Source organism: Streptomyces sp. NPDC088197 (genome assembly GCF_044741185.1).
In the GTDB taxonomy this organism is placed as follows: Bacteria; Actinomycetota; Actinomycetes; order Streptomycetales; family Streptomycetaceae; genus Actinacidiphila.
The window spans coordinates 115344-168726 of sequence record NZ_JBIUSD010000016.1; the positions used below are offsets into that span (position 1 = coordinate 115344).

The 53383-nt window shown below is 71.9% G+C and carries 39 protein-coding genes and 1 tRNA gene (1 of these 40 running past the window's edge); 16 read left to right on the top strand and 24 right to left on the bottom strand.

Annotated features, from left to right (window positions below):
* Together ACIOC1_RS29745 and ACIOC1_RS29750 are read right to left on the bottom strand one after the other, a co-directional pair.
* A protein-coding gene (locus tag ACIOC1_RS29745) for a LamG-like jellyroll fold domain-containing protein (RefSeq protein WP_401857010.1) crosses the window boundary here: on the bottom strand, positions 1–4564 show its beginning. Its footprint begins 6308 nt before the window's first position; only the first 4564 of its 10872 coding nucleotides appear in the window; the start codon lies at positions 4562–4564; the stop codon falls past the left edge of the window.
* A 268-nt stretch (positions 4565–4832) separates the two neighbouring features.
* Complete coding sequence (locus ACIOC1_RS29750) at positions 4833–5405, bottom strand: hypothetical protein (protein ID WP_401857012.1); 573 nt, start codon at positions 5403–5405, stop codon at positions 4833–4835.
* Positions 5406–5665: 260 nt separating this feature from the next.
* Here ACIOC1_RS29750 and ACIOC1_RS29755 point away from each other — a divergent pair, with 260 nt between their 5' ends.
* A complete protein-coding gene (locus ACIOC1_RS29755) occupies positions 5666–7348 on the top strand; it encodes a DUF2079 domain-containing protein (RefSeq protein ID WP_401857014.1) in 1683 nt (560 codons plus the stop codon).
* A 25-nt stretch (positions 7349–7373) separates the two neighbouring features.
* Here ACIOC1_RS29755 and ACIOC1_RS29760 read toward each other — a convergent pair whose 3' ends face one another.
* From ACIOC1_RS29760 to ACIOC1_RS29790, 7 genes are all read right to left on the bottom strand, one after another.
* Positions 7374–8282, bottom strand: a complete 909-nt coding sequence (locus ACIOC1_RS29760; RefSeq protein WP_355346866.1) for a hypothetical protein — start codon at positions 8280–8282, stop codon at positions 7374–7376.
* Between the two features lie 174 nt (positions 8283–8456).
* The gene (locus ACIOC1_RS29765) at positions 8457–9551 is read right to left on the bottom strand and encodes a glycoside hydrolase family 19 protein (protein WP_401310303.1); all 1095 of its coding nucleotides are present in this window, start codon (positions 9549–9551) and stop codon (positions 8457–8459) included.
* 121 nt (positions 9552–9672) lie between these two features.
* The gene (gene mfd, locus ACIOC1_RS29770) at positions 9673–13212 is read right to left on the bottom strand and encodes a transcription-repair coupling factor (RefSeq protein WP_401857016.1); all 3540 of its coding nucleotides are present in this window, start codon (positions 13210–13212) and stop codon (positions 9673–9675) included.
* Positions 13213–13475: 263 nt separating this feature from the next.
* Positions 13476–16043, bottom strand: a complete 2568-nt coding sequence (locus ACIOC1_RS29775) for an ABC transporter permease (protein ID WP_401857018.1) — start codon at positions 16041–16043, stop codon at positions 13476–13478.
* Positions 16040–16828: an ABC transporter ATP-binding protein gene (locus ACIOC1_RS29780; RefSeq protein WP_188285264.1), complete on the bottom strand. Its 789-nt coding sequence runs from the start codon at positions 16826–16828 to the stop codon at positions 16040–16042. Before ACIOC1_RS29780 ends, ACIOC1_RS29775 begins: the two co-directional genes overlap by 4 nt.
* A gap of 470 nt (positions 16829–17298) precedes the next feature.
* The gene (locus ACIOC1_RS29785) at positions 17299–17796 is read right to left on the bottom strand and encodes an SUKH-3 domain-containing protein (protein WP_355346853.1); all 498 of its coding nucleotides are present in this window, start codon (positions 17794–17796) and stop codon (positions 17299–17301) included.
* Positions 17793–18302 (bottom strand): YwqJ-related putative deaminase, encoded by a 510-nt coding sequence (locus tag ACIOC1_RS29790; RefSeq protein ID WP_355346850.1) that lies wholly within the window; start codon positions 18300–18302, stop codon positions 17793–17795. Before ACIOC1_RS29790 ends, ACIOC1_RS29785 begins: the two co-directional genes overlap by 4 nt.
* Positions 18303–18728: 426 nt before the next feature.
* On the opposite strand from ACIOC1_RS29790, the gene ACIOC1_RS29795 reads away from it, so the two are divergent.
* From ACIOC1_RS29795 to ACIOC1_RS29810, 4 genes are all read left to right on the top strand, one after another.
* On the top strand, positions 18729–19490 hold the full coding sequence (locus tag ACIOC1_RS29795; protein WP_355346847.1) for a hypothetical protein: 762 nt from the start codon (positions 18729–18731) through the stop codon (positions 19488–19490).
* Between the two features lie 176 nt (positions 19491–19666).
* On the top strand, positions 19667–20467 hold the full coding sequence (locus ACIOC1_RS29800; RefSeq protein WP_401310312.1) for a hypothetical protein: 801 nt from the start codon (positions 19667–19669) through the stop codon (positions 20465–20467).
* A gap of 215 nt (positions 20468–20682) precedes the next feature.
* The gene (locus tag ACIOC1_RS29805) at positions 20683–21696 is read left to right on the top strand and encodes an HNH endonuclease (protein WP_355346841.1); all 1014 of its coding nucleotides are present in this window, start codon (positions 20683–20685) and stop codon (positions 21694–21696) included.
* Between the two features lie 8 nt (positions 21697–21704).
* Positions 21705–24446 (top strand): SUKH-4 family immunity protein, encoded by a 2742-nt coding sequence (locus ACIOC1_RS29810; protein WP_401857022.1) that lies wholly within the window; start codon positions 21705–21707, stop codon positions 24444–24446.
* Between the two features lie 140 nt (positions 24447–24586).
* On the opposite strand, the gene ACIOC1_RS29815 is transcribed toward ACIOC1_RS29810, so the two are convergent.
* Positions 24587–25498, bottom strand: coding sequence for a LysR family transcriptional regulator (locus ACIOC1_RS29815; protein WP_401857024.1), 912 nt, complete (start codon positions 25496–25498; stop codon positions 24587–24589).
* A gap of 116 nt (positions 25499–25614) precedes the next feature.
* Here ACIOC1_RS29815 and ACIOC1_RS29820 point away from each other — a divergent pair, with 116 nt between their 5' ends.
* The 3 genes from ACIOC1_RS29820 (at position 25615) to ACIOC1_RS29830 (ending at position 28272) form a co-directional block, all read left to right on the top strand.
* Positions 25615–26427: an inositol monophosphatase family protein gene (locus ACIOC1_RS29820; protein ID WP_391162309.1), complete on the top strand. Its 813-nt coding sequence runs from the start codon at positions 25615–25617 to the stop codon at positions 26425–26427.
* Positions 26428–26474: 47 nt separating this feature from the next.
* Positions 26475–27119, top strand: coding sequence for an NADPH-dependent F420 reductase (locus ACIOC1_RS29825; protein ID WP_401857026.1), 645 nt, complete (start codon positions 26475–26477; stop codon positions 27117–27119).
* Positions 27120–27309: 190 nt separating this feature from the next.
* On the top strand, positions 27310–28272 hold the full coding sequence (locus ACIOC1_RS29830; RefSeq protein WP_391051654.1) for a DivIVA domain-containing protein: 963 nt from the start codon (positions 27310–27312) through the stop codon (positions 28270–28272).
* Positions 28273–28571: 299 nt separating this feature from the next.
* Here ACIOC1_RS29830 and ACIOC1_RS29835 read toward each other — a convergent pair whose 3' ends face one another.
* Complete coding sequence (locus tag ACIOC1_RS29835) at positions 28572–29915, bottom strand: sensor histidine kinase (protein ID WP_401857028.1); 1344 nt, start codon at positions 29913–29915, stop codon at positions 28572–28574.
* A gap of 256 nt (positions 29916–30171) precedes the next feature.
* Between ACIOC1_RS29835 and ppc the strand changes: the two genes are divergently transcribed.
* A complete protein-coding gene (gene ppc, locus ACIOC1_RS29840) occupies positions 30172–32907 on the top strand; it encodes a phosphoenolpyruvate carboxylase (RefSeq protein WP_401857030.1) in 2736 nt (911 codons plus the stop codon).
* A gap of 138 nt (positions 32908–33045) precedes the next feature.
* Here ppc and ACIOC1_RS29845 read toward each other — a convergent pair whose 3' ends face one another.
* Positions 33046–33648 (bottom strand): TetR/AcrR family transcriptional regulator, encoded by a 603-nt coding sequence (locus ACIOC1_RS29845; RefSeq protein WP_188282429.1) that lies wholly within the window; start codon positions 33646–33648, stop codon positions 33046–33048.
* Between the two features lie 148 nt (positions 33649–33796).
* On the bottom strand, positions 33797–34789 hold the full coding sequence (locus ACIOC1_RS29850) for a fatty acid desaturase (RefSeq protein WP_391051661.1): 993 nt from the start codon (positions 34787–34789) through the stop codon (positions 33797–33799).
* 222 nt (positions 34790–35011) lie between these two features.
* Between ACIOC1_RS29850 and ACIOC1_RS29855 the strand changes: the two genes are divergently transcribed.
* The 6 genes from ACIOC1_RS29855 to ACIOC1_RS29880 all read left to right on the top strand — a co-directional run bounded on the left by ACIOC1_RS29855 (position 35012) and on the right by ACIOC1_RS29880 (position 39986).
* Positions 35012–35083 (top strand) — tRNA-Gln (locus ACIOC1_RS29855).
* A 108-nt stretch (positions 35084–35191) separates the two neighbouring features.
* The gene (gene glmU, locus ACIOC1_RS29860) at positions 35192–36649 is read left to right on the top strand and encodes a bifunctional UDP-N-acetylglucosamine diphosphorylase/glucosamine-1-phosphate N-acetyltransferase GlmU (RefSeq protein WP_391051663.1); all 1458 of its coding nucleotides are present in this window, start codon (positions 35192–35194) and stop codon (positions 36647–36649) included.
* Positions 36650–36792: 143 nt separating this feature from the next.
* Positions 36793–37773: a ribose-phosphate diphosphokinase gene (locus ACIOC1_RS29865; RefSeq protein WP_355337998.1), complete on the top strand. Its 981-nt coding sequence runs from the start codon at positions 36793–36795 to the stop codon at positions 37771–37773.
* A 220-nt stretch (positions 37774–37993) separates the two neighbouring features.
* Entirely contained in the window at positions 37994–38599 is a 606-nt protein-coding gene (locus tag ACIOC1_RS29870) for a 50S ribosomal protein L25/general stress protein Ctc (RefSeq protein WP_355337995.1), read from the top strand.
* A 193-nt stretch (positions 38600–38792) separates the two neighbouring features.
* On the top strand, positions 38793–39386 hold the full coding sequence (gene pth / locus ACIOC1_RS29875; RefSeq protein WP_391162314.1) for an aminoacyl-tRNA hydrolase: 594 nt from the start codon (positions 38793–38795) through the stop codon (positions 39384–39386).
* Between the two features lie 108 nt (positions 39387–39494).
* On the top strand, positions 39495–39986 hold the full coding sequence (locus ACIOC1_RS29880) for a hypothetical protein (RefSeq protein WP_391162558.1): 492 nt from the start codon (positions 39495–39497) through the stop codon (positions 39984–39986).
* Positions 39987–40038: 52 nt separating this feature from the next.
* Here the strand turns inward: ACIOC1_RS29880 and ACIOC1_RS29885 are convergent, their stop codons facing one another.
* Positions 40039–40458, bottom strand: a complete 420-nt coding sequence (locus tag ACIOC1_RS29885) for a glyoxalase (RefSeq protein WP_391162315.1) — start codon at positions 40456–40458, stop codon at positions 40039–40041.
* Positions 40455–41285, bottom strand: a complete 831-nt coding sequence (locus ACIOC1_RS29890; protein WP_355337986.1) for a trans-aconitate 2-methyltransferase — start codon at positions 41283–41285, stop codon at positions 40455–40457. The genes ACIOC1_RS29885 and ACIOC1_RS29890 overlap by 4 nt, the downstream gene beginning before the upstream one ends.
* A gap of 166 nt (positions 41286–41451) precedes the next feature.
* Here ACIOC1_RS29890 and ACIOC1_RS29895 point away from each other — a divergent pair, with 166 nt between their 5' ends.
* Positions 41452–41949, top strand: coding sequence for a MarR family transcriptional regulator (locus tag ACIOC1_RS29895; RefSeq protein WP_355337983.1), 498 nt, complete (start codon positions 41452–41454; stop codon positions 41947–41949).
* Here ACIOC1_RS29895 and ACIOC1_RS29900 read toward each other — a convergent pair.
* The 9 genes from ACIOC1_RS29900 to rsmA form a co-directional block, all read right to left on the bottom strand.
* Positions 41908–42690 carry a LuxR C-terminal-related transcriptional regulator gene (locus tag ACIOC1_RS29900; protein ID WP_188282377.1) on the bottom strand — a complete coding sequence of 261 codons (783 nt, stop codon included), beginning with the start codon at positions 42688–42690 and terminating at the stop codon, positions 41908–41910. The genes ACIOC1_RS29895 and ACIOC1_RS29900 overlap by 42 nt on opposite strands.
* A 425-nt stretch (positions 42691–43115) precedes the next feature.
* Entirely contained in the window at positions 43116–44264 is a 1149-nt protein-coding gene (gene galK / locus ACIOC1_RS29905) for a galactokinase (protein ID WP_401857035.1), read from the bottom strand.
* Positions 44261–45241 (bottom strand): UDP-glucose 4-epimerase GalE, encoded by a 981-nt coding sequence (galE, locus tag ACIOC1_RS29910; RefSeq protein ID WP_355338102.1) that lies wholly within the window; start codon positions 45239–45241, stop codon positions 44261–44263. The genes galK and galE overlap by 4 nt, the downstream gene beginning before the upstream one ends.
* Positions 45242–45309: 68 nt before the next feature.
* Positions 45310–46356, bottom strand: coding sequence for a galactose-1-phosphate uridylyltransferase (gene galT, locus ACIOC1_RS29915; RefSeq protein ID WP_401857037.1), 1047 nt, complete (start codon positions 46354–46356; stop codon positions 45310–45312).
* A gap of 226 nt (positions 46357–46582) precedes the next feature.
* Positions 46583–47311, bottom strand: a complete 729-nt coding sequence (locus ACIOC1_RS29920) for a response regulator transcription factor (protein WP_401857039.1) — start codon at positions 47309–47311, stop codon at positions 46583–46585.
* Positions 47312–47463: 152 nt separating this feature from the next.
* Positions 47464–49191, bottom strand: coding sequence for a hypothetical protein (locus ACIOC1_RS29925; RefSeq protein WP_401857041.1), 1728 nt, complete (start codon positions 49189–49191; stop codon positions 47464–47466).
* A gap of 228 nt (positions 49192–49419) precedes the next feature.
* A complete protein-coding gene (locus tag ACIOC1_RS29930; RefSeq protein WP_355337968.1) occupies positions 49420–51210 on the bottom strand; it encodes an ABC-F family ATP-binding cassette domain-containing protein in 1791 nt (596 codons plus the stop codon).
* 86 nt (positions 51211–51296) lie between these two features.
* Positions 51297–52229, bottom strand: a complete 933-nt coding sequence (locus tag ACIOC1_RS29935) for a 4-(cytidine 5'-diphospho)-2-C-methyl-D-erythritol kinase (protein ID WP_401857043.1) — start codon at positions 52227–52229, stop codon at positions 51297–51299.
* Between the two features lie 150 nt (positions 52230–52379).
* Positions 52380–53243, bottom strand: coding sequence for a 16S rRNA (adenine(1518)-N(6)/adenine(1519)-N(6))-dimethyltransferase RsmA (gene rsmA / locus ACIOC1_RS29940; RefSeq protein WP_188282385.1), 864 nt, complete (start codon positions 53241–53243; stop codon positions 52380–52382).
* Positions 53244–53383 lie beyond the last annotated feature (140 nt).

Sequence of the window (53383 nt, forward strand, 5' to 3'; positions counted from 1 at the left end):
GCGGGTCGGCGGTGGTGAGCTGTTCCGTCGTGTCGTCGGGGAAGTACGTGTAGTACTCGGTGGAGCAGACCTTGGCCGCCTGATTCTGGCAGGTGGTCGAGGAGACGACGTTGCCGCGGACGTCGTGGCCGGTGACGGTCATCGCGCCGTTGGGGTCGGTGACCGTGTGCTCGTAGCCGCCGGTGTCGTAGCCGAAGCTGGTCCTGTTGCCGAGGCCGTCGGTCTCGGTGAGCTGGCGTTCGTTGTTGACGACGTCGTAGGTGTACGTCGTCACCTTGTTCGCCGGGGAGGTGACCTTGACGGTCTCCACCGGCAGCAGGCCGGTGGAGTTCTTGCCCGCCTGGAAGTGGCTCTCGGCGTCCTGCGCGGTCAGCGCGGTGCGGTAGGTGGCGACGTCGGCGAGCGTGCCGTTGAAGTAGGCGACGGTGCCGTTGGTCAGGCCGGTCCAGCCGGAGCCGGTGGTGCCCGCGCCGATGTAGGCGGTGGTCCTGGCGCTGTTGGACAGCGCGGCCGTGGCCGTCTTGGTCGCGGCCTGCGCGCCGTCGAGGTACAGGGTCTGGCTGGTGGCTCCGGCGCTGAGCAGCACATGGTGCCACTTGCCGTCGGTGACGGTGCCCGTGGTGCCCATCTGCACCGAGCCGGACGTGGTGTAGAAGCCGCCGTAGAGCTTGCCGTCGCTGCCGATCCACAGTTGCGGTGTCGTGGAGGAGACGGTCGAACCGATCGCGCCGCTCTGCGTGTTGAGCAGGATCGCGCCGCCGTGGGTGGTGCTGAACCACAGTTCGGCGGAGGCCGCGGTGTCCCCGGTCACGGTGTCGGGCACCTTCACCCAGGAGCTGGTCCCGTTGAACGTGGCGGCCTTCTGGTCGCTGAACGGCCCGGTCGCGCCGAGCGTCACCGCGTTGTACGTACCGGTCCCGCCGCGCGTCTCGTCCAGCGCCGTGGTGGCGCCCGCGGGTTCGCCCAGCCGGAAGTACGTGGCGGGCGCGCCGCCGAGCACCGCGCCGCGGTAGGTCTGGCTGGAGCCGGTGACGGTCGGCGCGCCGAGCTTCCAGACGCCGCCGTTCTCGTCGGTGAGCTGGGTCAGCGCCGTGGTCGCCGGGTCGTACGTCATGGCGTGGTACGTCTTGGCGGACGGCCGGGTGACCGTGCTCAGCAGGCTCGCGGCGTGGGTGCCGTAGGTGCGCAGCGCGCTCGCGTCGGCGGCGACCAGCGGGCGGTCGTACCAGGCGGCGTCGGCGATCGCGCCGTTGAAGTACGTGGCGTAGCCGGTCTTGTCGGTGGTGCTGGAGTGCGGCTGGTCGGGCCAGGCCCCGCCGAGGAAGCCCGCGCCCAGGGTGTTGTACGGCTGGTTCTTGCCGAAGGCGATGCCGGGCTGGATGGAGATCGAGCCGGACACCGAGCCGACCTTGGCGCCGTCCAGGAAGAGGGTCTGGCTGTTGCCCGCGGCGGACAGCACCATGTGGTGCCACTTGCCGTCGGCGACCGAGGCGGTGGTGCTGATCGGCGCGATGCCGCCGCTGTACCAGAATTCGGCCTTCAGCTTGCCGTCGGTGCCGACGTAGGCGGCCGGGGTGTAGCCGCCGGGCGAGTCGCCCGCGGTGACCGGCTGCGAGGCGTAGGAGTAGAGCACGCCGGGCCCGGCGGAGGTCTTGAACCACAGCGACAGGGCGCCGGAGTCGGTGTTGTTGCCCATGTCGAACGGGAGGGTGGCGTACGAGCTGGTGCCGTTGAACCCGATGGCGGTGGCGGCCGACCCGGTGAGCGGGCCCGCCTGGCCGTAGGTGACGCCGCTGTACGCGAGGTTCTTGGTGCCCTGGTTGGCGAGGACCGCGTCCTTGCCGACGGTGCCCGACGCCTCGGACATCGGCCACACCGCCCGCGGGTCGAGGTCGAGCGCGGCGTTCTGGTACTGCGATCCCGCGGTGTAGTTGTACGCGGTGCACTGCGTGCTGGAGATCGGCGAACAGACCTTCGTGAGCTGGTCGTTGGTGTAGCCGTACGTCCAGGTCTGCGCGGAGTTCGGGTCGGCCGCGGTGACCGGGTCGGTGACGACGGTGGCGACGTGCGCGGCGCTCGCGCCGGTGGGTGTCTGCCAGGTCAGGTGCAGGGCGCGGGCGGAGGTCACCGAGGTCATGGTGGTGACGTGGCCGCTGGTCCAGGTGAAGGTGACGGCGCGGCCGTTGGCGTCGGTGACCGAGGTGATGCCGTACGCGCCGGAGCCCAGCGACTGGGTGAAGGCGTAGACGGTGGCGTTCTTGTCGGTCAGCGTGTAGCCGCCGGTGACGGCCTTGAAGGTGGCGAAGCGGCCCGCGGGCGGCGAGTAGCTGCCGTCGCCGTTCTTGCCGAAGCCGACCTGGGAGCCGTCCGGGTAGGTGACGACGTTGGAGACGACGGCGCCCGCCGGGTTGTACTGCTCGGTGGCGCGGGCGTCGAAGATGCTCGACCAGCCCGCGCCGAACGCCCCGGTCCAGCGCGGGTCACGGGAGTTGTAGTCGCGGTCGACGTCGAGGCTCGGTCCGACGGTGGAGACGGTCGCGTCGGTGTCGGAGGTGGTGTAGTTGCCGATCGACGGGTCGTAGCCGTGGTCGCTGCTGTTCTGGGACAGCCCCGAGGTGATCAGCGGCTGCGGGACCTGGATCGCCATCTGGTACCAGGTGGCGCCGGAGTACAGCCCCGCGTCCTGCGACTGCACCGTCCAGGAGTAGCTCTGGCCCCACTTGAGCTTGCCCGCCGGGACCGTCCAGGAGCCGGTGGTGAGCAGTCCGGAGTCGACGACCTTGGTGTTGGTGTTGTCGTAGATCTGGAAGTCGTACTTGGTGGTGGTGTTCGCCTGCGAGTTGGCGCCGCCGGACCAGGCGGTCAGTTGGGGGGTGGTGGTGTACTCCACCTCGTTGTCGTTGGGGTACTGCTGGTAGACCTGCGGCGGGGTGGTGCCGGTGTACGTGACGTCGATGTACGGGCCCTTGCCCGCGTCGGCGAAGGAGCCGAACTGCTTCCAGTGCAGGGCGTCGGTGGTGGCCGCGTAGACCGCGAGGCCGTAGTCGGGGGTGGTGCCGTTCATCCAGCCCTGGATGGAGGCGGTGGTGAGCGGCACCTCCACCGCGTTGCCCTTGGTGGGGTCGGCGGCGGTGTTGGCGCAGGCGATGGGGACGCTGGGCGTGAGGTTGCCGATGGACGCGCCGTGCGAGGGGCCGGGGTAGGTGGTGACGCCGGTCGGGGTCCACGGCGCGGTGATCAGCGCGACGTCGAAGCGCTCGGCGGTGCAGGTGGAGGCCCAGGTCTCGAACAGGTGCAGCGACGCGGCGGTCACGGTGACCTTGGAGCCGTCCCAGCCGCCGTACCAGTGGTTGACGAAGGTGTTGGCGGAGTGCGTGCCGGAGTCGTACGAGCCGATCTTGACGGTCTGCTCGAAGGAGTGGTCGCCCGCGGGGTTGCCGGACTCGGCGTAGGTGGTGGTCCAGCCGTCGACGATGCTGGGGTCGACGGTGACGGGGAAGACCCGCGCGGGGTCGTGCAGCCACGCCGGGTCGAGGGTGACCTTCAGGGCGGTGCCGCCGTGGTCGGCGACCAGCCGGTAGTCGACCGCGTAGGTCGTCGTCGGCTCGCCGGAGCGGCGGTCGACCTTGGAGTCGTAGGCGTAGGCGCGCGGTATCCGGGCGGTCACCTTGCCCGCGGCGTCGCGCAGTTCGACCGAGCCGTCCTTGACCTGGACGGGGGTCAGGCCCTGGAGCCTGAGCGGGAAGAGCCAGGAGTTGGCGGCGCTCGCCGCGTGCAGGACGACGGCTTCCTTGACGCCGGTCGCGGACGGGGCGACGACCAGGTCGGTGCGCGGCAGGGCGTCCGGGTACGTGACCCGGTCGCCCGACACGGCGGCGGTGACGTCGGCCGCGCCGGACAGGCCGTACGCGACGGAGTGCGCGGCGTCGGTGCGCAAGGTGGCGAGGTCCGGCGCGGAGGAGCGCGGCGCGAAGTCGACGCCGAGGGAGTTGGCCGCCTCGTGGAGGCGGCCGTCGGCCCGGCGGTGCACGCTGGTGTCGATCGGCTGCCAGGCGCCGTGCGCGTCCCGGTAGTTGACCGGCGTCTGCGACACGCGGCGGGTGTGCGTGCCGTCCGCGTTGTCGAACACCGTGACGGTGTCGGTCGACTTCGCCGCGTTCCGCTTGCTGGTGCGGGCGGAGTAGCCGCCGACGACACCGCTGCGGCCGGACGTGGACGCCTTGCGGAACGGGTGGTAGGCGTCGAGTTCGCCGGGCGCCTTGCCGGGCTTGTGCCCCGCGCCGACGTGCGCGCGGGTGGAGTCCGCGGTCGCCCGGTGGCTGTGCCCGGCGGCGGTGCCGCTCTCCTGCTGCGGCACGCGCCCCCAGTGGGGGTGCTTCAGCCACGCGGTGAGCGAGGCGAGGCTGGGCATCGACAGCGCGGGCAGGGTCGCTCCGTCCGCCGCCGCCTGCTCCGTGGTCAGCACCAGTGCCAGCGCGATCAGCGACAGCATCGCGGTGGCACGCAGCCATCGGCGACGGAGGGTTGTTCTCCGGGACGAACGACGGGCGAAGGATGCGCGCACGGCACAGGCTCCTGACAGGATCGACACAGAAAACTTGCCGATCGTGACCGTTTTCCTCACCCGCGGATAGATCGTGGGGACGATCCGGGGACACTCTTTGCCTGTACATCATCAAGCGCGGCGACTTGTGACCCCTGTCCCGGTTCGTTCCGGGAACGATCTTTACGATGGAGGGGTTTGGTCCGCCTTTCGCCCTGCTTTTGGGCAAGAGAGGTCAAGCCCGCGCGGGCCCGTCGGCGGACCCCCTCGACGACGTCTCAGCGACGCCTCAGTGACGCAGCGCGTCGGTCACGGCGGCCTCGACCGCCTTGCGCGTGCTCGCGGCGGAGCCCCCGGGCACGGCGGTGACATTCGCACCGGGCGCGTCAGCCGTACCGCCCGTACCGCCCGCCTTCTTCCCCACGGCCTTCTCCCCCACGACGACGAAGCGCGTGCCGGGGAACTTCGGTACCGCCGCCGGGACCGCGCCGTCGGGGGCCGCGCCGACCGTCAGGACGACCGTGCACTTGCGGTCGGCCAGGGTCGCCAGATAAGGCCCGGCCGCCGCCGCGCTCTGCTCCCCCGCCATCGCCAGATAGCTGACCTTCGCGTGCGTCCCGGCCGAGGCGTCCCGCATCCCCGCCCACACCGGCGCCGCCGCCGGGTCCGCCAGACCGCGCTCCCCGGTGAGCAGACACGCCTGCTGGTCGGTGTACGTACGCGCCCGGGCCGGCGGCAGGGCCCGCTCCTTGCCGGGGCCGGAGGACGTCAGGACCAGGGCGGTCACGGTGGCGGCCACCGCCACGGCCGCGGCGCCCGCGAGGAGTATCCAGAGCCGATGCGCGTTCGTCCACGTTTTCACGGCGGGCAGCATATGCGGCGCGGGCCGCCGGGACAGCGGCGGCCGAGGGGTATCTTTCTCGCGGTGAAGCACCGCATAACGGTGCATACGGGACGGGCACCGCGGGGCCGCGCCGGTCCGCCGGGAGCGGCGGGCCCGTGGCGCCGGGACGCGAGTGGCGGAGGTGAGTGGGGATGGCGGGTTCAGGAGTGCCCCCGGCACAGCCGCGTCCCGTATCTTTTCCGGCAGACCCCGACCCAGCTTCCGCGGGAGGACCGACGATGGACAGGGCCGAGGCCGTCATACCGGCGCAGGACACCAGAGCCGCCGCGCCCGGCGGCACCACGGTCGACGACGCGCCGACGACCGGCTTCAGGCTCGGCGGCATCGGGCCGCGCGTCGACCCGTATCTGCTGGCCACGGTCTTCTTCGCGGCGTTCCTCGCGCTGTCGGTCACCCGCTACCGGCGGATGCTCACGATGTCGTGGGACCTGGGCATCTTCGAGCAGGCGGTCGGCTCCTACGCGCACTTCCACGCGCCGGTCGCCGACCTCAAGGGCCCCGGCTTCAACATCCTCGGTGACCACTTCAGTCCGATCACCGCCCTGATCGCCCCCTTCTACCGGGTGTTCCCGAGCCCGGTGACGCTGCTGGTCGCGCAGGCGCTGCTGTTCGCGCTGTCGATCGTGCCCGTGACCCGGGGCGCCGCCCATCTGCTGGGCCGCGGGCGCGGACTGGCCGTCGGCGTGGCGTACGGGCTGTCGTGGGGCGTGCAGCGGGCGGTCGAGTTCGACTTCCACGAGATCGCCTTCGCGATGCCGCTGCTGGCGTTCTCGCTGGAGGCGGTGCTGCGCAGGAAGTGGGCGCCGGCGATGTGGTGGGCGCTGCCGCTGATCTTCGTCAAGGAGGACATGGGCGTCACGGCCGCCGCGATCGGCGCGATCGTGTGGCTGCGGACCCGCAAGGAGACCGAGCCGGACGCCGGGTCCGAGGCCATGTCCGGGACGTCGTCAGGGGCGGGGTCGGTCGGCGGGTCCGGGGCCGTCGGCGGGTCCGGGTCCGCGCGGGGCGAGGACGTCGTCCCGGCGCCGCGCGCCGACGGCGGCGAGACCCCGGAGGCCCCGGAGGCCGACGGGAGCGGGACGCGGGCCGAGGAGCCGCCGCGGCTCAGCGACGGCATGGGGTACGGGCCGTACGCGCTGGGGCTGGTCAGCCTCGGGGTGCTGGCCTCCGCGCTCGCCTTCGCGGTGATCATCCCGGCGTTCAACAGCGCGGGCGGATACGACTACTGGAACAAGCTGAACGGCAACGGGGCGCCGATGCCGGGGCACATCCCGTTCGGCACCGCCGTGCACACCCTGCTGTGGATCCTGCTGCCGACCACCGGCCTGCTGGCGCTGCGTTCGCCGCTGCTGCTGGCCGCGCTGCCGACCATCGGCTGGCGGTTCATCTCGCACGACGACCACTACTGGGGCACCGACTGGCACTACAGCGCGGTGCTGATGCCGGTGGTCTTCCTCGCCCTCGTGGACGCGGCGGCGCTCTCCCGCAGGAGCCCGCGGCCCTGGCTGCGCTCCTACGCCTCGGGGCTGCCCGCGGCGGCGGCGGGCGCCGCGCTGGCGCTCACCTTGACGATGCCGCTGGCCTCGCTCAGCCACTCCGACACCTACAAGGTCGACGCGCACACCAAGGCCGTGGAGAAGCTGCTCGAGACGGTGCCCAGCGGCTCCTCGGTGGAGGCGAACGTCGGGCCGATCAGCCGTCTCGTCCACCGGACCACGGTGTACTGGGTCGGCGACACGCAGGGCATCAGCCCGGACTACATCGTGATCGACAACTCCTCCGGCTGGGTGCCCGATCCGCTCACCTACGCCAAGCAGCTCCACCCGAACGCCGAATATCAGCAGATCGTCAACGCCGAGGGCTATGTGATCATGCACCGGACGAGTCCGCCGAACGGCTAGGCGGGCCGGGCGCAGCAGGACCGGCTCAGGCCGTCGGGTAGTCGACGTAGGCGAAGCGGCGGCTGTCCGGGGCCCAGCTGTTGACGTTGAGGCTGCCCTGGCCGCCGGGGAAGGCCAGGACGTCACGCGGGGCGCCGCCGTCCGGGTCCATGACGCGCAGGACGACGTCGCGGTCGGCCGGGTGCCCCTCGGTGCCGGGCGGGAAGCTGATGTAGAGGACGTGTCGTCCATCGGGTGACAGGTGCGGGAACCAGTTGACGCGCGCGTCCGAGGTGAGCCGCGTCAACTCGGTGCCGTCCGGCCGCATCCGGAAGAGCTGGGCGTGGCCGGGGACGGTCGCGCCGTGCTCGGAGTTGAAGTAGATCCAGGCGCCGTCGGGGCTGAACTCCGGGCCGTCCGCGGGCGCGGGAGAGTCCGTCAGCCGGGTGTCGGGGCCGCCGGCCGCGGGGACGGTGAAGATGTTGCGGTAGCCCCACTCGTCGCCGCCGTACGGCTCGACGCCCACGTACGCCAGCGTGCGGCCGTCGGGCGAGACGCCGTGCAGGAAGTGCCGGAAGGGGCCGGGGCCGCGGTCGTTGGTGACCCGGCGCGCGGGTCCGCCCTCGAACGGCACGGCGTGGATGTGCCCGTCGCCCGCCGACAGATAGACCGTGCCGCCGTCCGGCGAGAGCACATGGTCGTTGTTGGCGTCCGTGATGCCGCCGGTGTCGATGACCTCGGGCGCCCCGCCGCCGGGGGCGATCCGCAGCAGCAGCCCGTCCTGGTTGAAGACCAGCCAGCGGCCGTCCGGCGACCAGTTCGGCGCCTCCAGCGCGCTGTCCGCCGTCTCGTACACCAGGCGCGGCTCGCCGCCGTCGATGTCCCCGACCAGCAGCCGCGCGCGCTGTCCCGCCGCCAGCGGCCGTACGTTCGTCCCCGCTCCGGTGATCGTCACAGCCGCTCACACTAACGCGCCCCGCTCGTGGTGAGCGGGGCGCGTCGGATGAAGCGTGCGTACGGGCTGGGCGCGTACGGCCTTACCTGTGTACGGCCTTGCGTGCGAACGGCCTTACCTGTGTACGGCCTTGCGTGCGTACGGCCTTGCGTGCGTCCGTGGGACGACGCCGGGTCAGCAGCTCAGGTTGTTGCCCGCCGGGACTCCGAGGATCGAGACGAAGCTCTGGTAGGAGTTGACCCGGCTCTGCACCTGCGCGGGGTTGCCGCCGTTGCACTCGATGCTGCCGTTGATGCTGCGGATGGTCTCACCGAATCCGGCGCCGTTGACCATGGCGTTGTGCGGGGTCATGGTGCCGGGGCCGGTCTGGGTGTTCCAGTACCACAGGCCGGTCTTCCAGGCGACGGCCGAGTCGGTCTGCACCAGGTTGGGGTTGTGCAGCAGGTCGATGCCGAGCGCGTCGCCCGCGGCCTTGTAGTTGAAGTTCCAGCTCAACTGGATCGGCCCGCGGCCGTAGTACGCGGACTGTCCGGCCGGGCAGCCGTAGGACTGGCTCGCGTCGCAGTAGTGCGAGTAGTTCGCGGTGTTCTGCTCGACGATGTAGACGAGGCCGCCGGTCTCGTGGCTGACGTTGGCGAGGAAGGCCGCGGCCTCCTGCTTCTTCACCGTGTCGCTGCCGGTGTTCGCGAAACCGGGGTACGCGCTGAGCGCCGCGGTCAGGCCGCTGTAGGTGTAGAAGGAGTTCCGGTTCGGGAACATCTGGTTGAACTGGGCCTCGGTGACGACGAATCCGCTCGGGTTGCCGGGCGGGGTGGTCGTACCGCCGCCGTTGCAGCCGAACGGGTCCCAGTACCAGGTGCTGATGGTGGGGTCGTAGCCCGGGTTGTCGTGGGAGGCCTTGTAGTAGTTGCCGTTGCTGTACTTGACGATGTCACCGGCGACGTAGTTGTGGCCCTGGACCCACGCCGGGTAGTTGCAGGTCCCGCCGGTGCCGCCCGTGGTGCCGCCGGTGCCGCCCGAACCGCCGGTACAGGCGCCCTGGTCCGACCAGACGTCGGCGGCGCCGGGCGTCTCGCCCTGGGTCCACCACTTCGCCAGCCAGTTGTGGCTGTTGTACGACGCGCCCATGCCGCCGGTGTACACCGACGACGAGTTCCACGCGGTGGAGCAGCCCGCGGCGGAGGCGGTGGACGCCAGCGGTACGAGGATGGCGATTCCTATCGCGACCGCGAGTGCGGTGAGGAACGCTATGAGCCGTTGTCTCGACACGTGACCACTCCTTGTGGGGGTTCGAGTGGGGTCGGGACAGACTCAAGCGGAATGGTCTGGACCTGTCAAGGTCCAGACCATTGAACGTCCGCCGGGCGGTGGGAAACCGGCTGGAACAGCCCTAGTTGTCCAGCACCGTCGTCAGGAACTCCGCCGTCCACTCCAGCAGTTCGCGGCCCACCACCGGCTTGCCGCCGATCCGCGCCGTCGTCGGACGCGGGACGAGGATCTGCTTCGTCGCGTGCTTGAGCACCGTGCGCGGGTAGAGCCGGTTCAGCCGCAGCTCCTGCGACTCGCGCAACTCCACCGGGCCGAAACGGACGTTGGCGCCCTGGAGGGTGATGTCGCTGACGCCGACCTTGCGGGCCAGCATCCGCAGCCCCGCCACCAGCAGCAGATTCTCCACCGGCTCCGGCAGCTTGCCGTAGCGGTCGGTCAGCTCCTCGCGGACCGCCGCGATGTCCTCGGCCGTGTTGGCCGCCGCGATGGCCCGGTACGCCTGGAGCCGCAGCCGCTCGCCCGGCGCGTAGTCGTGCGGGACGTGCGCGTCCACCGGCAGCTCGATCTTGACGTCGAGCAGCGTCTCCTCCGGCTCGCCGCCGCTCTCCAGCGCCGAGCGGTAGTCGGCGACGGCCTCGCCCACCATCCGTACGTACAGGTCGAATCCGACGCCCGCGATGTGCCCGGACTGCTCGCCGCCCAGCAGATTGCCCGCGCCGCGGATCTCCAGGTCCTTCATGGCGACGTACATGCCCGCGCCCATCTCGGTGTGCTGGGCGATGGTGGCGAGCCGCTCGTGCGCGGTCTCGGTCAGCGGCTTCTCCGGCGGGTACAGGAAATACGCGTAGCCGCGCTCGCGCGAGCGGCCGACGCGCCCGCGCAACTGGTGGAGCTGGCTGAGCCCGAAGGTGTCGCCGCGCTCCACGATCAGGGTGTTGGCGTTGGCGATGTCGATGCCCGACTCCACGATCGTGGTGGACACCAGCACGTCGAACCGCTTCTCCCAGAAGTCGACCACGACCTGTTCGAGCTGCGACTCCCCCATCTGCCCGTGCGCGGTGGCGATCCGCGCCTCCGGCACGATGGCGCGCAGCCGCGCCGCCGCCCGGTCGATCGACTCCACCCGGTTGTGGATGTAGAAGACCTGGCCCTCGCGCAGCAGTTCACGCCGGATCGCGGCGCCGATCTGCCGCTCCTCGTACGGGCCGACGAAGGTCAGCACCGGGTGCCGCTCCTCCGGCGGGGTGGTGATGGTGGACATCTCGCGGATGCCGGTGACCGCCATCTCCAGGGTGCGCGGGATCGGGGTGGCGGACATGGTCAGCACGTCCACGTTGGCCCGCAGCTTCTTGAGCTGCTCCTTGTGCTCGACGCCGAAGCGCTGCTCCTCGTCGACGATGACCAGGCCCAGGTCCTTGAACTTCGTCTCGGAGGAGAAGAGCCGGTGGGTGCCGATCACCAGGTCCACGGTGCCGTCCCGCAGCCCCTCGATGGTGGCCTTGGCCTCGCTGTCGGTCTGGAACCGCGACAGCGCCCGCACCTTGACCGGGAACTGCGCGTACCGCTCGGCGAAGGTGCCCATGTGCTGCTGCACCAGCAGCGTGGTCGGCACCAGCACGGCGACCTGCTTGCCGTCCTGCACGGCCTTGAAGGCCGCCCTCACGGCGATCTCGGTCTTGCCGTAGCCGACGTCGCCGCAGATCAGCCGGTCCATGGGGACGGACTTCTCCATGTCCTCCTTGACCTCGGCGATGGTGGTGAGCTGGTCGGGCGTCTCCGCGTACGGGAAGGCGTCCTCCAGCTCGCGCTGCCAGGGGGTGTCGGGCCCGAAGGTGTAGCCGGGGGCGGCCATCCGCGCCGAGTACAGCTTGATCAGGTCGGCGGCGATCTCCTTGACCGCCTTCTTCGCCCGCGCCTTGGTCTTCGTCCAGTCCGCGCCGCCGAGCCGGTGCAGCGAGGGGGCCTCGCCGCCGACGTACTTGGTGACCTGTTCGAGCTGGTCGGTGGGGACGAAGAGCCGGTCGCCCGGCTGGCCGCGCTTGGCGGGCGCGTACTCGACCAGCAGGTACTCGCGGGTGGCGCCCTGCACGGTGCGCTGCACCATCTCCACATAGCGGCCGACGCCGTGCTGCTCGTGCACGATGTAGTCGCCCGCCTGGAGGGTGAGCGGGTCGATGGTCTTGCGCCGCCGGGACGGCATCCGGCCCATGTCCTTGGTGGACGAGCGCTGCCCCGACAGGTCGGTCTCGGTGAGCACCGCGAGCTTGAGCGCCGGGTCGATGAAGCCGTGCTCGATGGAGCCGGTCGCCACGTGGACCACGGACGCCGCGAGGTCGGCCAGCTCGATGTCGAGGCGGGCGGCGATGCCCTCGCCGCCCAGCACCTCCACCACGCGGGCGGCCGGGCCCTGGCCCTCGGTGACGTAGACGGTGCGCCAGCCGTCGGCCAGCCAGCCCTTGGTGTCGGCGAGCGCGCGTGCGGTGTCGCCGCGGTACAGCTCGGGCGCGTGCATGCCCAGCTTGAGGGTGTCGGCGGCCAGGTCGTCGGCCTCGTCGGCGGCGAAGGGGCTCACCGACCACCAGGGGACGCCCAGCTCGCGGGCCCGGTCGCGGACGTCGGCGATCGACCACAGCGAGGCCGCGCCCAGGTCGATCGGCGCCTCGCCGCCGCCGGCCGACGCCGCCCAGGACGCCTCCAGGAATTCGCGGGAGGTCGCCACCAGGTCGGCGGCGCGGGTACGGACCCGCTCCGGGTCGCACACCACGGCCATGCTGCCCGCCGGGAGCACGTCGAGCAGCAGCTCCATGTCGTCGACCAGCACCGGGGCCAGGGACTCCATGCCCTCCACCGCGATGCCCTCGGCGATCTTGTCCAGCAGTTCGTGCAGCTCGGGGTGGGCGACCGACAGCGCCGCGGCCCGCTCCTTCACCTGGTCGGTGAGGAGCAGCTCGCGGCAGGGCGGCGCCCACAGGCCGTGCTCGGCGACTTCGAGGGAGCGCTGGTCGGCGACCTTGAAGTAGCGGATCTCCTCGACGTCGTCGCCCCAGAACTCCACTCGCAGCGGGTGCTCCTCGGTCGGCGGGAAGACGTCGAGGATGCCGCCGCGCACCGCGAATTCGCCGCGCTTCTCGACCAGCTCGACGCGGGAGTACGCGGCTGCCGCCAGGCCCTCGGTGACGGTGCCCAGGTCGGCGCTCTGCCCGGTCCGCAAGGCGACGGGCTCCAGGTCGCCCAGGCCCTTGACCTGCGGTTGCAGCACGGACCTGATGGGGGCGACCACGACCTGTACGGGTCCGGTCGCCGCGTCGTCGGCCCGCGGGTGCGCCAGGCGGCGCAGGACGGCCAGGCGGCGGCCTACGGTGTCGCTGCGCGGGGACAGCCGCTCGTGCGGCAGCGTCTCCCACGCCGGGTACTCGGCGACGGCGTCCGGCGGCAGCAGGGTGCGCAGCGCGGCGGCCAGGTCCTCCGCCTCGCGGCCGGTCGCCGTGACCGCCAGTACGGTGCGGTGCGCGCGGGCCGCGAGCGCCGCGATGGCCAGCGGACGCGCGGCGGGCGGCCCCACCAGGTCCACCATCGGCCGGGCGCCGGAGGCGGCGGCCTCCACCGCTTCCGCGAGGGCGGCGTCCTCGACGACGACGTCGACCAGACCGTTCAGACTCATGAGGGGTTTTCCGTCCCGGGGCAGAGGCAACGCGAAGCACCCGACACGTGTCACGGGCCGGGGGTACCTCCAGCGTACGACGTACCGCCGACAGCCACAGGCCATCGCGTGAGCCGCGGGGCCGCGGAGCCCGTGGGCGGGGACGCCCGGCGGGGGGACGGACCGGGGTGCGGGACGCGCGGGCGGCCCCGGAGCGCGGGGGGTTGCGCTTCCGGGGCCGCGTCTGTGGTGACCTGCGCCACCGGCCGGTGTGACCGGCGGCGTCAGTCCGTGGCGATCGCGTTCAGTACGTTCATCCGCCCCGCCCGGAAGGCCGGGAGCAGCGCGGCCAGCAGGCCGACGACCGCGGAGCCGATGAAGACCAGGATGATCGTCGTCCACGGGATCTGGAGGACGCCGAGCCCCTGGGAGGCCAGCACCTTCTGTCCCGTGGTGCCCCAGCCGAGGCCGAGACCGAGGCCGACCAGCGCGCCGAAGAGCGCGATGACCACCGATTCGAGGCGGATCATCCGGCGCAGCTGGCGCCGGGAGGTGCCGATCGCCCGCATCAGGCCGATCTCCCGGGTGCGCTCGACCACCGACAGGGCGAGGGTGTTCACCACGCCCAGGATGGCGACGATGATCGCGAGGCCGAGCAGCCCGTAGATCATGTACAGGAGCTGGTTGACCTGCTTGTGGATGAGGTCCTTGAAGTCGGACTGGTCGCGGACCTTGAGCTGCGGGTAGTCCTTGACGGCCGCGGTGAGCGAGGCGCCCGCCTCCTTGGCCTGGCCGTCGACGGCCTTGGCGAACATGATCTGGTCGAGCGGCTGCTTGTCCGCCGGGAGGTACTGCTTGGCGGTGGCCAGGTTGGTGTACCAGGCGCCGTGGTCGACCGTGGTGTCGTCGCTGGTGATGACGTTGACGCGGAGCTTGGTCGGCGTGCCGCCGATCATCGTCACCGGCAGCTCGTCACCGATCTTGATGTGGTGGTCCTTGGCGTACGCCTCGTTGACGGACATGCCGTTCTTCGCGTACGCGTCCTTCAGATTGCCCTTGACCGTCTTGAGCCGCAGGTCGTCGGCGTAGGTCGGGCTGACCGCGCTGAACTGCTTGGTGACCGTCTTGCCGTCGGGCAGCGTGACCTTGGCGTTGACGCCCGCGTACTCGGTGAAGTGCTCCATGTGGGAGGCCGACTTGATCGCCGCGACCAGGGCGGGGGTCAGCGGCTGGCCGCCGTCGGGCTGGAGGATGAAGTCCGCGCCGACCGACTTGTCGAGCTGGTCGTCGGCGGAGGCCACCATGGACGAGCCGACCACCGACATGCCGGCGACCAGCGCGAGGCCGATCATCAGCGCGGAGGCGGTGGCACCGGTACGGCGCGGGTTGCGCAGCGCGTTGCGCTCCGCGAGGCGGCCCATCGGTCCGAAGAACCGCAGGATGACCGCGCTGACCGCTCGTACGATCACACCGGCCAGCAGGGGGCCGATGATCACGAAGCCGACCAGGCTGAACAGCACGCCCAGGCCCAGCAGTCCGCCGCCGGAGGACGCCTTGTCCGACTGTCCCGCGCCGACCAGCGCCACGGCGCCGATCGCGCAGACCAGGACGCCGATCGCGGCGCGGATCCGGCCGGACTTCGCGTCGGTGGGGGTGCCCGCGTCGCGCAGCGCGGCCATCGGGGAGATCCGTCCGGCCCTGCGGGCCGGGATGTAGGCGGAGATCACGGTGACGATGACGCCGATGGCCAGGCCGACGATCGGGGTGGTGGCCTTGATGGTCAGCTCGGAGGTGTCGAGCTTCATGCCCGCCTGGCCCATGAGCTTCATCAGGGCGACGGCCAGGCCGATGCCGCCGCCGATGCCGAGCACCGAGCCGACGACGCCGAGCAGCACCGCCTCGACCAGCACCGACCGGTTGACCTGCTTGCGGCTGGAGCCGAGGGCCCGCATCAGGCCGATCTCGCGGGTGCGCTGGGCGACCAGCATGGAGAAGGTGTTGACGATCAGGAAGATGCCGACCAGGACCGAGATGCCCGCGAAGCCGAGCATCGCGTACTTCATGAAGTTCAGGAAGCTGCCGACGTCGTCCTTGTCCTTCTTCTTGGTCTCGGCGGCGGTGTCGACGGTGTACTTGCCCGCGCCGATGGCCGTCGTGACGTCCGCCTTGAGGCGGTCGTCGGTGACGCCCTTGGCGGCGGTCAGGCCGTAGCCGGTGTACGCGTGGCTGTCACCGAGCAGCTTGGCCTGGGCGGTTGCGGTCTCGATGTAGATGACGGCCGCGCCGGGGTTGGTGGTCTTGAAGGTGACGATGCCGGAGATCGTGACGTGGAAGTCGCCGGGCGCGGCGATGACCCGCAGCGTGTCGCCGATCTTCAGGTGGTGCTTGTCGGCGGTGTCGGCGTCGATCACCGCGTCGGTGGGCCCGCGCGGGGTGTTGCCCGAGGACAGCTCAACGGCCTTGGTCTCGGTCGGGTCCCAGTTGCTGACGATGGTCGGGGCGCCGCTGGTCGGGCTGATGCTCTTGTTGTTCGCGTCGGCGACCGTCACCTGGTCGCTGGTGACGTCGGGGTAGGACTTGGCGACGCCCGGCACCTTGAGCAGGGTCTGCTGGAGCGAGGCGGGCACGGTGTCGGGCCGCCCGGTCTCCTGCGCGTCGTCGACCTTCTTGGCGCTGATGGTGACGTCGGAGGCGGTGGAGCCGAAGAGCTTGTCGAAGGTGGCGGTCATGGTGTCGGTGAACACGAGCGTGCCGCACACGAACGCCACCGAGAGCAGGACGGCGACGGCGGACAGCGCCATGCGTCCCTTGTGCGCGAGGAAGTTGCGCACCGATGTCTTCAGGACGGTCACGAGGTCCTCCCGCGACCGTCGAAGGACTTCATGCGCTCCAGGACGCCGTCGGCGGTCGGGTTCTGCATCTCGTCGACGATCCGGCCGTCCGCCAGGTACAGCACGCGGTCGGAGTAGGAGGCGGCGACCGGGTCGTGGGTGACCATCACGATGGTCTGGCCCAGCTCGTCCACCGACTTGCGCAGGAAGCCGAGGACTTCGGCGCCGGCGCGGGAGTCGAGGTTTCCGGTCGGCTCGTCACCGAAGATGATCTCGGGGCGGGCGGCGAGGGCGCGGGCGACCGCGACGCGCTGCTGCTGACCGCCGGAGAGCTGCGTGGGGCGGTGCTTGAGGCGCCCGGCGAGACCGACGGTCTCCACCACCCGGTCGAACCAGTCGCGGTCCACCTTGCGGCCCGCGATGTCCATGGGCAGCGTGATGTTCTCCGCCGCGTTGAGCGTCGGCAGCAGGTTGAAGGACTGGAAGATGAAGCCGATCTTGTCCCGGCGGAGCTGGGTGAGCTTCTTGTCCTTGAGGGTGGTGATCTCGGTGTCGCCGATCCAGATCCGGCCCTCGGACACGGTGTCCAGCCCGGCCAGGCAGTGCATCAGCGTGGACTTGCCGGAGCCCGAGGGGCCCATGATCGCGGTGAACCGGCCGCGCGCGATGTCGACGTCCACCGCGTCGAGCGCCAGGACGCGCGTCTCGCCGCTGCCGTACGCCTTCGTCACCGCTCGGCCTGCTGCGGCAACGGCCGGACGCTCTCCGCTGCCCCCGGACTTGGGAATCGTCACTGCCGTTGTCACGTGAATCTCCTGTGAGGTCGATGCGGGCCCTGACCAGGCCCTGTTGAGCCGGTGTGCTCAGCTTGTCGGAGCGCCGTCCCCCGGCACGATGGGGGAGGTCTCCGTCTTGTGGGTGGGGCTGTCCCCACCCCGCCTCATGACCGTATGGAACGGACGGCCCGGGATCGTCATCCGCCGGTACGAACCGATGGCCACCAAAAGTAGGTACCTCCCCCTAGGGGTCTGCTACCTGAGGCTCATCCCCGTGTCGGGGACGTCGCCGCGACCACGCGAAGGTGTCCTTTACACGTACGGGAGTTGAGGGGTCGTCATGACCGGGGGGACACCCGCGTCCACGGCCGCGGACGCGGTCAATCCGTCGTGGACGGGTTCGCCGTGAGCCGGTCTTTCGCGGCTCAACCCGGCGAAGGTCAGTGCATCGCGGCTCAACGCGCCGTAGGTCAGTGCTTCGCGGCTCAACCCGCCGAAGGTCAGTGCATCGTGAGGCGCACCGGGCGTACGCCGCCGATCAGGGCGGTCAGCGCGCGGTCGATGTCGGGGCCCACGTACCAGTCGCCGGTGTGGTCGACGGTGTAGACGCGGCCCTCGGCGTCGATGGCGAGCAGCGCGCCGGACGCGGGCTCCTCGCCGAGCGGGCTGATGTCGGTCTCCAGGGCGCGGCCGAGGTCGCCGAAGGTCCGCGCCAGGTGCAGGCCGCGCAGCGGGTCGACGGCGATGGCCGTGGGGGCGATCTGCCGGCCGGGACCCGAGGCGCCGGGGATCAGCAGGCCGCCGAACTCCGCCCACGCCTCGACCGCGGCGGGGAAGACAGCGTGCCGGTGGCCGCCCGGCGACTCGTACGCCCGCAGCCGGTCCGCCCAGAACTCGGCCTGCTTGATGTCCCAGCGCCCCGGCCGCCAGCCCGCGGCGCGCAGCGCGGCGTCGACGCCGACCGGGAAACGGGTGGTGCCCGCCATCGGGATGCTCATACTCCTTCGGCCGCCGGATCCACCGGCTTGACCCCCAGGTGCGACAGCAGCGGCGCGCACGAGCGGCAGGGCGGGGCGTACGCGCCGTGCGTCGGGTCGCCGTCCTCCCGGATGCGCCGCGAGGTGAGCTTCGCCCCGCGCAGCGCCTTGCGGGCCTCACCCTGGGTGAGCGGCTTGCGGGACGCACGCTTGCCCCGGTTTGCCTCGACTGCCGTCAAGTGGCGTGAAATGAGCACCGGTTCGGGACAGCGCCCGGCGAACCGTTCCCGCTGCGCGACCGGCAGCGCGTCCAGGAAGTCCTGAACGATCGGGTGCAGTACGGGCGGTTGCTCACCTTTGGCACCGGTGCAGGTCAGCACGTCGTCGCGGATCAGCAGCGCGGCGGCGACCGCGGGCATGATGCCGTCCCTGCGGTGCCGCAGCACCGGCGGGCCCACCGGATCGTCCGAACCGCTCCAGCTCAAGCGCGGATCGGCGGCCCCCGCCGCCTGGGTCTGACTTGTCATGATCTGTGTGCGTCCCTCCATCCGCCCGCCTGGGCGGGCGATCCCCCGTATGTCGTTCAGAGTGCCAAACAGGCCATGCGACGGGAAGCCGGACGCGGCACCGCGCCCATCGTGTGTGGGCCATGTCACCGTCGTGTGACGGAGCGTCGGCAGCGCGGGCACAGCATGTGCACAAAACCGGCCGCCATACGGTCGCGGGCGATCGTCGTACGGGCGCGGACGGTCGACGCAGGGTGACGGCCGGTCCCCGGCCGGCGCTACCCGAACACATGTCGGCGGCGGGGCCGCGCCCCGCGGGGGCGTCAGGCACGCACAGCCGCGACACAGCTTCGGCGCGGCATGGACGCGCGCCCGACATGGCGGGAGTATCGGCAGTCGGTCCGCGCCCGCGGACCCGCTGCCGCCGATCAGGGAACGTGACCCCCCATGCGCAAGACCCGGCTCCGCCTGGCCGCCGCCGTGCTCCCCGCCCTCGTCCTCGCCGCGGCCTGCTCCGGCTCGTCCGACGGCTCCAAGGACGCCGACGGCAAGGGCGGCAAGGCCACGGGCTCCGCCTCGGCCTCCGCTCCGACGAGCGGCGCCGACAGTCCGTCGGACGGTTCGGCGCTCACCAAGGCGCAGCTCACCAAGGCGCTGATCGCCGAGGCCGACGTGCCCGGCTGGACGATCCAGGTCTCGCAGACCGACGACTCCGCCGACACCTCCACGCTCACCGCGGACAAGCCCGCGTGCCAGCCGCTCGCCGACATCACCAGCAGCAAGCCGAAGATCCCGCGCAAGGCGTTCGTCGGCGCGGCCTTCGCGAAGACGACGTCGAGCGCCACCCCCGACGCGATCAACCAGATGCTGGTCGCCAGTCACGCGCCCGGTGACGCCGAGAAGGTCATCGAGTCGGTGAAGACGGCGCTGGGCACCTGCAAGAGCTTCACCGCGACGGACAACACCGGCACCAAGACGCCGTTCACCATCGCCAAGGGCCCCGCGGTGCCGACCGGCGACGAGGCCGTCTCCTATGTGATGGCCGACACCGCGGACAAGAAGTCCGGCGCGGCCCTGGTGAGCGTGGTGCGGACCGGCGACACCATCACCGCGTACCTGTCGGTGAAGTCGGCGGGCGGCGCGGGCACCCTGCCCATCGACGTCGCGCGCAAGCAGAGCGAGAAGCTGAAGGCGGCGCAGGCGAAGTGACCGACCGCTGAAGGGCCTGCGAGGACCGTCTCGGGGCACACCCCGGGGCCGCTTTCGCGCACCTCTTTGTGAGCGGCCCCACAGGCGAAATCGCGCCCCTGGTGCCGTAAAGTCGCGCGGCAACGGACCGTCGCCCGTGCGATCCCGGGGACGGACACAACACAGGGGAACACCAGATGCCGATACGTGCACGCAGTCGCCTACTGACCGGTAGCCGGGAGTCGGCCGCTGACCTGCGACGCGGCGGCCCGCACACGCGGACCGCCGTGCTGGCGGCCGCCGCCCTGGTGCCGGTGCTCGCGCTCACCGCGGCCTGCGGGGGCGGGGGCGGCGACGACAAGGCGAAGAAGGAGCCGGGCCCGGTCCGCGCGTCCGGCGCGGTGTCGACGGCCAAGCTCACCTCTGCGCTGCTCACGTCCTCCGACGTCCCCCACGTCCAGGTGCTGCCCGCGGGCAGCAAGACGCAGCTCCTCGGCCCGGCCACGACGGTCGACAACGCGGCCTGCCAGCCGGTCGCCGACCAGTGGAGCAGCCGGCCCAAGCACACGCGGCAGGTGTACACCGGCGCGATGGTCACCGACACCGCGGACAAGGACAAGAACGCGAAGGCGATCAGCCTGGAGGTGATCGCCTCCTACGCTCCCGGCACCGCCGAGACCGTGCTGGACGAGCTGACCACGGCGCTGAAGACCTGCCGCGGTTTCAAGGCCACCCGCGACGGCGGGGTCACCTCCTACACCGTCCGCCCGGTGGCGCCGCCCGCGGGCCGGCCCGCGCTGGGCGACCAGGAGGTGGCGTACACGATCGCCGACACCGCGCGCGGCGCGGCGGGCGTCGTCCTGGTCACCGTGGTCAGGTCCGGCGGCGCCACCGCCGCGTACGAGACGGTGCGCGCCGACCACAAGACGGCGACGCTGCGGGCGGCGATCGCGCTGAAGCAGGCGGAGAAGCTGCGGGCGGCGGCGACCGGCGACTGAGCCCGGCGGCTGCCGACGCGGGGCCGACGCGGGGGCCGACAGCCGCCGACGCGGAGTCGAGGCGGAGTCGGCGCGGAATCGGCGCGGAATCGGCGGCTGCCGACGCGGGCCCGGCGGCAGGCGGATCAGGCAAGTTATCCACAGGCCCTGGCTCTGCCCTGGTGGTGAGGCCCTAGGCTGTGGTCATCAGCCAGACGCAGCAGGGGGCAACCGCCATGACGACAGGTCGGCAAGGGCTGGGCGCACCTCCCGGTCCGCGGGCCGGGGGACGTATCGTGCCGCCGCCGAACGCGGCCTACGCCGGACAGGTCGTGCATTTTCCCGACCCCGTACGCGCCGCCCGCCATCCCCAGGGTGTCTGGGTGGACGACAACGGGATTCCGGACTTCGCGCCGTACGCGCGGGCGGTGGCGGAGATCGCCGAGCCCCCCGAGGGCTTCGGGATAGACGAGCTGCGGCTGACCGACTACGTGTCGGCGAACGCGGCGCTGCACGCCTCGGGCCACGAGCTGTGGGGCAGCCTCTCCCCCGTCGCGACCCCGCACGGCTGGACCTGGCACCACGTCATCGGGACCCGCCGGATGGAGCTGATACCGGTCGAGGTCAAGGCGCTGCTGCGGCACCACGGGGGCCTCGCCGCCTCCTCCGCCGACCACGCCAAGCGCGGCACCCGGCCGCTCCAGGAGACCCGCCCGGTGCACTTCGGACTGCCGAAGGACCCGGTCGCGGTCACCGAGTCGCAGGTCCGTGACGTCGAGGAGGAGCTGGGCTACCGGCTGCCCGGCGGCTACCGCACCTTCCTGAAGGCGGCGGGCGGCTGCGCCCCGAGCGGCGTCGCGCTCGACCCGGACCTCGGCCTGCTGATCGACCAGCCGTTCTTCACCGTCCGCGACGACGCCGCGGTCAACGACCTGGTGTACGTGAACAAGTGCCTGCGCGACCACCTGACCAAGGACTTTCTGGCGATCTCCTACCTCCAGGGCGGCCTGCTCGCGGTCAAGGTCAAGGGCGAGCGGACCGGCTCGGTCTGGTTCTGCGCGTACGACGACGTCCGCGACGGCGACCGCTGGGCCGCCCCCGCCGACCGGGTCGCCGAACTGCTGCTGCCCTGCGGTGAGTCACTCGACGCGTTCCTGCTCCGGCTCGCGGGCAATCCGCCGGAATTGGAGACCGTCGCGAACCTGATGGTGGACGGGGGCTTCGCCAGCGCCGTCCCGGTGGAGGGATGAGGCCGGACATGGTCACTTTCGCGCAGGCCCAGGAGCGGGCGGAGCGCTGGATCAACGGCGACGTCCCCGCGTACGAGGCCCGGGAGATCCGGGTCCGCGAATTCGACCTCGGCTTCGTCGTCTGGTCGGAGCCGCGCGAGGGCGGCCCGTCCGCGGGCGACGGCGGCGACGTCCGCGTCGTCATAGCCAAGGACAGCGGCGAGGCCACCTTGTGGCCCGGCCTGCCCGTCGGCGAACTCATCAGGCGTTACGAGGAGGAGTACGGCCCGGTGCCGAACGACGCGGTGCCCGACCCGCCGCAACGCATCGACCTGGAGGCCACGTCCTTCCTGTTGAGCCCGCCGCAGTGGCTCCAGGACGCGGCAGACAAGATGGGCATCCCCGACAACCGCCGGTCGAGCCGGACCAACGGTGCCGGTATCGCCGCGGGCGCGGGAGCCGACGCTCCCGCGTGGCATGCCGCCGCCCCCGGGTCCGACGGCGCCCCGGCCGGCCGTGCCCCGGCGGCCGACGCCGACGGCGGGTACGGCCTGGCGGCGGCCTCGGGTTCCGCCTCGGGACCGGGCGACGGTACGGGCTCCGCGCCCGGCTCCGGCTCCGGCTCCGGCTCCGGCTCCGGCTCCGGCTCCGGCTCCGGCGGGATCGACTACCGGCGGCCCGCCTCCTCCGGCGCCTCAACGGCCGCACCCTCCCCCGCTGACAGCGCTCCCGTCGCACCGGCCGCGTCCGGCGGGATCGACTACCGGCGCCCGGCCCCGGCGGCCGACGCGCCCGCGACGCCCTCGGCGCCCGCGGAACCGGCCGTGCCCGGCGGCAGTTGGGCGGGCAAGACGACCAGCGACAGCGGCGAGGGCCAGTCGGTCCCGGTGCCCGCGACCGTCTTCGCGCCGCCGATCAGCGGCTCCGACCAGGTGGACGTCGCGCAGGACCCCGAGGCCGAGCAGGCCCGCACCGAACTGCTGCCGAGCGGCAGCGGGTTGCCCAAGACCCGGATCGCCCCGCCCGTGGAGCCGCAGGCTCCCGTGCCGCCCGCCAGGCCCGGCGTGCCGCACACCGTGGGGGGTTCGGAATTCCCGCCGCCCGGCGGACCCGCGGTGCCGCTGCCGCCGCCCGGCGGCCTCGGCGCCGGATCCGTGCCTCCGCCCGGTGGCCCCGGTCGCGGTGCCGCCGACATCGCCGACCTGGAGACGGCGAAGGCCGCCCGCGGCCATGTGCCGCCGCCCTCGGGCGGTCCGGTCCGAAGCCCGGACGCGCCGCCGCCCCCGCCGGGAGCCGCCGCTCCTGCGGGCGGTTACCTGCCGACGCAGCTCGTACCGCAGAATCCGCCGGGTGGTCAGAGCCCGCAGGGACCGCAGGGACCGCCGCCGCCCGGCGCCGGTCGTCCCGGCGGCAACGACCCGCACTACGCGGCGACCATGCTCGCGGGCCCCGGCGGCCCGCCCGGACCTCCCGGACCCACCGGTCCGACGGGACCGCCCCCGCCGCCGCCCGGCCCCGGCATGTCGCCGCTCCCGCCGCCCGCGGGGAACAACGACCCGCACTACGCGGCCACGATGCTGGCGGGGCCTTCGGGGCCGCCCGGACCCCAGGCGCCCGGCGCGGGCCCCGGCGCGCCCGGCCGGCCCGGCGGCAACGACCCGCACTACGCGGCCACGATGCTCGCGGGTCCCGGCGGCGCGCCCATGGGTCCGCCGCCCCCGCTCGGTGGCGGCGGCATGGCCCCGCCCCCGCCGCCCGGCTACGGCTACCCGCAGCCGACGGCGGTGCCCACGGTCGGCCCCGGCTACATGGCGGTGCTCCGCTACCGCGGCCAGGACGGCAGCGAGCAGCAGCTCATCCGGCGTTCGGCGCCCGGCACTCCGCACCCGGAGTGGCAGATCCTGCACGAGCTGCGCTCGATGGGCGTGCGGCCCGAGCAGGTGCTCGAACTGCACACCGAGCTGGAGTCGTGCGACCTGCCCGGCGGTTACTGCACGCGGATGATCCGCGAGACCTGGCCGCAGGTGCGGATCAGCCACACCGCGCCGTACGGCAGGGACCACGCCAGCCGCCAGCAGGGCGTCCAACATCTGCTGACGCACCAGGGCGAGCTGCACCAGGTGGCGGGCGCGCCCGCGCGCCCGCAGCCGCAGCGGGTCCCGATGCCCGACCCGCACAGTGTGCTGCGGGTGCCGCCGGTGCCGCTCGACGTGATCGGCCAGGAACTGGCGTCGGCCTTCGGGCCGCAGGGCTTGTTCCGCTTCGACCAGCGGGCGGTGTCCCGGCAGGGCGTGCCCGACATCGTGGCGCAGACCCTGGTGTGGGCCGGGCTGCCGGTGGACTTCGGCCCGTTCTTCTGGGCGCAGGCCCAGCCGGGCCAGCCGGTGCCGACGCTGGCGGAGCTGGCCCAGCAGCGCGGCGTGCAGGCGGCGTCGGACGCGGGCTCGTATCTGGTGATGGGCAATGACTTCGGCCGTCAGCTCTGTGTGCAGTACGGCACCGCGCACATCGTGGCGGTGCCGTTGGAGGCCGGTCCGGGCGGACAGCCCGCGCCGCCGCAGTTCGTCAATTCGAGCCTGCCGGAATTCGCCCGCTGCCTGGCGCTGCTGGGCCGGATGTGGCGGCTGCGGATCGGGCTGACGCCCGATCAGGCGGGCCGCTGGACGGTGGACTTCCAGGCGCAGCTCGCCGCGCAGGACCCGGCGGCCATCGCCTCGCCCGACCACTGGTGGTCGGTCCTCATCGAGCAGATGTGGGACGGACTGCTGTAACGGCCCCGCCAGGGCCCGGCCGACAGAAGTTCCGTCCCGCCGGGTCGTAGCAGAAGCGTCAGGGAACGGCCCCGCCGCGGCGGGGCCGTCCGCTGTGCCGTTCAGGCGGGCCGGTCAAGCGTGCCGTTCAGGCGGCCCGGTCAGGCGTTCAGTGGTGCGAACAGCGCCTGGACCGTTTCGGTGGCCAGGTCGCGCAGCCAGATGTGGGCGCGGTCCTCGTCGTACCGCTGGTGCCACAGCAGGTACAAGGGGACGTCGGGAAGCGGGAGCGGCGTCGGCAGGGTGAGCAGGCCGAGGTGGTCCCTGGCCTCGCGGGTGACCGCGTCGGGCACGGTGACCACGAGGTCGGTGTCGAGGACCAGCCGCAGCGCGAAGGCGGCGGTGGGCCCGGCGGCGGCGACGCGCCGTTCGAGGCCGTGCGCGGCCAGGGCGTCGTCGACCGAGTCGCGCAGGCTTCCGCGCCGGGAAACGGTGAGGTGTTCCGCCGCCGCGTAACGCTCGGGGCTCAACGGGCCCTCGGCCAACGGGTGGCCGGGCCGGACGGCGACGACCAGCCGGTCCCTGCCGACGAGGCGGTGGCGGATGTCGGGAAGCGCCGACCGGCCGGAGCTGGATTCGAGGTCGACCTCGCCCCGGTGCGACTCGGGCGTGTCCGTGCCGGGTTCGGCGGACAGCCGCAGCCGGGCGCCGGGCGCCTGCTCGCGGACGGCCGTGGTCAGGGCGGTGCCGCAGGCCGCGGTCAGCGCATCGTGCCAGCGCACGGTGAAGACCCGGTCCAGAGCCGTCAGGTCGAGGCTCTGCCGGGCGGACAGCAGGCGGTGGGCCTGCTGCACGAGGGCGTGGACCTCGGCGCGCATGGCCAGCGCGCGAGGGGTGGGGAGCATGCCGCGCCCGGCGCGGACCAGGATCTGGTCACCGGTGACCTTGCGGATACGGCCCAGGGACCGGCTCATCGCAGGCGCGGTCACATGGAGGCGGGCCGCGGCGCCGGTGACGCTCCCCTCCTCCAGCAGCGCGTCCAGGGCCGTGAGCAGGTTCAGATCCAGTTGCATGACAGTAAATCTACAAGTGAAAAGCATGCACTTGTTGTTAATCCACGGGCGACCTACCGTCGAAGTGCGGGCGCGAGAAGAACCGCCCCGCGGCCATCGACACCAGGGAGCCCCCCATGAGCACAGCCATGCCTTTCGCCGCCGGCACGACCCTCCTGTCCGACGTGACGGCCGCGGTGCGGACCGCCGGTCGCACGTTGCGGGCCCGCCACACCACGCACGCCCGCGGCGTGAGCCTGGACGAGGTCGTCGCGGAGATCCACGCCAACGACGACGCGGTGCTGAGCGTGCTGCGCGAACCGCTGCTGCGGGCCCGGCCGGGATCGCGGTGGGCCGAGGACGAGTTGGCGGGCGGCGCGCTCCCGCCCGGGGAGTGGTGGGTGGTCGACCCCGCCGAGGGCAACATCAACCACGTGCACGGCATGGACGACTGGGCCGTCACCGCCACCCTGGTCCGCGACAACCAGCCGGTGCTCACCGTCGTCCACCTGCCGCTGACCGGTGACACGTACACCGCGGTGGCCGGCGGCGGCGCCCGCCTCAACGACCGGCCCCTGGCGGTGTCCGCCAAGACCGGTCTGGCCGCCTCGCTCATCGGCACCGGTCAGGCCAGGCCCGGCGAGGACGAGCGCACCTTCCGGCGGATCGGCGACTCCGTCACCGCCATGCTCGTCAACGGCCTGGTCGTACGCGTGTCCGTGCCCGCCACGATGCAGCTCATCCACGTCGCCGCCGGACGGATGGACGCCTTCTGGCAGTTCTCCGACGTCCGCTCGGGACTGGTCGCCGGCGCCCTGCTGGTCTCCGAGGCCGGAGGCACCGTCACCGACCTGGCGGGCGAGCCCTGGAGCACCCGCAGCCGCGACTTCCTGGCCGCGGCCCCCGGCGTCCACGCCGCCGCCCGCGAGGTCCTGTCGCCGATCGTCTGACCGGACGCCCGCCCTTACCCACCCGACACCGCAAGGAGCATCACTTCATGACCACCATCGGCATCCTGGGCGCGGGCCGCGTCGGGACCCACCTCGCCAACAAGCTCTCCGCCGCGGGACACCAGGTCACCCTCGGCGGCCGGACCCCGGTGGAGACCGCCGCCCGCGCCGCCGGGACCGCCCCGACGGTCGCCTTCGCCGACCAGCCCACCGCCGCCCGCGGCGCGGACATCGTGATCAACGCGACGCCCGGCGACAGTTCGCTGGAACGCCTCACCGGCCTGCGCGCCGAACTCTCCGGGAAGATCCTCGTCGATGTCTCCAACGCCACCCGCGACGCGGAGGACGGGCTGCCCGGCGACCTGTGCTACCCCGGCAGCAGCCTCGCCGAGCACCTCCAGGCCGCACTCCCCGACACCCGCGTGGTCAAGACCCTCAACACCATGCTGTTCATGGTCATGACCGCTCCCGAGATCCTGGCCACCCCGCCGACCGCCTATGTGTCGGGGGACGACGAGGACGCGAAGAAGACCGTCAACGGTCTGCTCGCCGACCTGGGCTGGCGGCCCGCATGGATCGAGGACCTCGGCGGCATTCGCACCGCCCGCGCCGCCGAGGCCATGATCCTGGTCGTGCCTCACGTCCTGCGCCGGAACGGCTTCACGCCGTTCGCCGTCTCCCTCGCGCGCTGACCCCCACCCCGCACGCGGCGAAGAGCCGGGTGACGAAGGGCACTTCCCTTCTTCACCCGGCCCGTCTGCGTTCGGGGCCATCGGGAAGGGAGTGGATGGGTAGGAGACAGGTCGGAGTGTCGCAGCCCGTACAATTCGGACATAAGCCAAAAATAGGCAGGACGGAACGGCCGACGGCGAGGGGCAGGGCATGAGCAGCAACACCGCATCGTCAGCCCGCAACATCGACACCGCGCGCGGACGCGGCTATCGGCCGGAACAGGTCGACCGTTTCCTCGACGAGTTGTCGGAGGACCGGGACGCCGCCTGGGAGCGGGCCGCCCGGCTGACGGTGCTCGCCAACGAGATGGACGCCGAGTGCGCCTCGTTGCGGCACCAGGTCGAAGCGCTCGGCGCCACCTCGTTCGACGCGCTCGGCGACGGCGCCCAGGAGTTGCTGCGGCTGGTCGAGGAGGAGGCCGCCGCCGTACGCGACCGCGCCGAGGCCGAGGCGCAGCACGCGCGCGACACCGCGGAGACCGCCCGCCGCACCCTTCAGGACGAGGCCCGCGCCGCCGCCTCCGCCCGGCTCGCCGCCGCCGAGGAGCAGGCGGAACGGCTCCTGGACGAGGCGTGCGGACGCGCCTCCGAGATCCTCGGCCAGGCCCGCGCGGAAGCCGAGGCCGTACGCGGCGAGGCGGGCCGCGCCCTGGACGCCATGCGGCAGGACGTCGGCCGGACCCTGGCCGAGGTCGACAAGGAGCGCCGCGAACGGCTCGACACCCTCGAACACGAGCTCGCCGAGCGCGAGGCCGGGGTCGACAGCAGGCTCGCCGACCTCCTCGGCGACGCCGAACGGCGCCTCCACGAGGCGCACCAGGAGCGTGCCGACGCCGAGGAGGCCCTGCGGGTGCAGCAGCAGGAGGCCGAGGAGCGGGCGTCCGAGCTGCTCGCCCAGGCGCGCATGCACGAGGAGCGCACCCGCCGTGAGAGCGAGCGCTCGCTGCGCGAGCACGAGCAGCACCGCGACGAGATTCGCGCGCATCTCGCGCACGTACGGGCCACCCTCGCCTCCCTGACCGGCCGCCACCTCCCGCCCTCCGGGCCGGACCACCCCGAAGCCCAGGGCGCCCCCGGCCTCCCCGAACAAGCCGACCCGTCCGACCCGGCCTGACCCCCAGGGCGCGCTGCCATTGCGCAGGGTCGTGTTTTTAGGGGCGCGGGGAAGGTCCGCTGCCCTTGCGCAGGGCCGTGTTTTTAGGGGCGCGGGGAACTGCGCGGCCCGCCCCCACCGGGCTGTCAGCCCGACAACAACCGCGTCTGCCCCGCGGGGGCCGGTGGCCAAAGGCCGCGCCACCGTCGGTGGCTGAGCGCGCAGTTCCTCGCGCCCCTGGGACCGCGTCCTCCTGCGCACGGTGGGCGCGCAGGGCCCCGCCCCCGAAGAGCGGCTTACCGTCCGGCGCCAGGCGGGCGTCAGATCGGGCGGGCTGCCAGGGGCAACAAGGCGGAGACGCGGAAACCGCCGTCGGGGGTGGGGCCCGCGGCGAAGCCCCCGCCGTGGGTGGTGACACGTTCCTTCATGCCGACCAGCCCGTGCCCCCCGCTGGGAAGCGGCGTGGCCGGGGTGCCGTCGGAGGGCCCGTTGAGAACGAGGACGGCGATCTCGAGCTCGCGGTAGGCGAGCCGGACATGGGCCCTGGCGCCCCCGGCGTGCTTGTGGACGTTGGTGAGCGCTTCCTGCACCACGCGGTAGACGGTCTGTTCGACGCGGGCGCCGCAGGGCCGCTCCTCGCCCTCGACGGTGAACTCGACGGTCATCCCGGCGGCCTGGGACTGCTCGACGAGTTCGCCGAGCTGGTCGATGCAGGGCCCCTCGGGCTCCGGCTCCGGCTCCGTAGCCGTATCCGTATCCGGCTCCGGCTCAAGAACCCGCGGCGCGGGAAGCCGCGGCGCGGGCGCGGGCGCCCGCTCGGGCGCCGCCGTACGCAGCACCCCGAGCATCTGGCGCAGTTCGGTCAGCGCCTCGCGCCCCATGTCGCCGAGCAACTCCGCGGTGCTGGACGCCTTGGCCGGGTCCTTGAGGGCGACGGCCTTGAGGGCCGCCGCGTGGACGACCATCAGGCTCACCCGGTGGGCCACCACGTCGTGCATGTCGCGGGCGATCCGGGTCCGCTCCTCGGCGCGGGCCCGCTCGGCGCGCTCGGCCGCCTTCTCCGCGAGGAGTTCCAGCTCGCGTTCCAGGCCGTCGGCCCGCTCCCGCAGGCTCTCCACCAGCCGGCGCCTGGCCCGTACGTACAGACCGAGCAGGACCGGCGGGGCGGTGAGGCCGAGGGCGAGCAGGAGTGAGGTGCTCAGGACGATCGGCAGGGACATCGAGCGGTTGTCGTCCGCGTTGCGCAGGCTGTCGTGGAGGCGGATGAAGGAGACCAGGAAGGTGCCGAGGCCGTTCATGGAGGCGAGCGCGGCGGTGATCCGGCGCGGCACCTCGGAGACGGTCAGGGAGTAGAGGCCGACCACCGACAGCAGGAAGCCCAGCTCGGCCGGGCTCAGGGCGATGCCCACCAGGACCACGGCGATCGGCCAGCGGCGGCGCAGCAGCAAGGTGCCGCCCGCGAGCAGCCCGATCAGCGCCGCCACCGCGGGCGTCACCCCGGTCTTGTGGGCGAAGGTCACGCCCTCGAAGGCGCACTCCACGGCCGAGGCCACGGCCAGCGCCAGGTCCAGGAGGAAGCCGCGCCGCCGCGTCCACCACCACCAGCCGGACCCGGGCCGTCCTCCAGCCCCGTCGTCCGGTACGTGCGCCCCCGTCGTACTCATGGCGTCCAGACTAGGCGGTGCCCGAGGCGGCGTGGCGGCCGTGTCAGCCCCGTATCGGCGCGGTATCGGCCGACGGGACCGGTAAGGGTCTCCAGGGGTAAGCGCGACCGGGTGCCGTGTCCGCCAGATGGGCGGGCCGTCTCGCCGCGGAGGCGGCCACCTATCCTGGAGCGGTCGGACAGCGCGGTCCGCAGCCACGTCTTTCCCTACGCCTTGTATGCCGTCGTCCACTTCCACTGCACAAGGAGCCGCACCTGTGAGCAGCGCCGACACCGCCCCGGAGAGCAGTACCGCCCTGCGAGCCGACATCCGCCGCCTGGGAGAACTGCTCGGCGGCACGCTGGTGAGACAGGAAGGCCAGGAACTCCTCGATCTCGTCGAGCGGGTACGTGCCCTGACCCGCACCGACGGCGAGGCAGCCGCCACGCTTCTCGGCGACACCGACCTGGAGACCGCCGCCAAGCTGGTACGCGCCTTCTCCACCTACTTCCATCTGGCCAACGTCACCGAGCAGGTGCACCGCGGCCGGGACCTGCGCGAGCGCCGCGCGCAGGAGGGCGGCCTGCTCGCCCAGACCGCCGACCTGCTGAAGGACGGCGACCCCGAGCACGTACGCGAGACCGTACGGAATCTGAACGTGCGGCCGGTGTTCACCGCGCACCCCACCGAGGCCGCGCGGCGCAGTGTGCTGAACAAGCTGCGCAGGATCGCGGAGCTGCTGGACGACACCACCGGGCAGGGCACGGGCGACCGGCGCCGCGCGGACCTGCGGCTCGCGGAGAACATCGACCTGCTGTGGCAGACCGACGAGCTGCGGGTGGTGCGCCCTGAGCCCGCCGACGAGGCGCGCAACGCCATCTACTACCTGGACGAACTGCACGCGGGCGCGGTCGGCGACGTCCTGGAGGACCTGGCGGCCGAGTTGGAGCGGGTCGGGCTGCCGCTGCCCGCGGGGACCCGCCCGCTGACCTTCGGCACCTGGATCGGCGGCGACCGCGACGGCAACCCCAATGTGACCCCGCAGGTCACCTGGGACGTGCTGATCCTCCAGCACGAGCACGGCATCACCGACGCGCTCGACCTGGTGGACGTGCTGCGCGGCGCGCTGTCCAACTCGATCCGCAACTGCGGCGCGAGCACCGACCTGCTGGACTCGCTCGCCACGGACCTGGTGGCGCTGCCCGAGATCAGCCCGCGCTACAAGCGGCTGAACGCCGAGGAGCCGTACCGGCTGAAGGCGACCTGCATCCGGCAGAAGCTCGTCAACACCCGCGAGCGGCTGGCCGGCGGCACCCCGCACGTCCCCGGCCGCGACTACCTGGGCACCGGCGGTCTGCTGCACGACCTCCAGCTCATCCAGGACTCGCTGCGCGTCCACCGCGGCGGCCTGATCGCCGACGGCCGCCTGGACCGTACGATCCGGACCCTGTCCGCCTTCGGCCTCCAGCTCGCGACCATGGACGTGCGCGAGCACGCCGAGGCGCACCACCACGCGCTGGGGCAGCTCTTCGACCGGCTCGGCGAGGAGTCCTGGCGGTACGCGGACATGCCGCGCGACTACCGGCGCAAGCTGCTGGCCAAGGAGCTGCGCTCGCGCCGCCCGCTGGCGCCGACGCCCGCCCCGCTGGACGAGGCGGGCGCCAAGACGCTCGGGGTGTTCCACACCATCCGGGAGGCGTTCGAGCGGTTCGGTCCGGAGGTCGTGGAGTCGTACATCATCTCGATGTGCCTGGGCTCGGACGACGTCTTCGCGGCGGCGGTGCTGGCGCGCGAGGCCGGGCTGATCGACCTGCACGCCGGGATCGCCAAGATCGGCATCGTGCCGCTGCTGGAGACCACCGACGAGCTGAAGATCGCCGACCAGCTCCTGGACGAGATGCTGTCCGACCCGTCCTACCGGCGGCTGGTGTCGCTCCGCGGTGACGTGCAGGAGGTCATGCTCGGCTACAGCGACTCGTCGAAGTTCGGCGGCATCACCACCTCGCAGTGGGAGATCCACCGGGCGCAGCGGCGGCTGCGTGACGTCGCGCACCGGCACGGGGTGCGGCTGCGGCTGTTCCACGGCCGCGGCGGCACCGTCGGCCGCGGCGGCGGCCCCTCGCACACCGCGATCCTCGCCCAGCCCTGGGGCACCCTGGAGGGCGAGATCAAGGTGACCGAGCAGGGCGAGGTGATCTCGGACAAGTACCTGATCCCGTCGCTGGCCCGGGAGAACCTGGAGCTGACGGTCGCCGCCACGCTCCAGGCGTCCGCGCTGCACACCGCGCCCCGGCAGTCCGACGAGGCGCTGTCGCGCTGGGACGCGGCGATGGACATCGTCTCCGAGGCGGCCCACGACGCGTACCGCAAGCTGGTCGAGGACCCGGACCTGCCGCCGTACTTCTTCGCCTCGACGCCCGTCGACCAGCTCGGCGAGCTGCACCTGGGGTCGCGTCCCTCGCGCCGCCCGGACTCCGGTGCGGGCCTGGACGGTCTGCGGGCCATCCCGTGGGTGTTCGGCTGGACGCAGTCCCGGCAGATCGTCCCCGGCTGGTTCGGGGTCGGCGCCGGGCTGAAGGCCACCCGCGAGGCGGGGCTCGGCCCGGTGATAGACGAGGCGTTCGGACAGTGGCACTTCTTCCGCAACTTCCTGTCCAACGTCGAGATGACCCTGGCCAAGACCGATCTGCGGATCGCCCGGCACTACGTGGACACCCTGGTGCCCGACGAGCTCAAGCACGTCTTCGCCACGATCGAGGCGGAGCACGCGCTGACGGTCAGCGAGGTGCTGCGGATCACCGGGGAGTCCGAGCTGCTGGCGGGCAGCCCGCTGCTGGCGCAGACCTTCCACATCCGTGACCAGTACCTGGACCCGATCTCGTATCTCCAGGTGACGCTGCTGGCCCGGCAGCGGGCGGCGGCGGAGCGGGGCGAGAGCCCCGACCCGCTGCTGTCGCGCGCGCTGCTGCTGACGGTGAACGGTGTGGCGGCGGGGCTGCGCAACACCGGCTGAGCGATAGGAGAAAGGCGCCCGGCGGACCGATGATCGGTCTGCCGGGCGCCTTCTTCTGTACGTCTGTATGCCTGTACGTCTGTATGCCTGTGCGCCTGTGCGCCTGCGCGCCTATGCGCCTGTACGTCGTCGGCCGCCTCAGTTCTTGCGGTGGCCGATCAGCCGCGGTTTGGGCTCTATGCCCGCCAGGCCGTTCCAGGAGAGGTTCACCAGGTGGGCGACGACCTCGGCCTTCTTCGGCTTCTGCGCGTCCAGCCACCACTGGCCGGTGAGTGCCACCATGCCGACCAGCGCCTGCGCGTACATCGGGGCGAGCTTGGGGTCGAAGCCGCGGCGCTTGAACTCGTGGCCGAGGATGTCCTCGACCTGGGTGGCGATGTCGCTGATCAGCGAGGCGAAGGTGCCGGTGGACTGGGCGACGGGTGAATCGCGCACCAGGATGCGGAAACCGTCGGTGTACTGCTCGATGTAGTCCAGCAGCGCGAAGGCGGCCTGTTCCAGCAGCTCCCTGGGGTGGCCGCCGGTGAGGGCGCCGGTCACCATGTCGAGCAACCGGCGCATCTCACGGTCGACGACGACGGCGTAGAGCCCTTCCTTGCCGCCGAAGTGCTCGTACACCACCGGCTTGGAGACGCCCGCCTTGTGGGCGATCTCCTCGACCGAGGTGCCCTCGAAGCCGCGTTCGGCGAAGAGCGTGCGGCCGATGTCGAGAAGCTGCTCGCGCCGTTCCTTGCCGGTCATACGGACCCGGCGGGCGCGCCGGGCGGTGGGTCCCGCCACGCCTGAGGCCGTGGCCGGACGTGAGCCCGACTTCGCACCCGAATCCGTACCCGAGGCCCTGCCGCTTCCGCCGTCGCCGTTCGATCCGCTGCCGTCGCTCACGCGTCAATCATGCCGCTTCACTGATGTTTTCCTTACGGCGGGCCGCGATACGGTCCGCGCTCGGCCAGCGGACGTCGGTGGCCCAGCCGAGCTGTTCGCACCAGCGGATGATCCGGGCGCTGGAGTCGACCTGGCCGCGCAGCACACCGTGCCGGGCGGAGGTGGGGTCGGCGTGGTGCAGATTGTGCCAGGACTCGCCGCAGGACAGCACCGCCAGCCACCACACGTTGCCGGAGCGGTCACGGGACTTGAAGGGGCGCTTGCCGACCGCGTGGCAGATCGAGTTGATCGACCAGGTGACGTGGTGCAGCAACGCCACCCGAACGAGCGATCCCCAGAAGAACGCGGTGAACGCGCCATACCACGACATGGTGACGAGGCCGCCGACCACCGGCGGGATGGCCAGCGAGATCACGGTCCACAGCCAGAAGTCGCGCGAGATGCGGCGGATCGCGGAGTCCTTGATCAGGTCGGGCGCGTACTTCGCCTGCGAGGTCTGCTCCTCGTCGAACAGCCACCCCATGTGGGCCCACCACAGGCCCTTCATCAGCGCGGGCAGCGTCTCGCCGTACCGCCACGGGCTGTGCGGGTCGCCCTCGGCGTCGCTGAACTTGTGGTGCCTGCGGTGGTCGGCCACCCAGCGCACGATCGGGCCCTCGACGGCCATCGATCCGGCGATGGCGAGCGCGATCTTCAGGGGGCGGTTGGCCTTGAACGAACCGTGGGTGAAGTGCCGGTGGAAGCCGATGGTGATGCCGTGGCAGCCGAGGAAGTACATGCCGATCATGAGGCCGAGATCCAGCCAGCTCATGCCGCGGCCCCAGGCGAGCGGGATGGCCGCCACCAGCGCCACGAAGGGGATGCTGATGAACAGCAGCAGCGCGATCTGCTCGATCGACCGCTTGCTCTCACCACCGCGGGTGGCGCTGTTCAGCGCGTCTTCCTGTCCCGAGGGCCCGGGTTCCCGGGACTCGGGCCTCACGTCCGTGTGCGTGGTCATGTCTGTCCCTTGGGGATCTGAGGGGGCTGGTTTCAGCCGGTCAAGCCCGTAACTTACGCCGCCGTAAGTATTGCAGCGGCCGACGACGAGCGACAGAACCACTTCATGCGGCCCGTCGTGCGATCTCTACCCCGGATCTACGTCGCGTCCACCCCGGCTCGTACGGCATGATGGTGAAGTCCAGCCCGCCCGGCTCGCCAACGGGTCGAAAGCGCGGGTTGATCCGCCGTGGTGTAATTGGCAGCACTGGGGCTTTTGGTGCCTTATGTCCGGGTTCGAGTCCTGGCGGCGGAGCACCTCACCGGGGCCCCGGCCGGTCCGGCCGGGGCCGCCCGGCGTCCATCCGGGAACCCGTCGGTATCCTGCGGATGTCCAGCACCCGAAGCCGAGGAGTCTCCTCACGTGAGCCCGAACCGTCCGGCTGCCGTCGTCGTCCTCGCCGCGGGTGAGGGCACCCGCATGAAGTCGGCCACCCCGAAGGTCCTCCACCCCATCTGCGGCCGTTCCCTCGTCGGCCATGTGGTCGCCGCCTCCCGCGAACTGGCGCCGCAGCACCTCGTGGTGGTCGTGGGCCACGCCCGCGAGCGGGTCACCGAGCACCTCAACGGCATCGACCCGCAGGCGCTCACCGCCGTGCAGCACGAGCAGAACGGGACCGGGCACGCGGTCAGGATCGGCCTGGACGCGCTGTCCGCGCAGGGCGTCGTCCTGGACGGCACCGTGGTGGTCACCTACGGCGACACCCCGCTGCTCACCGCCGAGACCCTGCACACCCTGGTCGGCGCGCACGAGGGCGACGGCAACGCCGTGACGGTCCTCACCGCGAAGGTGCCCGACCCCACCGGCTACGGCCGGATCATCCGCTCCTCCGACGACCGGGTCACCGCGATCGTCGAGCAGAAGGACGCCGGACCGGCCCAACTGGCGATCGCCGAGATCAACTCCGGGGTCTACGCCTTCGACGCGGCCCTGCTCGCCGACGCGCTCGGCAAGATCACCACGGACAACTCGCAGGGCGAGGAGTATCTGACCGACACCCTCGGCATCCTGCGCGAGGCCGGCCACCGCGTCGGCGCGTACGTCGCCCCCGACCACCGCGAGATCGCCGGGGTGAACAACCGGGTGCAGCTCGCCGAGGCCCGCCGGGTGCTCAACGACCGGCTGCTCCACCGCGCCATGCTGGACGGCGCCACGGTCGTCGACCCCGCCTCCACCTGGGTCGACGTCGACGTCCGCTTCGAGCAGGACTGCCTGGTGCACCCCAACACCCAGCTCCTGGGCGCCACCAGCGTCGGCGCGGGCGCCGAGGTCGGCCCCAACTGCACGCTCACCGACACCGCGGTCGGCCCCGGCGCGCGGGTGTCCAACACCGTCGCCGACCAGGCCGAGATCGGCGAGCAGGCGACCGTCGGCCCGTACGCGTATCTGCGCCCCGGCGCCAAGCTCGGCCCGAAGGCCAAGGCGGGCACGTACGTGGAGATGAAGAACGCCTCGATCGGCGAGGGCACCAAGGTGCCGCACCTCAGCTATGTGGGGGACGCCACGATCGGCGAGTACACCAACATCGGCGCCGCCAGCGTCTTCGTGAACTACGACGGCGAGGCCAAGCACCACACCACCATCGGCAGCTACTGCAAGACCGGCTCCGACAACATGTTCGTGGCGCCGATCACCGTCGGGGACGGCGCGTACACCGCCGCCGGATCGGTGATCACCAAGGACGTTCCCGCGGGGTCCCTGGCCGTCGCCCGCGGTCAGCAGCGCAACATCGAGGGCTGGGTGGCGCGCAAGCGTCCCGGCAGCGCCGCCGCCGAGGCCGCCGAACGCGCACAACGAGGAGACACGCCGCAGGGCGAGTGAGGGACGTCTCATCCGGGCCTCTTGAGGTGCACAGATGCGCCGGTTGGGGCGTACCGTGTGGCTTGCACACAATTCCGCCAGCACGCCTAACCGAAGGCGACGCTGTGCCGAACACCAGTCGAAAACTCCAAGGAGACGGTGCAGTGACCGGGATCAAGACGACCGGTGAGAAGAAGCTGATGCTCTTCTCCGGCCGCGCCCACCCCGATCTGGCGGAGGCGGTGGCACACAGTCTCGGAGTCGGCCTGGTGCCGACCAAGGCTTTCGACTTCGCCAACGGCGAGATCTATGTGCGGTTCCAGGAGTCGGCCCGCGGCGCGGACTGCTTCCTCATCCAGAGCCACACCGCTCCCATCAACAAGTGGATCATGGAGCAGCTCATCATGCTCGATGCTCTCAAGCGGGCCTCCGCCCGGAGCATCACCGTGATCGTGCCCTTCTACGGCTACGCCCGGCAGGACAAGAAGCACCGCGGCCGTGAGCCGATCTCGGCCCGGCTGATGGCGGACCTGTTCAAGACCGCGGGCGCCGACCGCATCCTCACGGTCGACCTGCACACCGACCAGATCCAGGGCTTCTTCGACGGCCCGGTCGATCATCTCTTCGCCCTGCCGGTGCTCGCGGACTACGTGGGCGCCAAGGTCGACCGCGCCAAGCTCACGGTGGTCTCCCCGGACGCCGGCCGGGTACGGGTCGCCGACCGCTGGTGCGACCGGCTCGGCGCGCCGCTGGCCATCGTCCACAAGCGCCGTGACCCCGACGTCGCCAACCAGGTGAAGGTCCACGAGGTCGTCGGTGACGTCAAGGGCCGGGTCTGCGTCCTGGTCGACGACATGATCGACACCGGCGGTACGATCTGCGCCGCCGCCGACGCGCTGTTCGCCAACGGCGCCGAGGACGTCATCGTGACCGCCACCCACGGTGTGCTCTCCGGGCCCGCCGCGGACCGGCTGAAGAACTCCCGGGTGAGCGAGTTCATCCTCACCGACACCCTGCCGACTCCGCGCGAGCTGAACCTCGACAAGATCACCGTGCTGTCCATGGCGCCGACCATCGCCAACGCGGTGCGCGAGGTGTTCGAGGACGGCTCGGTCACCAGCCTGTTCGAGGACTCCGAGCACTGAGCTAGATCGATTTCTCCCGGGGCCTCCCCGCCGGTTACGCTGTCCGCGTTGCTCGGCGAGGGAGGCCCCGGTTTTTCCGGCGGTCCTCCGTTATCGGCGCGCTCCTCGTAACGGTCTCCGCGCAAGCGGGGGTGAGTCGTGGAACGGCCCGTCGTGGGTCGGGCGACCGTATGACCCCCCTTTCGCGTACCGAGTTTTCCGTATCGAGGAGTTGAGCATCATGGCCGAGGTCAAGATCGCCGCAGAGCCGCGCACCGAGTTCGGCAAGGGCGCCGCCCGCCGCGTGCGCCGCGCCCACCAGGTCCCCGCCGTCATCTACGGTCACGGCGCCGACCCGCAGCACGTCACCGTCCCCGGCCACGAGCTGCTGCTCGCGCTCCGCACCGCGAACGTGCTGATCTCCCTCCAGCTCGACGGCAAGACCGCGCTGGTCATCCCCAAGGCGGTCCAGCGCGACCCGCTGCGCGGCACCATCGAGCACGTCGACCTGCTGTCCGTGAAGAGCGGCGAGAAGGTCACCGTCGAGATCCCGGTGCAGACCGAGGGCGAGCTGGCCGTCGGCGGCAACCTGCTGGAGCACGTGCTCAACACGCTGCCCGTCGAGGCCGAGGCGACCCACATCCCGACCGCGGTCACCGTCTCCATCGAGGGCCTGGAGGCCGGCGCCTCCATCCTCGCCAAGGACATCACCCTGCCCAAGGGCTCCACCCTGGCGATCGACGAGGACGCGGTCGTCATCCAGGTCGTCTCGGCCCAGGCCGAGGCCGCCGACGAGGCGGGCGACGAGGCCGCCGAGGGCACCGAGGACGCCGCCGCCGAGGCGTAGTCCCCCGCGCTCCACCGGTCCTCGCGCGCTTATGCGCTCGTGTGCTGACGTGCTCGTGTGCGTACGCTCACGTGCCCGCGCGCTCGCGTGCTGACGTGCTCGCGTGTGACCCCGGCCGCCGCCGCACCCTCACGGAGTGCGGCGGCGGCCGTTTTCCCGGTACGAAGTCGGCGACACGGAGTCGGAGACGTGGATGAGTGACACCTCAGGGCCCTGGCTGGTCGCGGGCCTCGGCAATCCGGGCCCCGAGTACGCGGGGAACCGGCACAACATCGGCTTCATGGTGGCCGATCTGCTCGCCCAGCGGGTCGGCGGCAAGTTCAAGCGCGCGCAGAAGGCGCAGGCCGTGGTCGTGGAGGGCCGGATCGGCCCGGCCGGTCCCGCGAACCAGCGGGTGGTGCTGGCGAAGCCCCAGTCGTACATGAATCTGTCCGGTGGCCCGGTGACCGCGCTGCGCGACTTCTACAAGGTGCCGACCGAGCGGATCATCGCCGTCCACGACGAGCTGGACATCGACTTCGGCACGCTGCGGCTCAAGCTGGGCGGCGGCGACAACGGCCACAACGGCCTCAAGTCGATGACCAAGTCGATGGGCCCCGACTATCTGCGGGTGCGCGCGGGGATCGGCCGTCCGCCGGGCCGGATGGACGTGGCGGCCTTTGTGCTCAAGGACTTCTCGTCCACCGAGCGCAAGGAGCTGGACTGGTTCGTGGACCGGGCGGCGGACGCGGTCGAGGCGCTGATCACCGAGGGCCTGGAGCGCGCGCAGAGCACGTACAACACCTGACCGGACGCGCGACCGGTCAACCGCCGGACACGGCGCTCACCCTTGTCGAGGGCGGGCGCGTACCGAGGTTGACCGGACGGCATGCGATGGCCAAAGATCGCCCGCATGGTGAAACGCAGCCGTTCCCGCCGGATGGCCGAGGGCACCTGGGGGCTGGTCCTGCTGGCCCGGGTGGTGGGCGGGTGGGCGCTGGTGCTGCTGCTCCTGGCGTCCGGCGCCTGGGACTCGTGGAAGACCGCGCAATACGTGGTGCTCACCAAGGGGCACGAGCACGGCACGATGACGCTGACGAACTGCGGCGACTCCACCTGCACCGGACCCTTCGCGCCGAAGGGGTCGGCCGTCGCCCGCCCGAAGGTGGTCATCAGCCTGCCGGTCACACACCATGTCGGCGACCGTGTGCCGGTCGTGGTGAAGCCCGGGACGAACACGGTCGTACGGTCCGACTGGGGCGGTCTGTTCTTCTCCTGGGTGCCGCTGGCCGGAGCCCTGCTGCTGGCCGCGGTCGTGGCCGGCGGGGCGCTGCGGATGCGGCGCACGGCGTGGACGCTGGCGGCGCTGGGGGCGGCGCTTATCGGTGCGGCCTTCCTGCTGCTGTAGGACGCGTGGGGGGCGTCGGGCACGCTCGCCCGACGCCCCCCTCGCGCGGACGTCAGGCTCTCATCGCCGTCGGCTCCAGGAACTCCAGCCGGTTGCCGACCGGGTCCTCGGAGTAGAAGCGGGAGTGGCCCGGCAGGTCGTCGTCCCAGACGACCTTGGCGCCGCGCGCCTGGAGCTCCTTGCCGAAGGCGTGGATCCCGGTGACGCGGATGCCCGGGTGGGCCTTGCGGGCGGGCCTGAAGTCCTCCTCGATCCCTAAGTGCAGCACCGCGTCCCCCGCCGCGAACCAGCAGCCGCCGCGCGCCGCGAGCACCGGCGGCTTGGTCAGCTCGGCCATCCCCAGCACCCCGACGTAGTACGCGCGCAGCGCCTCCTCGCTGCCCGGCGGCGCGGCGAGCTGGACGTGGTCGACCCCCGCGATCCCGAAGCCGTCGGCGCCCCCCGCCGTCCCCCCTGCCGCTCCCCGCGTCACGCCGCCGCCTCCTGCCCCTGTTTGCGCGCGACGGTGAAGATCCGCCGGAAGGGGAAGACCGTCCCGTGCGGGCCCGGCGGGTACGCCTTGCGCAGCAGGTCGCGGTACTGGCCGACGAATTCCGTCACCGCCCCCCGGTCGCCGTCCAGCGCGGTCAGCACCGGCCGCAGCGCGGTGCCCTTGGTCCACTCCAGCACCGGGTCCTCGCCCTGGAGCAACTGCACATACGTCGACTCCCACACATCGGCCGCGCAGCCCAGTTCGGTCAGCCGCTCCAGATAGTCGGCCGGGCTGAGGATGTGGACGTAGCGGCGGCCGTGTCCGTCGAGCCGGTCGCGCCACCGCGGGGTGTCGCACAGCTCGCCCAGCAGCGCGTGGCTGGGCGCGGTGAAGTTGCCCGGCACCTGGAAGGCCAGGGTGCCGCCGGGCGTGATGTGGTCGAGCCAGCCGGGGAAGCGGTCGGCGTGGCCGGGCACCCACTGGAGCGCGGCGTTGGAGACGATCAGGTCGAAGGACTCCTCGGGCGCCCAGTGCGCCGCGTCGGCCTGCCGGAAGTCCAGCTCACCGCCGCCCGCCGTGGGTCCCGCGTACCGCGCCGCCGCGTCCAGCATCTCGCGGGAGCTGTCGAAGCCGGTGATCCGGGCTCCGGGCCAGCGGTCGGCGAGCAGCGCGGTGACATTGCCCGGACCGCACCCGATGTCGGCGATCCGGGGCGCGTCGCCGCCCGGCAGATCCTGGATACGGGTGAGGAGGTCGAGGAAAGGGCGGGTGCGGTGGGTGGAGTGCCGGAGATACTGTTGCGGGTCCCACGTTGGCGCTGCGTGCATCGTCGTACTCCCTGGCTTTTCATAGCCGGCTGCGCACAGCCGCTACCGAAACGGAGGGCGAGGTTCTGCCCTCTGGTCGGTGTCCAGGCTCCTCCGACATATCTCTTGAAGTCAAGAGGCTTCATATCAAGAGACTTCATATCGACAGACCTACTACACTGAGCGCATGGAGGACGAGGTCGACCGGCTGGTCGCTGCATGGCGCCGAGAGCGCCCCGACCTCGACGTGGAGCCGCTGGAGGTGCTCAGCCGGGTCAGCAGACTCGCCCGACACCTCGACCGCGCGCGGCGGCTGGCCTTCGCCGAGCACAGTCTCGAACCGTGGGAGTTCGACGTGCTCACCTCGCTGCGCCGCGCCGGACCGCCGTACCAGCTCTCGCCGGGCCAGCTCCTGACCCAGACGCTGGTCACCTCCGGCACGATGACCAACCGGATCGACCGGCTCGCCCAGCGCGGGCTCGTCGAGCGGCTGCCCGACCCCAGCGACCGGCGCGGCGTGCTCGTCCGGCTCACCGTGGAGGGCCAGGAGCGCGCGGACCAGTCACTGGCCGGACTGCTCGCGCAGGAACGCGCGATCCTGGGCGAGCTGTCCGCCCGGCAGCGCGGTGAACTGGCCGGGCTGCTACGACAGTTGACCGCGCCTTTCGACAACGTCCCCGGCTGACGGCACCAGCTCCACCGGCCCCACGCCCGCCCTGCGGGCCAGCGCGACCGCCGCCAGCGTCGAGTGCACGCCGAGCTTGCCCAGCACATTCTGCATATGGGTGCGGACGGTGTGCGGCGACAGGAACAGCCGCTCGGCGACGGCTTTGCGGCCCAGGCCCGCGACCATGCAGCGCAGCACCTCCTGCTCGCGCGGCGTCAGCGACTCCACCAGCCGTTCGCTCTCGGTGCGGTGCCTGCGGGCGGCCGTCAGCTCGCGCAGCACACCGGTCAGCAGGGCGGGCGGCAGATGCGTCTCGTCGCGCAGCACGCCGCGTACGACCGCGAGCAGCCGTGACAGCGAGCAGTCCTTGGCGACCCACCCCGACGCCCCGGCCTGGAGCGCGCGGGCCGCCCTGCGGGCGTCGTCCCGCTCGGCCAGCACGACGGTACGGGTCCCCGGATACTCGGCCCTGACCCGTTCCACCAGCGCCAGGCCGTCCAGGACCGGTTCCTGCTCGACCGGGATGCGCGGCACCGCCGCGAGCGTCACCGGCGGTCGCGGACCGTCCCCCAGATCGGCGTCCACCAGCAGGACGTCGTAGCGCCGGTTGTCGGCCGCCGCGCGGTCCAGGCAGCGCTGAGCGGCCGGGCCGCTCCCCGCGGCCGAGACGTCGACGTCGGGCTCCGCCGCGAGCGCGGCGGCAAGCGACTCGGCGAAGATGCGATGATCATCGACGACGAGAACGCGGATTCGTCCCACGGGTACCACTCCCGGTGTTGGGCACTCCCCCAGTGGCGGGGCGGCATTCGCGCGGGATCCGGCACCCGGATCGGGACCGCCGCCCCTCCCCGGGTGCCGAACCCCTTGCGTCTCGCCCCCTGATGCACGCCGGCCCCCACCGGCGCTGTCTCAAAAGCGTAGGGCGTCGCGCCCCCGTTAACACCGTCTTGACGGAAGTTCTCCGTCGCGGAATTCCGGATTCCCCCGTCTTGTGGTACCGGAGTGACCACGGTGACGGGAGCGGCCCCGCACGCGCCGAACGGGCCGGTCCGCGCGTGCCGAGCTTCACACGGACCGACCCGTCCGACAGCGGGGAACGGGAGTGGGGAACGGGATTTGAGCACGGGGTGGGAGAACGGGGTCTGGAAACCGGGTCTGGAACCGGGTTTGAGATCCGGGCCCCGCTAAACCAGCCGGTGCGCTCCGGGGCCCGCCGTCGTCGGGAAGAGCCGGGCCGCCGGGAGGGCGGCCTGGATGGTCGCGGACAGCGCCGGGATGTCGGTGGCCTCCACCAGGACGATGGCGGAGCCGCCGAAGCCGCCGCCGGTCATACGGGCGCCCAGGGCGCCGTTGGCGAGCGCGGTGTCGACCACGAGGTCGAGTTCGGCGCACGAGATCCGGAAGTCGTCGCGGAGCGAGACGTGCCCCGCGGTCAGGACGGGCCCGATCTCGCGGGTGCGCCCGGCGTCCAGAAGCGCGATGACCTCCTCGACGCGCCGGTTCTCGGTCACCACGTGCCGGGTGAGCCGCCGCAGCCGCTCGTCGGGGAGGGCGGCCAGCGCGGCGTCGAGCCCGTCGTAGGGGACGTCGCGCAGGGCGGGGACGCCGAGGGCCGCGGCGGCGGCCTCGCAGCCCGCGCGCAGTTCGCCGTACGCCCCGTCGGCGTGCGCGTGCTTGACGCGGGTGTCGACCACCAGCAGTTGCAGCCCCTGCGCGGCCAGGTCGAACGGCACCTGGCGCTGCGTGAGCCCGCGCACGTCGAGGTGGAGCGCGTGCCCCTGCGTACAGCAGGCGGACGCGGTCTGGTCCATGACGCCGACGGGCGCGCCGACGTAGGTGTTCTCCGAGGACTGGCAGAGCAGGGCCAACTCCTGGCGGGGCAGGTCCAGGCCGTGCAGTTCGGTGAGGGCCAGGGCGGTGACGACCTGGAGGGCGGCGGAGGACGAGAGCCCGCCGCCGACCGGCACATTGCTGTCGTAGTGGATGTCGGCGCCGCCGATGGCGTGGCCCGCCTGCCGCAGCGTCCACAGGACGGCCGCGGGGTAGACGGCCCAGCCGCCGGTCGTACCGGGAGCCAGTTCGTCGACGCGCAGTTCGACGATGCCGCCGTCCATGTCGGCGGAGTGCACGCGCAGCAGCCCGTCGTCGCGGCGGGCGACGGCCGCCCGGGTGCGGTGCGGGAGCGCGAACGGCATGACGTAGCCGTCGTTGTAGTCGGTGTGCTCGCCGATCAGATTGACCCGGCCGGGCGCCGCCCATATGCCCTCGGGCGCGCGCCCGAAGATGTTCTTGAACGCGATCTCGAACGCGGCTTCCGTCGTGGCTTCCGTCATCGTCCGTCCTCCCCCTGCGTCGGCGAGTGGTCCTGCGACAGCGACCGGGTGAAATTCCATGCGTCGCGGATGATCTCCGCGAGGTCGGTGCGGCTGGGCTGCCAGCCGAGCCGCTGCCTGGCGCGCTCCGCGGAGGCGACCAGTACGGCGGGGTCGCCCGCGCGGCGCGGCTCGTCGGTGGCCGGGATGGGGTGGCCGGTGACCTGGCGGGCGGTCTCGATGACCTCGCGGACCGAGAAGCCGTTGCCGTTGCCGAGGTTGCAGATCAGGTGCTCGCCCGCGGGCGCCTTGTCGAGCGCCAGCAGATGCGCCTCGGCCAGGTCCGCGACGTGGATGTAGTCGCGCAGGCAGGTGCCGTCCGGCGTCGGGTAGTCGTCGCCGAAGACCGAGACCGCGCGGCGGCGGCCCTGCGCGACCTGGAGGACCAGCGGGATCAGGTGCGACTCGGGGTCGTGCCGCTCGCCGTGGCCGCCGTACGCGCCCGCGACGTTGAAGTACCGCAGGGAGACGGCGGACAGGCCGTGCGCCGCGCACTCGCTGGTGATCATGTGGTCGACGGCGAGCTTCGTCGCGCCGTACGGGTTGGTGGGCGCGGTCGCCGCGTCCTCGGTGATGGGGATGGCGGTGGGCTCGCCGTAGGTGGCGGCGGTGGAGGAGAAGACGAGGGTGCGTACGCCGGAGTCCCGCATGGCGGCGAGCAGTTCGAGGGTGCCGCCGACGTTGTTGCGCCAGTACTTCTCGGGTACGGCGACGGATTCGCCGACCTGCGAGGAGGCGGCGAAGTGCAGCACCGCGTCATAGGTGCTGTCGAGCACCTTGTCCGCGTCCTGGACGCGGCCCTCGACGAAGTCGGCGCCCTTGGGCACGCCCGCGAGGAAGCCGGTCGACAGGTCGTCCAGCACCGTCACCCGGTGCCCGGCCTCCAGCAGATGGGCGGCGACGACCCCGCCGACGTATCCGGCGCCGCCGGTGACCAGGACCTTCTTGGGCCGGGCGGCCGTCTCCCGCTGGGCGGTCGTCGACTCGGTGCCCGCTCGCTCGGTGCTCACTGACTCGCTACCTCTCGCAGTCGCAACGCCGCGGACTCCGGCGGCACATCGTTGATGAAAGCGCCCATTCCGGACTCGGAGCCCGCGAGGAACTTCAGCTTGCCCGATGTGCGCCGGATAGTGAAAAGCTCCAGATGGAGCGCGAAATCGCGGCGGTCCGGCGCGTTGAACGGCGCCTGGTGCCAGCCGGAGATGTACGGGGTACGCGGCTGGCCCTCGCCGAAGATCCGGTCGAAGCGGCGCAGCAGCTCCAGATAGACCCGCGGGAACTCGGCGCGCGCGTCCTCGTCGAGGCCGAGCAGGTCGGGCACCCGGCGGTGGGGATACAGGTGCACTTCGTACGGCCAGTGCGCGGCGTACGGCACGAAGGCGGTCCAGTGTTCACCCGTGAGGACGATTCGGTGGCCGTCCGCGCGCTCGTCGGCGAGGACGTCGTCGAAGAGGTTGCGGCCGCCGGTGCGCTCGCGGTGCTCGGCGAGCGAGCGCAGCATCAGGGCGGTGCGCGGTGTGACGAACGGATAGGCGTAGATCTGGCCGTGCGGGTGGCCGAGGGTGACGCCGATCTCCGCGCCGCGGTTCTCGAAGGGGAAGACCTGCTCCACGCCGGGCTGCTGGCCCAGGTCGCGGGTGCGGTCGGTCCAGGCGTCCAGCACCAGGCGGGCGGAGGCGGGGCTCAGGTCGGCGAAGGACGCGTCGTGGTCGGGGGTGAAGCAGACCACCTCGCAGCGGCCCGCGTCACCGGCCAGCGAGGGGAAGCGGTTCTCGAAGACGACCACCTCGTAGTCGCTGTCCGGGATCTCGCTCAGCCGGCCCTCGCGCGAGGGGCACAGCGGGCACTCGTCGGCGGGCGGGTGGTACGTACGGCCCTGCCGGTGCGAGGCGACGGCGACGGTGTCGCCCAGCAGCCGGTCGGCGCGCAGCTCGGACTCGGTGGCGACGGGCTCCAGCGGACGGCGGTCCACGGCGTCGCGCACGACGTCGTCCCTGGAGTCGTAATAGATCAGCTCACGGCCGTCGGCGAGCCGGGTCGTCGTCTTCTTCACCCTTGAGGCCCCTCATCACAAGCACTCAACATAATCAAACACAAGGAACCACAAAATAACAGCCCGGTCAATGGGGACTCCGGGAAGATGCTTGAAACAGGTTGATTGTGGTGGTAAGTGTCCGCGCACGCGAGAGCGGGGCGGCACCTCCTGTCCGGAGGTGCCGCCCCGCGTGCGGAAGACGTGCGGAAAACGTGTGGGAAAAGGGGGTGCTGGGGTCGGTGCGTCAGCCGACCGCGCCGGGACCGGCCGCGGAGGACTGCGGGAACGGCGCGGACGCCGGGGCGCCTTCTGCCGCCGCGCGGTCCAGCAGGCCGGTGCGGGCGGCCAGGGCGGCGGCCTCCAGCCGGGAGCCGACCCCCAGCTTCATCAGGACGCGCTGCACATGCGTCCGCGCGGTGCTCGGCGCGATCCGCATGCCCGCCGCGATCAGCCGGGTGTCCTCACCCTCCGCGACCCGCACCAGGACCTCGATCTCGCGCGGTGTCAGCATCTCCAGCAGCCGCGCGCCCTCGTCGTCCGGCTGCCGCGCGGGGTTGAGCAGTTCCGCGAAGGCGCCCTGGAGGAGCGTCTGCGCCACCGCGACCTCCCCGGCCCGCGCCTTGGCCATCGCGCGCTCCACGCCCTCGATGCGCTCGTCGTGGCGTACGTAACCGGAGGCGCCGGCCGCGAAGGCCGCCGCGATGCCGCGCGGGTCGGGCACCGGTCCGAGGACGACCACCGCGACCGCCGGGCGCTCCCGCTTGATCCTGGCCACCGCGTCGAAGGCGCCCGGCTCGGCCGGTGCGGCCGTGCCGTACAGGCACACCTCGGGAGACCTGCTCAGTACCAGTTCCGCCGCGCCCGCCGCGGGCGCCGCCGCCGCGAGCACCCGGTGCCCGCGCAGCTTCAGTGCCGAGGCCAGCGCCTCGGCGAGCAGGCGGTGGTCGTCAACGACCACGAGCCGTACGCCCATGTCGGGTATCCCCTATCCCCCCGGGGTCCGGACCACTGCCGACCCCGACCCCTACGCATACCGCCCTAGGCGGCGAAGCTACACGCATCCACCACCGGCCGCGCCCCCTATCGAACAGAAGGTTCCGGCGAATCCGGAATTACCGTAGCTCGTCAGCCGAAGGTCACCAGATAGGTCTGGTCGGACGAGGAGGCGTACACCGTGCGCGTCGCGATGATGAAATGACCGTCGTGCCAGACGGGGTAGCTGCGCATCGCCGACACGTTCAGCTTCTGCGAGGCGTCGGTGTCGAACTGCGCGTAGGTGGTGAGCGCGCCGCTGGCCGGGTCCAGGGTCACCAGACGGCCCTGCACGTCGTAGTCGGCGGGCTCGTACGCGAGCAGCTTGCCGTCCTCGATCGCCAGGCCCTGGATGTCGTGCTTGCTGTCGGGCTTGGCGATCCACTTCTGCTTGCCGTCGCTCAGGTTGAACGCGACGATCCCGCTGAGCACCTGGCCGTTGCTGTCGTGCTTGCTCGTCAGCGACAGATAGAGGGTGTCACTGCTGACGATCACATTGTGCACGGCCTGCATCTCGGTGCCGTCCGTGCTGATGTCGTACTTGTCGGTGCCGAGCGAGACCCGCGACTGGAGACGGCCGTCGACGATCGTCGCCACGTCCGTCTGCCTCTCGCCCTCGGTGCCGAGCACCACCACCACCGGGTCGGTGGAGACGACGGCCGAGACCTTGGTGCCGACCGGCGCCGTCCACGACCATTTGGCGCTGCCGTTGTTGTCCGGATCGATGACCTGGACCTTGTACGTCTTGTAACCGCAGTTGACGATCGCCACGAACTGCTTGCCGCCCGCGTAGCCGTCGTCCTCGCAGTCACCGTTGCCCGACCGCCACAGCACCTTCTGGGTGCTCAGCCGGTAGCCGATCGAGCCCTCCAGCCAGTCCACGCCGAGCGTGTCGCCGCTGATCGCCATCTCGCTGTAGTCGAAGTCCGCCTTCTCCGAACTGCCGACCGGCAGCTTCGCCGTCCACACCGCCCTGCCCGCCGCGAGATCGATCACCATGACCTGCTCGCAGTTGGCGCCGAACTGGACGGCCGTCAGGTTGTTGTTGGAGTCGCGCGCGGCCGTGCAGTCGCCGCTCGACGGTGTCGGTACGGTCCACGCCACCGCGCCGGTGCCCAGGTCGTAGCCGACGACCTTGTCGATCTCGTTCTTCACCACGTACTTGTCGGTGAACCAGACGCCGAGGACGCTCTTCAGATTGTCCTTCGACGCCACCGGGTCCGCGGGCTTGTCCCACTTGTACGACAGTGTCGAATTGTGCGTCTTGGCGGTGTTCGTACCGCCGTTGGCGCCACCGGCGTTGGCCTGCGGCTTGGGCGCCGGGTCGTCGCCGCCGCCGCTCTTGGTCGCGAAGTACACGCCGCCGCCGATCACCAGCACCGCGGCGACGACCGCCGCGACGATCACGATCAGCTTGTTGTTCGACGAGCCGCCTGAGGGGGCGGGATAGCCCGAGGGTCCCGGCCCGTACGGCGGCTGTTGCTGCTGCGGATAGCCGTACGCCTGCTGCTGCGGCGGGACCTGGCCGGGCTGCGGGTAGCCGTACTGCGGGGGCGGTGTCTGCCCCTGCGGCACCTGCCCGGGCGGCGGGGGCGGGGGCGGCACCTGGCTGGGCGGCGGCGGAGGTCCCTGTCGGCCGCCGTACTGCTGCTGCGGGAAGGCCGGTTGGGTGGGCGCCTGCGCGTACGGGTTCTGGCCGGGGGGCACCGGCTGCGCGTACGGGTTCTCGTTACCGGGAACCGGGCCCGCCTGGCCCGGGTATCCGTAACCACCGCCGGGCGGCGGCGGGTTTCCGGGGGGCGGCGGGGGCGGCTGCGACATCAACAGGTCCTTCGGGCACAGGTGAATCAGGGACGGATGAACGGAAATTCTTTCTATCACCCGCCCCCACCACCCCCTCGGGGAGCGGCCCGACCGTTACCTGGCCGCTACACGTCTTCACACGTCGAGGGATTCTGCTTCACCTGCGAAGGGGTGTTACCCGCCCCATGTGAAGGGGTCTCACCCGCCCCATGTGAAGGGGTCTTACCCGCCTCATGTGAAGGGGTGTTACGCGTCCTCCGCCAACTCCAGCCAGCGCATCTCCAGTTCCTCGCGCTCCTCGCGCAGCGCGCGCAATTCGGCGTCCAGGGAGGCGACTTTCTCGAAATCGGTCGCATTGTCGGCGATGCCGGTGTGCAGCTTCGCCTCCCGCTGGCCGAGTTTGTCGAGCTGCCGCTCGATGCGCTGGAGTTCCTTCTTCGCCGCGCGGGTGTCGCCCGTGGGCTTGTCCTTGGCGGGCGCCGGGGCGGGCGCCGCGGCCTCGGCGACCCGGCGGCGGCGCTCCAGGTACTCGTCCACCCCGCGCGGCAGCATGCGCAGGCTGGCGTCGCCGAGCAGCGCGAAGACGCGGTCGGTGGTGCGCTCCAGGAAGTACCGGTCGTGGCTGATCACCAGCATCGAGCCGGGCCAGCCGTCGAGCAGGTCCTCCAACTGGGTGAGCGTCTCGATGTCGAGGTCGTTGGTGGGCTCGTCCAGGAACAGCACATTGGGCTCGTCCATCAGCAACCGCAGGATCTGGAGCCGACGGCGCTCACCGCCGGACAGGTCGCCGACCGGCGTCCACTGCTTCTCCTTGGTGAAGCCGAACTTCTCGCAGAGCTGCCCCGCGGTCATCTCCCGGCCCTTGCCGAGGTCGACGCGCTGCCGCACCGACTCCACGGCCTGGAGCACCCGCCAGTTCGGGTCCAGTTCGGCGACCTCCTGGGAGAGGTAAGCGAGCTTCACCGTCTTGCCGACGACCACTTTGCCGGCCGCCGGCTGCTGGTCGCCGCCGGTCGCCGCGGCCTCGGCGAGCGCCCGCAGGAGTGAGGTCTTGCCCGAGCCGTTGACGCCGACCAGGCCGACGCGGTCGCCGGGGCCGAGCTGCCACGTCAGGTGCTTCAGCAGCACCTTGGGGCCCGCTTGGACTGTCACATCCTCCAGCTCGAAGACCGTCTTGCCGAGGCGGGAGTTGGCGAATTTCATCAGCTCCGCGGTGTCGCGCGGCGGCGGCACGTCGGCGATCAGCTCGTTCGCCGCCTCGATGCGGAAGCGCGGCTTGGAGGTGCGGGCCGGGGCGCCGCGGCGCAGCCAGGCCAGCTCCTTGCGCATCAGATTCTGCCGCTTGGTCTCCTCGGTGGCCGCGATCCGTTCCCGCTCGGCGCGCGCGAACACGTAGTCGCTGTAGCCGCCCTCGTACTCGTACACCGAGCCGCGCTGCACGTCCCACATGCGGGTGCAGACCTGGTCGAGGAACCAGCGGTCGTGGGTGACGCAGACGAGCGCGGAGCGGCGGGTGCCGAGGTGGCCCGCCAGCCAGGCGATGCCCTCGACGTCGAGGTGGTTGGTCGGCTCGTCGAGGACCAGCAGGTCCTGCTCCTCGATCAGCAGCTTCGCGAGCGCGATCCTGCGCCGCTCGCCGCCGGAGAGCGGGCCGATGACGGTGTCCAGGCCGAGCGGGAAGCCGGGCAGGTCCAGGCCGCCGAACAGGCCGGTCAGCACGTCGCGGATCTTCGCGTCGCCCGCCCACTGGTGGTCGGCGCGGTCGCCGATCACCTCGTGGCGCACGGTCGCGGCCGGGTCGAGGCTGTCGCTCTGCGTCAAGACGCCCAGTCGCAGCCCACCCTGGTGGGTGACGCGGCCGGTGTCCGGCTCCTCCAGCTTGGCGAGCAGCCGGATGAGGGTGGTCTTGCCGTCGCCGTTGCGGCCCACGACGCCGGTGCGGTCGCCTTCGGAGACGCCGAGGGACACGGATTCGAGCAGCGCTCGCGTGCCGTATGTCTTGCCGACGGCTTCGACGTTGACCAGGTTGACGGCCACTCTCGTACGCTCCAGGGGTTCGCGGGGGTTCTGCTTCAGCGTAGTGCGGCGCGGTGAGGTGCCGGTTCCGGGTGGTGCCCCGGCGGTCAGGCGGCGGGGACGACGGTCGCGCCGGGGGCCGGGGAGGCGGCCGGGCGGGCGGTACGGCAGGTGCCGGACGCGGTGAGGGTGACCGCGATCTTGGCGGCGGTGTCGGCGTCCGGCGCGAGGAAGGCGCAGGTGGGTCCCGAGCCGGAGACCAGCGCGGCGAGCGCGCCCGCGTCCGTGCCGGTCGCCAGGGTGTCGGCCAGCGCGGGCCGCAGGGACAGGGCGGCGGCCTGGAGGTCGTTGACCAGGACGGCGGCGAGCGCGTACGGGTCGCCGGTGCGCAGCGCGTCGATCAGCGCGGGGTCGGCGACGGGCGCAGGTACGTCGTCGGTGGTGTCGCCCGCGCCGGACTCGCGGCGCAGGCGGTCGCACTCGCGGTAGACGGCCGGGGTGGACAGGCCGCCGTCGGCGACGGCGAAGACCCAGTGGAAGGGGCCCGCCACCTCCAGCGGCGTGAGGATCTCACCCCTGCCCTCCCCCAGCGCCGCGCCGCCGACCAGGCTGAACGGCACGTCGCTGCCCAGCTCCGCGCAGATCGCGAGCAGGTCGGCGCGCGGGGTGTTCAGGCCCCACAGGGTGTCGCAGGCGAGCAGCGCCGCCGCCGCGTCCGCGCTGCCGCCCGCCATGCCGCCCGCCACAGGGATGTCCTTGGTGATGTGCAATCCCACAACGGGATCGACGCCATGGTGCGCGGCGAGCGCGACCGCCGCCTTGGCCGCCAGATTGGTGGCGTCCAGCGGGATGTTGTCGGTGTCCGGGCCGGACGCGGTGATCGTCAACGCGTCGGCGGGCACTGCTGTCACATGGTCGTACAGGCCGACCGCCAGAAAGACGTTCGCCAGGTCGTGGAAACCGTCGGGACGGCGACCGCCGACCGCGAGCTGGACGTTGACCTTTGCGGGCACGCGGACGGTGACGGGTGCGGCGGTCACTGCTGGCTCCCTTGCGAGGGTGGTGCGTACGGAGGGCGGTCCGCCGGGCGCGGCGGATTCACGGGGTGGGGATTCACGGGCTGGGGATTCGCGGGCTGGGGATTCGCGGGCGGCGGGTACGGGCGGCGGCGGGTTTACGGTGCGGCGGCGTCAGACCGCGGGCTTGTGCTCGGCGACGGCGGCGAATTCCTCCACCGTCAGCTCCTCGCCCCTGGCCTGCGGGGAGACCCCTGCGGCCACCAGCGCGGCCTCGGCGGCCGGGGCCGAGCCCGCCCAGCCGGACAGCGCGGCGCGCAGCGTCTTGCGGCGCTGGGCGAAGGCCGCGTCGACGGCGGCGAAGACCTCTTCGCGGGTGGCGGTGGTCTTCGGCGGGTCACGCCGGGTCAGCGAGACGAGACCGGAGTCGACGTTGGGCGCGGGCCAGAACACATTGCGGCCGATGGAACCGGCGCGCTTGACCTCCGCGTACCAGTTGGCCTTCACCGACGGCACTCCGTACACCTTGTTGCCCGGCCCCGCGGCCAGCCGGTCGGCGACCTCGGCCTGGACCATCACCAAGGTGCGCTCGATGCTCGGGAAGGCGGCGAGCATGTGCAGCAGGACGGGCACCGCCACGTTGTACGGCAGATTCGCCACCAGGGCGGTGGGCGGCGGCCCCGGCAGTTCCGTCACCCGCATCGCGTCGCTGTGCACCAGGGCGAAACGGTCCGCCCGGTCCGGCATGCGCGCGGCGACGGTCGCGGGCAGCGCTGCGGCCAGCACGTCGTCGATCTCGATCGCGGTGACCCGGTCGGCGGCCTCCAGCAGCGCGAGGGTGAGCGAGCCGAGTCCGGGACCGACCTCGACGACCGCGTCCTCGGGGCGCACCCCGGCGGTCCTGACGATCCGCCGCACCGTGTTCGCGTCGATGACGAAGTTCTGCCCGCGCTGCTTGGTGGGGCGCACCCCCAGTGCCGCGGCCAGTTCACGGATGTCGGCCGGTCCGAGGAGGGCGTCGGGATCTGTCGTACTCACACCCGCAAGAGTACGGGGCGGCCGGGGCCGCCCTCGCGGACCGGACCTAGGTGTATTGATCACGAGCGTTGTTGACATGTCCCGGTGCTTGATCATGGCGAAGACCTCCGGTGTGGTGGAGCTGTCTAGGACTGCACCGC

Coding starts and splice junctions, on each gene's coding strand:
- ACIOC1_RS29755 (WP_401857014.1), top strand. CDS start 5,666: ATGGACAGGGCCGAGGCCGTCATACCGGCGCAGGACACCAGAGCCGCC.
- mfd (WP_401857016.1), bottom strand. CDS start 13,212: ATGAGTCTGAACGGTCTGGTCGACGTCGTCGTCGAGGACGCCGCCCTC.
- ACIOC1_RS29785 (WP_355346853.1), bottom strand. CDS start 17,796: ATGAGCATCCCGATGGCGGGCACCACCCGTTTCCCGGTCGGCGTCGAC.
- ACIOC1_RS29790 (WP_355346850.1), bottom strand. CDS start 18,302: ATGACAAGTCAGACCCAGGCGGCGGGGGCCGCCGATCCGCGCTTGAGC.
- ACIOC1_RS29795 (WP_355346847.1), top strand. CDS start 18,729: ATGCGCAAGACCCGGCTCCGCCTGGCCGCCGCCGTGCTCCCCGCCCTC.
- ACIOC1_RS29800 (WP_401310312.1), top strand. CDS start 19,667: ATGCCGATACGTGCACGCAGTCGCCTACTGACCGGTAGCCGGGAGTCG.
- ACIOC1_RS29805 (WP_355346841.1), top strand. CDS start 20,683: ATGACGACAGGTCGGCAAGGGCTGGGCGCACCTCCCGGTCCGCGGGCC.
- ACIOC1_RS29810 (WP_401857022.1), top strand. CDS start 21,705: ATGGTCACTTTCGCGCAGGCCCAGGAGCGGGCGGAGCGCTGGATCAAC.
- ACIOC1_RS29815 (WP_401857024.1), bottom strand. CDS start 25,498: ATGCAACTGGATCTGAACCTGCTCACGGCCCTGGACGCGCTGCTGGAG.
- ACIOC1_RS29820 (WP_391162309.1), top strand. CDS start 25,615: ATGAGCACAGCCATGCCTTTCGCCGCCGGCACGACCCTCCTGTCCGAC.
- ACIOC1_RS29825 (WP_401857026.1), top strand. CDS start 26,475: ATGACCACCATCGGCATCCTGGGCGCGGGCCGCGTCGGGACCCACCTC.
- ACIOC1_RS29830 (WP_391051654.1), top strand. CDS start 27,310: ATGAGCAGCAACACCGCATCGTCAGCCCGCAACATCGACACCGCGCGC.
- ACIOC1_RS29835 (WP_401857028.1), bottom strand. CDS start 29,915: ATGAGTACGACGGGGGCGCACGTACCGGACGACGGGGCTGGAGGACGG.
- ACIOC1_RS29845 (WP_188282429.1), bottom strand. CDS start 33,648: ATGACCGGCAAGGAACGGCGCGAGCAGCTTCTCGACATCGGCCGCACG.
- ACIOC1_RS29850 (WP_391051661.1), bottom strand. CDS start 34,789: ATGACCACGCACACGGACGTGAGGCCCGAGTCCCGGGAACCCGGGCCC.
- ACIOC1_RS29870 (WP_355337995.1), top strand. CDS start 37,994: ATGGCCGAGGTCAAGATCGCCGCAGAGCCGCGCACCGAGTTCGGCAAG.
- pth (WP_391162314.1), top strand. CDS start 38,793: ATGAGTGACACCTCAGGGCCCTGGCTGGTCGCGGGCCTCGGCAATCCG.
- ACIOC1_RS29890 (WP_355337986.1), bottom strand. CDS start 41,285: ATGCACGCAGCGCCAACGTGGGACCCGCAACAGTATCTCCGGCACTCC.
- ACIOC1_RS29895 (WP_355337983.1), top strand. CDS start 41,452: ATGGAGGACGAGGTCGACCGGCTGGTCGCTGCATGGCGCCGAGAGCGC.
- galK (WP_401857035.1), bottom strand. CDS start 44,264: ATGACGGAAGCCACGACGGAAGCCGCGTTCGAGATCGCGTTCAAGAAC.
- ACIOC1_RS29920 (WP_401857039.1), bottom strand. CDS start 47,311: ATGGGCGTACGGCTCGTGGTCGTTGACGACCACCGCCTGCTCGCCGAG.
- ACIOC1_RS29925 (WP_401857041.1), bottom strand. CDS start 49,191: ATGTCGCAGCCGCCCCCGCCGCCCCCCGGAAACCCGCCGCCGCCCGGC.